This is a genomic window from Streptomyces sp. NPDC057743, from assembly GCF_042798755.1.
Classification (GTDB): domain Bacteria; phylum Actinomycetota; class Actinomycetes; order Streptomycetales; family Streptomycetaceae; genus Streptomyces.
In genome coordinates this window covers 1-55,943 of sequence record NZ_JBHVJX010000031.1, presented here as the reverse complement: position 1 = coordinate 55,943, position 55,943 = coordinate 1, and the positions used below count along the sequence as shown (strand labels likewise).

The window sequence follows — 55,943 nt, the reverse complement described above, 5'->3', positions numbered from 1 at the left end:
CGATGCCTAGTTCGCGTAGTCGGGCGACCCGGGCCGGCGCCTCGTGATCCTCCGGAGTGATCAACAGTCGGCGCGTCAGATCCTCGGTGAGGTGCGGTAGTTGGGAGGACGGATAGCGCCAGGACGGATAGCGGGAGGGGAACGGGAAGCGCGCGGAGGGGACGTTCATGGCAGCTCCGGGGTGGCGGTGAGGACGGGGAAGGTGAGCAGGTGTGCGACGAGGGACACCAGCACCTGGGTGCCGGACGCGCACTGGCGGGCGTCGCAGGGGACGACGGGGACCTGTGGGTCGAGGTCCAGGGCGGCCCGGACCTCGTCGGGTGCGTAGCGGTGCGAACCGTCGAACTCGTTGACCGCGACGACGAAGTGGATGCCCCGCCCCTCGAAGAAGTCGACCGCGGCGAAGCACTGGTCGAGCCGGCGGGTGTCGGCGAGCACCACCGCGCCGAGCGCGCCGTGGGACAGTTCGTCCCACAGGAACCAGAAGCGGTGCTGCCCCGGCGTACCGAAGAGGTACAGGACGTGGTCCGGGCCGAGGGTGATCCGGCCGAAGTCCATCGCGACGGTCGTGGTGGCCTTCTCCTCGACGCCGGCCAGGTCGTCGGTGGCGGCGCTGATCTGGGTGATGAGCTCTTCGGTGCTGAGCGGTTCGATCTCGCTGACCGCGCCGACGAAGGTGGTCTTGCCGACCCCGAACCCGCCCGCGACCAGGACCTTCAGCGCGGTCGGGAAGTGCTCGGACGACGGGTCCGGCACGGCGTGGGGCTCAGAGTCGTTGACGAAGGCCATGCAGCACCGCCTCCAGCAGGGCGCGGTCGGGACGGGGGGCGGGGCCGGCCGAGACGGCCGAGGGGGTACGCGTGGCGAGCGCCCCACAGTCGACGAGGTCGGCCAGGAGCACCTTGGCGACGGCGACGGGCAGCCGGATGTGGGCGGCGATCTCGGCGACCGGGACGGTCCGCCCGTCGCACAGCCCCAGGACCCGGTCGTAGTCGGGTCCCTGCAGCCCGGCGGGCCGCCGGCCGGTGGCCCGCACCATCGTCATCAGGTCGAAGTCCGCCGTGGGGTGGGTGCGGCCCTTGCTGACGGTGAACGGGCGGACCAGGGGGCCCGCCACGTCGTCCACCCACGGGGCGTCCGGTCCGAACGGCCGCTGCCGGTGGGGCAGGGCCACGGTCAACGGCCACCCGCCGGACCCTGGGTGCGCGGCGCCGCCGACAGATACGGCCGGACGCTCTTGACCAGCATCCCCATCTCATAGCCGAGCACGCCCGCGTCGGCCTCGCGGCCGGCGAGCACGGCCAGGCAGGCGCCGGACCCGGCGGCGGCGACGAACAGGAAGGTCTCCTGCATCTCGACGACGACCTGGAGGATGTCGCTGCCCTCCCCGAAGCGCGAACCGGCGCTCCGGGCAAGGGAGTACAGGCCGGAGGAGAGCGCCGCCATGTGGTCGGCGACGTCGGGTTCGAAGCCGTGGCACGCCTTGACGAGGCCGTCGGCGGACAGTAGGACGGCGCTTCGGGTGTGCGGTACCCGCTGGACGAGTCCGGTCAGCAGCCAGGAAAGGTCGGTGTGCTGATTGCCGCGGAACTCCGCGTGCCGCTGTGCGCGCACATCACTCACCATGGTCGGGGTCGTCTCCTAGAGGGCGGGCCGTCGGGGCGTGGTGGTCGGGGGGAAGGAGCAGATCGGGGTCTGCGGGGCGGCCGGTCCCGTCGTCCTGGCCCGGGGTGGCGGCAGGAACGGGGGTGGGACTGCCGGCGGCGGCCAGACCGGCCGCGTAGCTGGGGTCGCCGCGGCTGAAGCCGCGTTGGTAGGCGGCCATCAGATGGGGGTCGTGGAGTCGTTCGGGGTCGGTGCGCTGCGGCGGTTGGACCGGCGCGTCGCGCAACTGGGGAGCGATGTGGGCCTGCTTGATGCGGCGCGGCAGCCGGGGGCGGTCGAGCTCGTCCAGGGGTGGCGGCGGGGGCGGCAGGAGTACCGGGCCCGGGTCGGCGGGGCGGGCGGGGCGCTGGTCGGCGGGGTGGCCGCCGCCCGGCAGCGCGCCGGGCGGGACGCCGGCCGGGCCGGAGGTGTGCTGCGGCGCGTTCGCGGCGGCCTCGACGCTGGCGGCGGTGGTCTGTGCGGGGGTGCGGACGATGCGACGGCGGGTGGGGAGGCCGTCGGCTCCGGTGGGGGGCAGCGCCGGCAGGGCCCGGGGCACCGGCCCGGCGGACGGCTCGCGCCGGTCGAGGGCGTAGTGGAAGCGGTCGCCGTGCGCCCGTTGGCCGCGCACCGGGGCCGGCACCGGAGCTGGCTCCTCGTCCTCCATCCCGTCCGGGAACTCCTCGCGGATCTCGGCCGAGTTGGCGCCCAGCAGCTCCGGCGGCACGATCACGACGGCTTGGACGCCGCCGTAGATGTTGCCCTGGAGCCGGACCAGGAGGCCGTGCCGTTGGGCGAGCGCGGAGACGACATAGAGGCCGATCCGGCCGTCGTCGAGGAGCTCGGTGAGGTCGATCCGCTCGGGGTCGGTGAGCAGCCGGTTCATCTGCTCCTGCGCCTCCCCCGCCATGCCCAGGCCGCGGTCCTCGACCTCGACGGCGAGGCCGGCGGTGACGTGCCGCGCGCGGACCGTGACCGGCGTCTCCGGGTCGGAGAACTCGGTGGCGTTCTCGACGAGTTCGGCGAGCAGGTGGACGACGTCGGCGACGGCGTGTCCGCGCAGGGTGCCCTCGAAGGGCGAGACCAGCTTGATCCGGGTGTACTGCTCGACCTCGGCGGTGGAGGAGCGCACGACCTCGGTCATGGTGATCGGGCGGGTCCACTGGCGGCGGGTGATGGCGCCGCCGAGGACGGCGAGGTTCTCGGCGTGCCGACGGATGCGGGTGGCCAGGTGGTCGATGACGAACAGGCCCTTGAGCAGGTCCGGGTCCTCGACCTGGTACTCCATCTCGTCCAGGGTGAGGATCTGGCGGTGGACGAGGGACTGGAGTCGTCGGGCGAGGTTGACGAAGACCTCCAGCTTCTGCTCGTTGCCGGTGGCGTTGCTGCGGACGATGCCCACCGCCTCGATGAGCGCGGCCTCCGCGGCCCGGCCGGTGACGGCGATGTCGTGGGCGACCTGGCCGAGGGGGTCGCCGCCCGGTTCCGGCAGCGGCTCCCGGCCGTCGTGGGGCCGCAGCCACTCGTCGTGGCGGACCCGGTCGAGGAGGTCGGCGAGATCGACCTGGGCACGGGCGCACGCCTGGCGCAGCCGCGTGCAGCGGTGCGCCTGGGCGCGCGCCTCGGCGTTCCCGACCAGTCCGCCGATCAGCACGATGACGCAGACCGCGGCGAGGCCGCCGACCAGCACCACCCACTCGCGCTCGGTGATCCGCGCGCCACCGCTGCTGACCACGAACGCGGCGACGCCCGCGCAGACCACGGCCACGGACAGGGCGGGGACGGCGGCGAGCCGGACCAGTCGGGATCGCAGCGCCGCGTCGGCCACCGGCTCGGGGAACGCCGCCCGGCCGTGCCGGCCCCCAGGGGAACCGGCAGCCTCCTGGGACCTGTCGGTCCTCGGCGTTGCGGTACGCATCGGCGCCCTCCGGATCGGCCGTTGGCAGTTCACGGAGCACGCACGCTAGTTGTTGCGGGGGTGGGGTTCGGACCTTCTTCGGGGTTTCGCTACCCCACGCCACCTACTTGGGTATGCACGGCCCGTACGGGCGCGCGAAAAGATCCGAACTTCCGTACAAACAAGGGCGGTTGAGTCGCACACCAGCGTCCCAACCGCCCCAAGGGCCCCGCCTTACTGCGGGAGTTCGACGACGGCGGGGGCTTGCTCGCCCGCCACCGCCGCGGCGGCCCGCGCCCCCGGGCCGACCGGCGGCCAGCTCGGCCAACCCTGGACCGGCGGCACCGCGACCGCCCGCCACCACGGCTGAACGACCTGCGGCTCGGCGGGCTCGAACGGCCGGCCCGGCGGCGGCACCGCGACCTCGACCCCGGCCCGGTACGCCGCGGCGACCGTGCGCTCGGCGGGCTCGGCCCACGGATGCGGGGCGAGGTTGAAGGTGCCCCAGTGGATCGGCAGCAGCACCCCGCGCGGCCGCCCGCCCTGGAGGTCGAGCTGCGCCCGCAGCCCCTCCTCGGGCGTCATGTGCACGTCCGGCCAGAAGTCGGAGTAGGCCCCTATCTGGACCATCGTGGCGTCGAACGGGCCGTGCTCCGCGCCGATTTCGGCGAAACCGGGGAAGTAACCGGTGTCACCGCTGTGGTAGATGCGGTGCTCGGGACCGGCGACGACCCACGAGGCCCACAGGGTGTGCTGCGCACCGCGCAGTCCGCGGCCACAGAAGTGCTGGGCCGGGGTGGCGGTGAGGGTGAGCTGGCCGACCCGGGTCGACTCGTGCCAGTCCAACTCGGTGATCCGGCCCGGGGGCACGCCCCAGAACTCCAGGTCGGCGCCGACGCCCAGCGGCACCACGAACACCGCGCCGGAGGCGGCCAGTTGCTTGACGGTCGGCATGTCGAGGTGGTCGTAGTGGTCGTGCGAGATCACCACCGCGTCGACCGGCGTCAGCTCCGCCAGCTCCACCGGCACCGGGTGCATCCGCTTGGGCCCGGCCCAGCGCAGCGGCGAGCAGCGCTCGCCCCAGACCGGGTCGAAGAGCACCCGGTGCCCGTCGATCTCGGCGAACACGCTGGAGTGCCCCATCCACGTCAGCCGCAACCCCGAGGCGGGCGGGCGGCCCCAGTCCGCTGCGGTGGGGTGGTGCACCGGGATCCGCCCCACCGGCGCCCTGCGCAGCCGCCCCTCGCGGCCGAGCTGCGTGCGGGCCATCGGCAGCGCGGCGCCACGGAGCAGTTGCCGGGTGGCGGTCGGATTGCGGAACTGCCCGTCCACGAACTGTGGCGACCTGCGCATCCTCGCCAGCCGCTCCCCCGTCGGCTCGGCGCCGAAGCTGGCGGGGCGCAGCGCGGTCAGTGGTCTCGGGCGGGGACGGGATGCGGTCACGGCACCTCCATGGTCGGGGCAGTCGCGAAGTGAACGGACCGCATGAACGCTGGGTTCCGACAGCCGCCCGACCGCTGCACCGCGGCCCCGACCGCACCACCGGCACCCTCCGTGGGCAACGACCCGGCCCCCCGCCGCATTCCCGAACCGACGAAGCGACCTCTCGACTCATCGACCGGCGGGCGGGCCGACGGACGGACGAACCCGCAGGCAGGCCCGTACTTCGTCCTACGACGGGGTGAGCGATGACACCACGCGAACTCCCCCGATCGGGTGAATCTGGGATGCCCCGCACCGCCCCGCTACGGCGCGTGGGCCTCCCGTGCGGTGGCGGTCAGTGCGCCGTCCTGGCCGCGCCCGCGCCACAGGACGTCGAGCCGGCCCCGGCCGCCGCACCACCACACCTACCTGACGATGCGTCACATGGCCGGCCCCGGGCCCCTCCCCTCACACCACCTCCACCGTGCTCGGCGGCCTGGGCAACCCCGGGCGGCGAGGCAGGAAGACCGTGCGCAGCAGAACCCGCGGGGCCATGAGGCGGGCGGGTGGGGCGGTGAGGCAGAAGACGTCCCGGAAGGCGGCGCCGACGACCCGGTCGACGGCGGCGCGGGCGGCGAGCCGGTCGAGGTACCACGACATCAGGCGCTCACCGGGGCCCGCCTTGGCTTCGGTGCCGCGCGCATAGGGGCGGTCGGCGCCGACCGCGGCCATCCAGGCGGGTTCCGCGGCCCGGCCGACCGCCCGCTGCGCTTGGGCGAGGACGCCGGGCCCCGGGCCGCCGGCGGCGTCGAGGGTGTCCCGCAGGGCCACCGCGCCGAGCGCGGCCACCGACATGCCCTGGCCGTAGACCGGGTTGAAGGTGCAGTTGGCGTCCCCGAGGACCAACAGCCCCTCGGGGAGGGCGCCGGGGCGGTCGTAGTGCCGGCGGCGGTTGCGGGTGTCGCGGAAGCCGTGCACCGGCGAGACCGGTTCGGCGCGAGTCAGGAGTTCATGGACGTAGGGGTCGCCGATGGTGGCGCTGAACGCGGCGAACTCCGCCTCGTCCGTGGGCGGGTGGTGCCCCGTCACCCCGGACAGCGTCAGCAGCCAGTTGCCGCCCTCCACCGGGACGTAGGCCGCGCCCCGGGGGCACTCCGGCCAGCCGGGGACGTTGACGGCGATGTCGGGTTCGCCGTCCTGGTCGGTGGGCCGGTACATCCGGGTCGCGTAGGCGAGGCCGGAGTCGACGGTCTCCTCCTGCGGTGCCTCGCGGCCGAGTTCGGCGTACCACTGGGGCGTGCGGGAGCCGCGTCCGGAGGCGTCGACGACCAGGTCGGCGGGGAGCGGGCGGGAGGTGCCGGTGGTGCGGGCGCGGACCGTGACGCCGGTGACCCGCCGGGCGTCGCCGATGAGGCCGACGGCCTCGGTCGCCTCCAGGACCTCGACGCGGGTGGTCGGCCCGACGGCGCGCAGGGCCCGTTCGCGGACGACGGCGTCGAGCACCGGCCGGGTGACGCTGAGCGTGGCGTGCCGGCGCTCGTCGAAGCGGCGCTGCCAGCCGGTGGGGGTGCGGGTGAGCAGGTCGCGCGAGAGGTAGAGGCTGCGGGCTCCGGCGTCGGTGAGCGCGGCGAGAGTGCCGGGCAGCAACCGCTCCAGTGCGCGCTGTCCGCCGCTGAGCAGGATGTGCAGATGGCGGGCCTGCGGGACGCCCTTGCGGAAGGCGTGGCCGGCCGGATAGCGGTCCCGTTCGACGACCGTGATCGTCTCGACGTGGCCGCGCAGGGCGACGACGGCGAGCATCCCGGCGAGCCCGCCGCCGATCACGACCGCGGCCCGCCCACGGGCGGTGTGCTCCGGCATGCGTGCTCCTTCTCCCCCACAACGGGCCACCCGCCGGCCCGTTGGTCCCCGTCGCCGGGACCTGATCGTTGTCGGGGCTCAGACTCAGCCGCCCGCCGAGCCGGTGTCAACGACCCGGTTCCGGCTGTGACCGGTTCGACGGCCGCTCGACAACTCCCGTCCCGCGCCTCCCCCTGACGCGCGGTGGCCCCGTCGCCACCCCTGCCGCGGGGCGTGAGCAGCGACTTCTCGACGCCCGTTCCTCTTGCGCGTCACGCCAGTCCCTAACATCCCGATATGAGGCGAGTGTGCGTCTAGACTCCCGTCGGCGGGCGCACCGCGGCCGGCGGCCGCTCCCACCAGCACGGGACTCGTCGCACCAGCAAGGGATTCAGGGACGCTTGTGACCTTCCAGCAGGTATCTGAGCCATATGACGTACTCGTCGTCGGCGGATCGGGCGTGGACACCATCGTGCGGGTCAGCGCGCTGCCCGTGCCGTCCGCCGACAGACACCGGGTGCCGCCCATCCGCGAGGAGGCCGGGCACACCGGTACCGGTGTCGCGCTGGGCTGCGCGGCGCTGGGGCTGACCACGGGGTTCGTGGACTTCCTCGGCGACGATCCGCCGGGCGCCCTGGTCCGCGAGCGGCTGGCCGGCAGCGGTGTCGACTTCCGCCCGCTGGCCTCCCCGCACGGCACCCGACGGGCCGTCAACCTCATCTCGCCGGACGGCCGTCGGACGTCCTTCTACGACGCCCGCGACCCGCTCGACCTGCGCATGCCGCCCGAGCACTACCTCCCCCTGCTGCGCCGCACCCGGCACGTCCACCTGTCGATCACCCACTTCGCCCGGCACCTCTTCGACGACATCGAGGCGCTGGGCCTCCCCGTCTCCACGGACCTGCACGACTGGGACGGCCTGACGGAGCATCACCGCGAGTTCGCGTTCCGCTCGGAGCTGGTCTTCCTCAGCACGGCCGGCGCCGGCGAGCGGATCGGTTCGATCATGCGGGAGATCGTCCACGAGGGGCGCGCCAAGGCCGTGATCGCCACCGCTGGCGCGGGCGGCGCCTATCTCCTCACGCCGGAGGACCGCACCCCGCGGCTGGTGCCCGCGGCCGTGCCGCCCCGCCCGGTCGTCGACAACAACGGCGCCGGCGACGCCTTCACCTGCGGCTTCCTCTACGGCCGGCTGACGGGCCAGGACTTGGAGGAGTGCGCCCGGCTCGGCGCCGTCGCGGGCGCGCACGCCTGCACGGCCGCGGGCGCGCACACCGCCCTCGCCCGGCCCGACGACCTGCGCGCCGCGCAGACCCCGCCGCCCCCGCTGGCCCCGGTGGCCGCCGTCGAGGCCCAGGTCTCCCGCACCGGGGCGTAGCGCCCCGCGCCGAGCCCGAAAGCCCGGGCGACGCCGTCCCGCGCCGTCCGGCCCCGCACGACGATCGCGACCTCAAGCGCCGCTCCCCGCACCGGACTTGACGCACCGTGGCGTCAACGTCCGGGCGAGGAGCCGCGGTTCAGCCCTTCCGGCCCACCACCCCGTAGAAGATGGTGTTGTTGAGCTCCTCCGGGCCGGGCACGGGGCCGTCCGGCCGCCACAGCGGCACCCGTACGACGCCCGGTTCCAGCGGGGTGAACGGCCCGAGGAGGGCGGCGACCTCGTCCTTGGTGCGCAGGGCGAGCGGGGTGGTGGCGCTCTTGTAGACCTCCTCGACGTGGGCGCGGGCGGCCTCGTCGACCCGGCCCTGCGGGTAGCCCTCGTACGGCTCGTAGGTGCCGTTCGAGAGGATCAGGTGGCTGCCGGCGGGCAGCGCGGCGCCGAACGTGGCGAGCAGCGCGGCGGGGTGGTCCTCGTCTCCGAGGAAGTCGAGCACGCCGCCGATCAGGAGGCCCACCGGCCGTTCGAGGTCGATGAGTTCGCGGACCGCCGGGTCCTTGAGGACCGCCTTGGGGTCGCGGATGTCGCCGAGCGCGAAGGCGGTACCGGGGGCGTTGGCGAGGCGGGCCCGGGCGTGGGTGGCCACGATCGGGTCGCTGTCCACGTAGACGACCCTGGTCTCGGGGGCGGTCTCGCGGGCCACCTCGTGGGCGTTGGGCGAGGTGGGGATGCCGATGCCGAGGACGAGGAACTGCCGGACCCCGGCGGCCACCACGGCGCGGACCGCGCGGCGACGGAAGGCGCCGTTGGCGCGGACGCTGTCGCGCACCTTGGGGTGGAGTTCGATGACGCGGTCCGCGGCGACCCGGTCGACCTCGTAGTTGTCCCAGCCGCCGAGGAAGTAGTCGTACATCCGGGCCGGGTGCGGTCGGCTGGTGTCGATCTCCTCGGCGGCGAAGCCCTGATGGTCCGGGCCGGGCGGGTACGGCCCGATCTCCCAGGCTCCCAGGTCACAACCGGGAGGGCTGTGCTGCTCGTTCATGGCTCCTCCCTCAGTGCGCCGGGCACGGTGCGGCGGAGAGCAGGAAGTCGGCGTGGCCGGCCTTCGCGCCCTCGATGAAGCTGGCCATCTCGCGGTGGGTGTAGATCAGCGCGGGACCGTCCGGGTCGGTGGACTGGCGCAGGGCGACCCGGCCGTCGCGCAGCCGCAGGGCCTCGACGCACTCGCCGCCGTTTCCGCCGCTCCACGGCTTGTGCCAGCCGTCGCTGCCCAGTTCGCTGGCGGGCATCCCGTTGTAGATACGTATGCGGTCCATGGGGGGTTCAGATCTCCTTGCGAAAGCCGCCCAGGATGGCCTCGGTCGCGTGTGCCGGCGCGGCCTGCGCACACATCCGGTCCAGGGCCTCCAGGAACTGCGAGACGTCGTTGCGCTGGTCGAAGTACACGGCTCCGACGAGGCTTTCCGCGTACGCGATGTCCGGGAGCTCCGGGATCGGGAAGCGGAAGATGTGGAACGGCCCGTACATGGCGGGGTGCGGACCCGCGGCGAACGGCATCACCTGGAGCCGGACGTTCGGCATCGAGGTGGCGTCCATCAGCCGGGTGATCTGATCGCGCATCACCTTGGGTCCGCCGATGGGGCGCCGCAGCACGGTCTCGTCCATGACCGACCACAGCATCGGGGCGCGCTCGCGCGTCAACAGCGCCTGGCGTTCCATGCGCAGGGCCACGATGCGGTCGATGTCGGCCGGGGCGGCGTGCGGCATTCCGGCGCGCAGCACGGCGGCGGCGTAGTCCTCGGTCTGCAACAGGCCGGGGACGTAGTGCGGTTGGTAGGAGCGGATCAGGTTGGCTTCGCTCTCCAGGCTGACGAAGGCGCTGAACCACTCGGGTAGGACATCGCGGAAGCGGTGCCACCAGCCGGGGCGGTTGGCCTCGCGGGCCAGCGAGACGAAGCCGTCGATCTCCTCCTGATCGGTGACGCCGTAGGTGGCCAACAGCTTTTCCACATACGGGAGTTTGAGGCCGACCTCGGCCTTCTCCATGCGCCGTATCGTGGCGTGCGTCACATCGAGCGCGGCGGCGGCGCGCTCGAAGGAGAGCCCCGCCTTCTCCCTCAGGTCCTGCAGTCGCTTGCCGAGCACCACCCGCAGGACGGTCGGTGCACCTGCAGACCGTGGGTCCGCCACGTCCGATCCCCTCCAACCAGCTTTTGTGCTCAGCAGTGTGTCATGCCGTCATCAGCTCGAACAGACTGCACTTTCAATTCTGCAAATTGCAGACTGATCCTTGCCAACGGTGAGCAACATCGCACATAGTTAAGTCGTGGCTTCCTACAAAAACGCTCCGTCGTTAGGGCGATGCAGCGGCTTCGCCGCTCCGAGCCCGCAGGACGCGTTCCACTTGCCGGCGCTGCGCACGTCCGTTCCCGAGGCGCGCAGGCGCGTCAGCACGCTGCTGGGCGAGTGGGGCGCCGCTCAACAGGTGCGGGACGACGTGGAGTTGGTGGTCACCGAGCTGTTCACCAACGCGGTGCGGCACACCGACAGCGAGAAGGTCGGCTGTGAGATAGCGGTCGTCGGCGCGCACATCCGCATAGAGATCACCGACGAGGGCGGGCCGGGCGCCTCCGCGCCGCACGCGCTGCCCGGCAGCCTCGATCAGGAGGGCGGCCGGGGGCTGTTCCTGGTGGGTGCGCTCTCCGAGAGCTGGGGCACCCGGCCCGACGACGGCGGCCGGGGCCAGGTGGTCTGGGCGGACCTGCCGTATCGGACGACGGCACGCTGAAGGCCCCGTTCCGCCGCGCGGGCGGACACGGGGCCTTCGGCGTGCCGTGGGAGTTACAGCGGAAGCAGGTCGGGCCGCTTGGGCTCGACGTCGTCGCCGGAGGAGACGCCGCGCAGCCGGCGCCCGATCCACGGCACCAGGTGCTCGCGCGCCCAGTGGATGTTGTCCCGCCGCGCCTCGGCGGCGGTCCGCTCCGTCTCCTGCGGCCATGCCTGGTCCGGGTCGGCCGGCACCTCAAGTCCCAACACCTGCGCGGCGCGCAGCGCCACCCGGGTGTGCCCGTCGGCCGACAGGTGCAGCCGGTCCTCGCTCCACGCCCGCCGGTCCTGCACCGACTTCAGCGACCACAGGTCGAGCACCGGGCAGTCGTGCCGGTCGGCGATGGCCCGCACATGGGCGGTGTACGTGGCGATCTTGCCGCGCAGATGCTTGAGGACCGGCATGCCCCGGGTGTCAAAACCGGTGCACAGCAGCACCGTCGGGACCGTCTCGCGCAGCGCCGCCACGGCCGCCTCATAGCGCTCGGCCACCGCGTCCGGGTCCGAGCCCGGCCGCAGGATGTCATTGCCACCGGCGCAGAACGTCACGAGCTCGGGAGCGAGCTGCTGCGCCCTGGGCACCTGTTCCTCGATGATCCGGTCCAGAAGCCGCCCCCGCACAGCGAGGTTGGCATAGCGGAAGTCCCCCTCGTTCCGCTGGTCGGCGAGGAGGACCGCTAGACGGTCCGCCCAACCGATGTACGCCCCGTCCGGACCGGGATCCCCGACCCCCTCGGTAAAGCTGTCCCCGACGGCTGCGTACGACCCGATGGCGCTGATCGCGCCGTTGCTCATGTTCTTCGAATCGTCTGCCACGTCAGGACATACTTCACCGCGAGAAGTGACCTACGCCACCGTAACCAGGGGTTGACGAGGGGTGATTAATACCACCAAGTCAAATTCTGTCCAAGTGGGAATAATGATCGATCAGGAAGTGCTCCCCCACCGCCGTGGATGGGGGATCATGCGCGCCGTTGCACCGGTGTTGCACCCCGTTGCCACCTGATTGCCGCAGGCATCGGTGTCGTATCGTCGGAAGGAGCCCCGCCTCGTCGACGAGCAGCGTCGGCGACCGACCCCGAGGAGCGCCCGTGACGCAGCAGACGCCGCAGGTCCCCCAGTCCCAGCCGGAACTCGCGGAGGTCCGCAACTTCCGCGACGTGGGCGGGCTGCCGACCGTCGACGGGCGTCGCGTCCAGCACGGGCGGCTCTTCCGCAGCGGTCACCTCGCGCACGCCACCGAGGCGGACGCCGCGTTCCTCGCCGGCCTCGGGCTGCACACCGTCTTCGACTTCCGCAACGCCGCCGACATCAAGCTGGAGGGCCCCGACGTCACCCTCCCCGGCGTGCGGAACGTCAACATCCCGCTCACCGACCCCGCCGACGGCGCGGAGTTCTGGGCGATGGTCCGGGACGGCGAGCTGGACCACCTCCGGATCGCGCTCGGCGACGGCAAGGCCGCGGGTCGGATGGCCCGCACCTACCGCGAGATCATCACCACCCGCACCGAGGACCACAGCCGGCTGCTGCACGCCCTCGCCGAGGACAGCGTCCCGGCGCTGATGCACTGCGCCGCCGGCAAGGACCGCGCCGGCCTCTCCATCGCGGTCACCCTGCTCGCGGTCGGCGTGGAGCGGGACGCCATCGAGGCGGACTACCTCAAGTCCAACGATCCCAGCCGGCGTTACAAGGTCCGCCGCTCGGACAGCTCGGCGGCCGGGATGTCACCGGAGGTCATGGAGCTGCTGTCGCCGCTGTTCGGCGCGCACATCGACTACCTCACGGCCGCCTTCGAGGCGATCGACGAGACCTGGGGCGGGGTCGAGTCCTACCTCGCCGACGGCCTCAAGCTCTCCCCCGCCACCCGCGAGCAGCTCCGCGAGCGCCTGCTGACGGACTGAGCCCCGCTCCCGACGGGCACGACCCGGCGCCCCACCCGGCCGCCGGCAACCACCCCCGCCCCGCGGTGCGCCGCGAGGAGGCCCAACGGCCGCTCGTAGCGCACCGCGAGGCGCACCGCCCGACACGACGCCGCCGCCTTCGGCACCCCACCGAAGACCCGACACCCTCGGCCAACTCGACGCCGCATCCCGCCAGTTGACCACCCGTCAACGGTTGGCGACCGCCTGTTTGACCAGCGTCCGCCCGAAGTCCCACAGCAGGCCGCCGCTGTGGGCATCGTCCATGACGGCGGTGAACGCCTCGACGAACCGGTCCACTTCCCGTTCGCCGATGATCAGCGGCGGAATCAGCTTGATGACCTCCAGATGGTCGCCGGAGACCTGGGTCAGGATGCGGTGGCGCTGCAACAGCGGCACCACGACCATCTGCGCGAACAGGCCCTTGCGGGCCGCCTGTAGCATCGTCCAACGACTGCGCAGTCCCAGCGACTTGGGCCGCCCGAACTCGATGCCGATCATCAGGCCGCGGCCGCGCACCTCGTGCAGCAGCTCGTAGCGGTCGACCAGCGCGGCCAGCCGGGAGCGCAGCAGCTCGCCGATGTGCCGGGCGTTGGCGACGACCTGCTCGTCCTCCATGACCGAGAGCACCGCCAACCCGGCCGCCATCGCCGGGGAGTTGGCGCCGAAGCTGGCGGAATGTACCAGCACCCGGTCCATGGACGAGTAGACCTTCTTGAAGATCCAGTCCTTGCCCAGGGTGGCGCTGACCGGGACGTAGCCGCCGGAGAGCGCCTTGGCGACGCACACCAGGTCCGGCTCCACGCCCTCCTCGTGCTGGAAGGCGAAGAAGTCGCCGGTGCGGCCGAGGCCGGTCTGCACCTCGTCGGCGATCAGCAGCGCCTTGTGCCGGTGCAGCAACTCCTGGGCGGCGCGCAGGAATCCGGGCGGCGCGGCGGTGACGCCCTTGCCCTGGATCGGCTCAACGACGAAGGCCGCCACGTCCCCGCGCCTCAACTCCCGCTCCAGCGCGTCCAGATCGCCCAGCTCGACGGCGGTGTCCGGCAGCAGCGGGGCGAAGCCGTCCCGGAAGCCGTCCTCGCCGTTGACGGAGAGCGAGCCGGTGGTCAGGCCGTGGAAGCCGTGGGTGCAGTAGACGACGCGCGGGCGGCCGGTCGCATAGCGGGCGAACTTCAGGGCGGTCTCGACGGCCTCGGTGCCGCTGTTGCCGAAGAACACCCGGTCCAGGTGGGGCGCGTGGCCCAACAGCTTCTCGGCGAGCAGTCCGGGCAGCGGCGGGCAGTCGAAGCGGGTGAGGTCGGCGAGTTGGGCGTCGAGGACGTCGTGCAGCGCCCGGCGGACGACCGGGTGGTGCCGGCCCAGACCCATCACGCCGAAGCCGGCGAGCATGTCGAGGTAGTCGCGGCCGTCGGCGTCGTAGAAGTAGGCGCCCTCGGCGCGTTCGTAGACCTTGTCGAAGCCGATGGTGTGCAGCATCCGCGGGAGCTGGTGGTTGAGGTGGCGGCTGTGCAGGTCGTAGCGCTCGCCGCCGCGTTCGGCGAGCAGCTCGGTCAGGTCGAATCCGGTCACGGTGGTCTCCTTACGGGCGGGCGGCGGACATGGGTCGGGGGCGCCGGGGGCCCGGTGGCCCCGGCGCCCCCGTTCACCGGGTCAACCGCGATTGCCCGCGACGGTCTCCTTGGCCGCCCGGAGGGACTCCTTCAGCGAGCCCATGGTGGCCAGCACGGCGGTGGGCTCGTAGCCGCAGTGCGCCATGCAGTTGGCGCACCGCGGGTCCTTGCCGCGGCCGTACTTCTCCCAGTCGGTCTCCTCGATCAGCTCCCGGTACGTCGGGACGTAGCCGTCGCTCATCAGGTAGCAGGGGCGCTGCCAGCCGAAGAGCGAGTAGTTGGGGATCGCCCAGGCCGTGCACGGGAAGTCCGCCTTGCCCTCCAGGAAGTCCAGGAAGAGCGGGCTGTGGTTGAGCCGCCAGCGCCGCCGGTTGCCGCCGGCGAACGCCTTCCGGAACAGCTCCCGGGTCTGTTCCACACCCAGGAAGTGCTCCTGGTCGGGGGCCTTTTCGTAGGCGTAGGCGGGCGAGAGCATCATCTCGTCGACCTTCAGGTCGTCGTTGAGGTAGTTGAGGACCTCGATGATGGTCTGCGGGGTGTCGGTGTTGAAGAACGTGGAATTGGTGGTGACCCGGAAGCCGCGCCGCTTGGCCTCCTTGATGGCCGCCACCGCCTCGTCGAACACGCCCTCCTTCGCGACGGATTCGTCGTGCCGCTCCCGCATTCCGTCGATGTGCACCGCGAAGGCGAAATACGGCGAGGGCGTGAACTTCTCCATCTTCTTGCGCAGCAGCATCGCGTTGGTGCACAGGAAGACGTACTTCCGGCGGGCCACCAACTGCCGGACGATCTCGTCGATCTGCGGGTGCATCAGGGGCTCGCCGCCGGCGATGGAGACCATCGGGGCGCCGGATTCCAGCACCGCTCCCACCGCCTGGGCCACCGGCATCCGCTGCTTCAGAACTCCGGCCGGGTGCTGGATCTTTCCGCAGCCCTCGCACTTCAGGTTGCAGGCGAAGAGCGGCTCCAGCTCGACAATGAGCGGGAACTTCTCCCGCCTGCGCAGCACTTTCTGTTCAAACAGATACGTTCCGACCCGGATGGATTGGCGGAGCGGCATGGCCATCTGGCTCACCTCCTGGGGAGCAGCAAAGAACGGTGCCAGTCAAAGAAAACGGGAAATACCGAGCGCAGCACACGGAAGGCCGATATTCCCCCGCGTACCGTCCCGATGCGCACGAGTTCGTGTTCCGGGGCGTCCACGACCACCCGGACGGCCGCAACCGCGGGGCTGCCGCACCGCACCGCCGCCCGCAGCGTCGCGGCGGACTCCATGTCCACCGCGATCGCACCCTCGGCGTGCAACGCGGCCCGCTCCGCGCCCCGTACGACGTGGTCACAGCCGCGCAACAGCCCGGTGTGCACCCGTAGATCACGCTCGCGCAGGGCACGCACCAGCGGGCCGTTGTCGCGGCAGGGCACGTCCGGGACGCCGCTTCGGTGGTCCCGGGTGGCCTCGGCGACGATCACGTCCCCGGGGCGCATCCCCGGGGCCAGCCCGGCGCAGAAACCGCTGGCCACCACCGGCGAGCCAGCGGTGGGCGCGCCCTCCCCCAGGGCGTCCGCCAGGGCGCGCTCCGCCGCCTGCGGCCCCATGCCGGTCCGGAGGGTGACCACGGCCGCCCCGGGGTCACCGCCCCGCAGCGCGAACCGTTCGATGCCGAGCGCACAGGCGACCAGCAGCGGCGGCTCCGCACCCGACGGGGGCCGTCTCGGCATCAGTCCCCCACCGGTGCCCCGGCGGTCGGGCCGGTGGCCGGTCCGCCGTGGACGTAGCGGCCGAGGGCGGTCAGCGGGAACACCTGGCGGTAGAGGTGGTAGTTGATGGAGAAGTCCCAGGGGAAGCCGGTGCCGGTGAAGTACGGCTCGTCCCAGGAGCCGTCCGGCAGTTGGCTCTCCACCAGCCAGCGCACCCCGCGGCGCACCGCCTCGCCGTCCCGCTCGCCGGCCGCGAGCAGCGCCATCAGCGCCCAGGCGGTCTGCGAGGCGGTGGAGGCGCCGCGCCCGGCCCAGCCGTCCCGGTCCCGGTACGAGCGCTGGTCCTCGCCCCAGCCGCCGTCCTCGTTCTGCACCCGCTCCAGCCAGCCGACGGCGCGGCGGACGGCGGGGTGCGCGGCGGGGATGCCGACGGCGGCCAGGGCGGGCAGCACCGAGCCGGTGCCGTAGACGTAGTTGGTGCCCCAGCGCCCGAACCAGGCGCCGCACGGCTCCTGTTCGGCCAGCAGCCAGGCCACGCCGCGGCGGGCGCGCGGGTCATGGCCGCGCCCGACCTCGGCGAACATCTCCACGACGTGCGCGGTGACGTCGGCCGACGGCGGGTCGATCACCTCGCCGAAGTCGCAGAACGGCAGCCGGTTGGGGAACGGGCTGGTGTTGTCGGCGTCGAACGCGCCCCAGGCGCCGTTCCTCGACTGCATCCCGGCGTTCCAACGCACCGCCCGGTCGATCGACTCCCGCACCCGCTGCGGGTCGGGGTGCTGCACCCGGCGCAGCGCCAGGACCACCTCGGCGGTGTCGTCGATGTCCGGGTAGTTGTCGTTGTGGAACTCGAACGCCCAGCCCCCGGAAAGGAGTTGGGGGCGACGCACGGACCAGTCGCCGGGCCGGTCGATCTGTTCGCCGAGCATCCAGTCGGCGGCCTTGACCAACTGCGGGTGGTCGGCGGGCACTCCGGCGTCGGCCAGTGCGATGGTGGCCAGGCAGGTGTCCCAGACCGGTGACTGGCAGGCTTCGATCATCCGGGCACCGTCCGCGCGCCAGACCGCGAACCGCTCCAGGGACTCCAGGCCGGCCCGCAGCACGGGGTGGTCGAGGTCGTAGCCGAGCAGGTGCAGGGCGATGAGGGAGTAGACGGCGGGGGGTTGGATGCCGCCCCAGCAGCCGTCGTTCTCCTGCCGCTCGATGATCCAGCGGGCGGCCGAGCGCATCGCCGCGGCCCGCGGCCGGCGCAGGGCGACCTTGTGGTAGAGGTGCAGCGCCTTGTCCAGGCGCTGGAAGAGGCCGTCCCAGCTCGTGGTGCGGGCGAGCGGGCGCGGCGGGTTGGGGTCGGCGGGGTCCTTGTGCAGCTCGTCGAGGGCGAACGGCGCCGGGCGGACCGGGCGTTTGGCCGAGACGATGGTGAGCGGCACGATGGTCTGCCGGGCCCAGCAGCCGAAGGCGTAGATGCTGAGCGGGAACCACTTGGGGAAGTAGATGAGTTCCGGGGGGAGTTCGGGCAGGTCGTCCCACTTCCACCAGCCGAAGAGGGCGAGCCAGATCCGGGTGAAGACCCGGGAGGCGGCGATGCCGCCCTGTTCGCGGATCCAGGCGGACGCGGTGGCCATGTGCGGGGCGTCGGGGGCGTCGCCGGCCAGCCGCAGCGCCACGTACGCCTCGATGGTGGTGGAGAGTTCGCCGGGCCCGCCGTAGAAGGTGGCCCAGGTGCCGTCGGGGCGCTGCTCGCCGCGGATGTGACGGGCGGTGGCCTCGGTGAGCTTCGGGTCCTGGATGCCCAGGAACTGACGGAGCAGCAGGTCCTCTGCGTCCATCGTGACGTTGGTTTCCAGGTCGCCCTTCCACCAGCCGGCGGGGTCCTGGACGGAGAGCAGGTAGTCGGTGGCGCGGGCGGTCGCCTCGCGCGCGGCGTCCGCCGTGTCCTGCCGCACGGCGGTGCGTTCTCTGCCGGCCGGGCCGGACTCCTCGACCTTGTCGGTCCCGGACTTCTCGACATCGGCATCGTTGGCCGAGGGGGCCCCGGGCGGCAGTGCCTCGGTGCTTCCGTCGGTCGTCGCTGTCATGGCTTCCCCTTCGTGCAGTGAACTGTCAATGCGTGACCAGGGATTCCGTCGGCCGGCGCCAGGACGGCGCCGGCCGGCGACTGCGAGCTATTGCGTGGTGATGGCCATCATCTCTCTCGTACGACGACGAAGTCCGCGAGCGCGACGAGCTGCGCACGGATCCGTTCGGGCATGTCGATCTCGTCCAGGGCTGCGATGGCGGTGGCGTGCTGACGGCGGGCCTCCTCGGAGGTCCACTCGCGGCCGCCGGCCTCCTCGATCAACGCCGCGCGGGAGGCGAACTCTTCCTCGGTGAAGTCGGCGATCTCGGTCTCGGTCTTCTTGGCGTCGGCGGCCAGGATCCCGGCGAGCCGCTCCGAGGCCGACCCGCCGGCCGCGAGCGCGGCGACGACGGGCAGCGACTTCTTGCGCTGCCGCAGGTCGCTCCAGGTCTGCTTGCCGGTGGCGTCCGGGTCGCCCCAGATGCCCAACAGGTCGTCGACGGCCTGGAAGGCGAGACCGAGGTGGTAGCCGTAGCGCTCCAGGATGTCCGCGGTGCGGTCGTCGGCGCCGCCGAGGACGGCACCGATGGAGACCGCGCAGGCCAGCAGCGCGCCGGTCTTGTTGCCCTCCATCTCCAGGCACTCCTCGACGGTGACCCGCTCGCGGTGCTCGTAGGAGATGTCCTGGGCCTGACCGTCGATCAACTTGCGGGTGGCCACGGTCAGTCGACGCGTGGCGCGGCCCGCGTCGACGGTGCCTAGCTCCAACAGTATTTCGTTGGCCAGCGCGAACAGTGCGTCGCCGACGAGGATGGCCTGGGCCGGGCCGTGCACCTTCCAGACGGTGTCGCGGTGCCGGCGCTGCTCGTCGCCGTCCATCAGGTCGTCGTGCAGCAGCGAGAAGTTGTGCACCAGCTCGACGGCGACCGCGCCGGGCACGCCGACCTCGGGGCCCTTGCCCGCGACCTCGGCGGAGAGCAGGGCGAGCGCGGGCCGCACGGCCTTGCCGCCGTCACCGTCGCTGGCGTTGCCGGCCGCGTCGATCCACCCGAAGTGGTAGGCGGCGACGGTGTCCATGGGAGGGGCGAGCCTGGACACGGCGGCACGCAGCACGGGAGTGGCGAGTGTCCGCCCGCGCTCCAGCAGCGCGGTGACGCTCGCGGTGTCGATAGCCGGGGAAGCCACGGTTTCTCCTCTGTTTCCGATGCTTGTGCTCGTGCGGGCACGCGTATGCGTCGTCATGCCGCCTCCTGAGGCAACTGGGCCTGCGGGACGCCGAGTTCGGAAAGTGCCTCACGGGCGGCTGCGGTGCCGCTGCGGACGGCGCTCTCCATGGTCGCGGGCCACCCGGTGGCGGTCCACGCTCCGGCCAGGAAGAGGCCGGGGGCTTGGGTGCGGGCGGGCGGGCGGAGCCGGCCGACGCCGGGGGCGGGCGCGAAGGTCGCGGTGCGCTCGCGGGTGACGAAGAAGTCGAGGATCCGGGCGCCCCGGGCGGCCGGCAACAGCCGTTCCAACTCGGGGAGGTAGCGGGCACGGAGCTTGGCGACCGGCTGGTCGATCTCCTGCTGCGCGGCGGACTGCGAGAGGGCTAGGTACTGGCTGCGTTCGTGGCCGGCGGTGCGGGCCAGCCCCGAGGCGTCGGTGCGGTCGAAGACCCACTGGACCGGCGAGCCGACCGCGGCGAAGAACGGGCGGCGCACCACCTTGCGGTCGTAGATGACATGGACGTTGAGGATCGGTGCGGTGCCGATGTCCAGCAGCCGGTCCCGGTCGGGCAGGGCACCGTCCGGCAGGAGGGCGTGCGCCTCGCGCTGCGGCACGGCGAGCACGACCGTGTCCGCGGCGAGCGTCTCGGTGCCGTGCGGGCCGTTCTCCACCGCGACCCGCCAGCCGGCGCCGTCGCGGGTGACGGCCGCGGCCCGGGTGCGCAGGGCGGTGCGGACGCCGGCCGCCTCCAGTGCGGCGGCGGCGCGGGTGTGGTGGAGCTCGCCGAGCGGGGTCCGGGCCCAGCCGATGTCGGCGGCGCCGGGCTCGGAGAGCAGCCCGGTCTTGAAGACCTTGGCGGCCAGGCCCAACGAGGCTTCGCCGGCTGGGGCGTTGAGGGTGGCGACGCCGACGAGGTCCCACAAAGCCTCGACGGCGCGCGGGCTCTGGCCGTGGCGGCGCAGCCAGCTGCCGAAGTCGGTGGCGTCCAACGCCGGGTCGGCCGGGTCCAGTTGCTGGAGCGCGAGGGTGGCGCGGACCACGCTGGCCCGCTCGGCGAGCGAGAGATGCGGGTAGAGCGCCAGGCTCTTGGCGAGGTGGAGCGGCACCGGCAGGGCGGTGCGCCGCAACCGGCCGAGCCGCATCAGGTCGGCGTCCAGGACCGGTACGTCCATCCGCTCCTGGAGCGGTGCCAGGCGCTCGGCGCCGAGCCGCGCCAGGTGGTCGCCGTAGGCGGTGCAGCAACGCAGGTAGACGTGCTGGCCGTTGTCGACGGTCAGCGGGCCGACGGCCGAGTCGCGGCGGAAGGAGAAGACCAGTCCGCCGAGCCGCGGCCGGCCCTCGACCAGCGTGACCCGCAGGCCCGCGTCGGCCAGCGCCAACGCCGCGGTGGTGCCCGCGATTCCGCCCCCGATGACCACCGCGGCCGCCCCTTCGGGACGGCCGGAGGGTCGGATCGGGTCGCGCCCGGGCAGCGTGGCTCCCGCTGTCATGCGTTCTCCCCCCTCACGCCTGTCAAGGACGCCTCCGTCCGGCGGAGGGTTGCCCGCCGCACCGATTCCGGATCATGACCGGGGTGCGCGGTCCGGCACGTCATGCCCGCCTCCTGACCGCCTGCCGGCGGCCAATCGCCCGCGCGTCGAGCCCGGAGAGCCCGCGCACCGCGACGAACGCCTTCTCCCGGCCGGGCAGCGAGACCCGCCCGCGGAGCACCGCCTCCGGGTCGTCGGCGATCCGTGTCAGCAGCCGGTGGTAGATCCCGGCCATCGCCGCCACGCAGGCGCCGCTGCGTCGGTCGAGCATCGGCAGCAGCCGGAAGCCGTCCGCGAACAGCGCGCGGGCCCGCCGGACCTCGAACTGCACCAGCCCGGTGAAGTCGGCGCCGGGCGGCGGCACCGGACCGTTGAACCCGGCCGAGCAGCCGAACTTGGCGAGGTCCTCGGCCGGGAGGTACGTCCGCCCGTTGCCCGCGTCTTCGCGAACATCTCTGAGGATATTGGTGAGTTGGAGCGCAAGCCCCAGCGTATCGGCGTATTCGGGGGCGCGTTCGGCGTCGAGTGCGCCGGGTACCGTGCCGAACACTCCGAGTGAGAGCCGGCCGATCGCCCCGGCGACGCAGCGGCAGTAGACCTTCAGCTCGTCCCAGGTCTCGTAGGTCTCGCCGCGGACGTCCGCCAGCACTCCGTCGATCAACTCGTCCAACGCGTCGAGCGGAACGGGGAAGCGCCGGGCGGTGTCGGCGAGCGCGACGGCCACCGGGTCGGTGTCGTCCTCGGCGATCCGGCCGTCCTTGATGCGGGCGAGCAGGGCGCGGGTTTCTTCCAGGCGCCGGCGCTTGGCGTCGAGGTCGAGAGCGCCGTCGCCGATGTCGTCGACCCGGCGAGAGAAGGCGTACAGCGCCGACATCCCCTGCCGCTTGTCGGCCGGCAACAGCCGGATCCCGTACGCGAAGTTGCGCGCCTGCTGCCCGGTGACCGTCTCGCAGTAGCGGTACGCAGCGAGCACCGGCGCGGACATCTGTGTGGTCGTCTCCACGGTCCGACTCACCCCTCTCGTCGCAATGTCGCCCCGACCTCGCGCAGCAGGCTGAGCTTGGTCGGCTTGGGCGGTCCGGGGAGCACGTCGTGGTCGGCGGCGGCGACCGCCTGGAGCGCGGCGCGCCCGCCGGCGACGAAGCCGGCCAGCAGCAGTCGGAGCCGCCCGTGCACGCTGTTCACCAGCGGCGCACCCTGATCCAGCAGTTCCCCGGCGCGCTCGGCCTGGAAGGCGATGAGCGCCCGCACGGACGGCCCGCCGGTCGGCGCGGCCAGATCGGCCTCGGTGACCCCGAAGCTCTTCATGTCGTCGGCGGGGAGGTAGATCCGGTCCCGACTGAGGTCCTCGGCCACGTCCTGGATGTGTTCGACGATCTGGAGCGCGGTGCAGATGGCGTCCGAGAGGCGGATGCGTTCGGGGCTGGAGGTGCCGGTGACGCCGAGCACGAGCCGGCCGACGGGGTTGGCGGACAGCTCGCAGTAGGCGGCGAGGTCGTCGTAGGTGGCGTAGCGACTGACCCGCTGGTCCTGGCGGTTGGCCTCGATCAGGCCGAGGAACGGCTCGGGGGTCAGCGCGCAGCGGCGGACGGTCGGGCCGAGCCGGCGCATCAGCGGGTGCTTGGGGCCGGGCGCGCGGTCGCTGAAGACCCGGTGGAGGTCGGCCTCCAGGGCGTCGAGCAGCGCCGGGCGGTCGTCGTACTGGGTGCGCTCCAGGCCGAGCAGGACGGCGTCGCCGCCACCGGGGGCCAGGTCGCCGTCGCCGATGTCGTCGACGAGGCGGGCGAAGCCGTACAGGGCCATCAGGTCGGCGCGCCAGGCGCGGGGCAGGAAGAAGGGCGCGACGGGGAAGTTCTCGTGCGCGGCTTGATCGAGCACGGTGCGCGTGTGGTCCCTCCCGCCACTCACCGCCACCTTCCGAAGGAAGGCGCGACGCGCCTGCTCGTCTCCTCGGCTCACCGGGGGCTACCCGGCGCGTTGTGGAGCCGGAGCGAACCAGTAGCCATTGCCGTCACGTCTCCCGTTCTACACCGCCGACCCAAAACAACCCATTTCGGACACGCCGCAGCGCGGGGGCGCCCCCCGCTCGATGAGCGTAGCTGAAAGTGGAGGGGCACCCTCCGATCGAGCTCCGTCGCTCGCCGAGGTGAATTTTGCCCGACTTGCACCAATTTTTCCGTTCAGTACCCGTACAGCTTACGCCGTACATCTAGAGGCTGATCGATCGGGTACCGAAGCCTCGGGCAACGATCTAACCAACGCCACAGGACGCTCAACCGTTCCCGCATTCACGGGAGTTGACCATTTCTTCACGTTCGAAGGCCCCCGCGAACGGACTCGCGAGGGCCTTGCGCGATGGGACGGGCTATTTGCCCGTTTCCTTCTCGTACGCCTTGATGACCTCGTCGGTCGGGCCGTCCATCAGCAGTTCGCCCCGCTCCAGCCACAGCACACGATCACAGGTGTCCCGGATCGAGTTGTTGTTGTGGCTGACGAGGAAGACCGTACCCGCATCCTTGCGGAGCTCGCGGATGCGGGCCTCGGAACGCTTCTGGAAGGCCCGGTCGCCGGTGGCCAGCGCCTCGTCGATGAGCAGCACGTCGTGGTCCTTGGCGGCCGCGATGGAGAACCGCAGCCGGGCCGCCATACCGGACGAATAGGTGCGCATCGGCAGGGAGATGAAGTCGCCCTTCTCGTTGATGCCGGAGAAGTCGACGATGCCGTCGTAGCGCTCGCGGATCTGCTCGCGGGACATGCCCATGGCCAGGCCGCCGAGGATGACGTTCTTCTCGCCCGTCAGGTCGTTCATCAGGGCCGCGTTCACGCCCAGCAGCGAGGGCTGACCGTGCGTGTAGACCTTGCCGCGCTCGGCCGGCAGCAGCCCGGCGATCGCCTTCAGGAGCGTCGACTTGCCGGAACCGTTGGAGCCGATCAGGCCGATCGACTCGCCCTTGTACGCGGTGAAGGAGACGCCCTTGACCGCGTGCACCTCGCGCATGCCCATCGACGGCCGGCGCCGGATGATGCGGCTGAGCGCCGCGGTCGCGCTGCCCTTGCCCGCGCCGGTGCCGTAAACCCGGTAGACGATGTGCAGTTCGTCGGCGATCACCGTCGGGATCTGCTCCTGCGCCACCTCGGTCGGCTGGACGCCTTCCATCTGCTCAGCCACGTCCGTACCGCTCCTCAGCCTTCCAGAAGTACACAAAGCCCGCGACGCCCGCCAGCACCGCCCAGCCGAGCGCGAACGCCCAGACGTGCGGCGGCAACTGGCTCGCCCGGAAGCTGTCGATCAGCGCGAAGCGGATCAGGTCGATGTAGACCGCGGCCGGGTTGCCGTAGAGCAGCACCTCGACCCAGTGCGGGACGTGCTTGCCCTTGAGGATCACGCTGATGCTGAACATCACGCCGGACGCGTACATCCACGTCCGCATGATGAAGGGCATCAACTGCGCCAGGTCCGGGGTCTTGCTGCCGAGCCGGGCCATGATCATCGCCAGGCCGGTGTTGAACACGAACTGGAGCAGCAGCGCGGGCAGCACCAGCAGCCAGGACCAGGCCGGCACCTGACCGAAGGCCAGCAGGATGACCACCAGCACGCCCATGGAGAACAGCAGTTGCTGCAGCTGCATCAGGCAGAACGAGATCGGCAGGCAGGCGCGTGGGAAGTGCAGGGCGCGCACCAGGCCGAGGTTGCCGGAGATCGCCCGGGTGCCGGCCATCACCGAGCTCTGGGTGAAGGTGAAGATGAAGACGCCGGTCACCAGGAACGGGACGAAGTCCGGGACGCCACGGCTGGTGCCGATCAGCACGCCGAAGATGAGGTAGTAGACGAGCGCGTTCAGCAGCGGCGTCGCCACCTGCCAGACCTGGCCCAGCTTCGCCTGGCTGAACTGCGCGGTCAGCTTGGCGCTGGCGAAGGCGGAGATGAAGTGCCGGCGGGCCCAAAGCTGCCGGACGTACTCCACAAGGCTGGGCCGGGCCCCGCTCTGCGCCAGTCCGTACTTCTCGGCCCGCTGGAGGGGGCTGAGACCTTCGTCGGCGGATGGCGGGGCACTCATGGCGACCGCACTGTCGTGCGTAGTCTCGCTCACAGTTGACACTTTCGTCCTCAAGGTGCGCTGCCGGGGACGCCCCGGTTCGCGCCTGATGCTCTCAGATACGAGCTTGTCAGATGATGGGAGGGCGGCCCAGCCGGGTCAGGCGCCACACGGTAGTCCACTTCATGGGACGCCGAGGACCGCAGGCCGTTGACCAGCCCTCCTTGAATCCGCCCAGCCAGGCCCGCAGTCCGGGCAACGATGGCCGGCGGGCGAGGGTGAGCAGGAACCAGACACCGAGGTAGACCGGTACCAGCGGGGCGGGGAGGTTGCGACGGGCCAGCCAGACCCGGTTGCGGGCCACCATCCGGTGGTAGACCGCGTGCCGGGCCGGGGCCGTGGTGGGGTGGTGCAGGACCAGGTCCGCCCGGTAGTCGACGAGCCAGCCGGCGTCCAGTGCCCGCCAGGCCAGGTCGGTCTCCTCATGGGCGTAGAAGAAGTCGTCGGGCAGGCCGCCGACCTCGGAGAGGACCGCGGTGCGGACCGCGTTGGCGCCGCCGAGGAAGGTGGTCACCCGCGAGGAGCGCATCGGGTCGGAGGCGCGCAGCCGCGGGACGTGCCGGCGCTGGGTCAGCCCGGTGTCCGGATCGGCGATGCGGAAGCTGATGATGCCCAGCTTCGGGTCCGCGGCGAACGCCTGCCGGCACAGCTCGGCGGTGTCGGCGTTCGGCAACAGCCCGTCGTCGTCCAGGAACAGCAGCGCATCCACGTCCCGGCCGCCCGGGCCGAACGCCTCGATGCCGACGTTGCGGCCGGCCGGGATGCCGACGTTCTCCGGCAGCTCGACGGTCCGCACGGCGAGCCCGGGGACGTCCAACTCCGGCAGCGGGGCGCCGTTGCCGACGACCGCCACCTCGATCGGATCGCCGTCCTGCTTGGCGACGGATTCCAGCAGCGCGCGCAGCTCGGCGGGGCGGTTGCCCATGGTGAGGACGACCGCCCCGAGTCGCATGCGGGGTGCCCCGGTCATTTGAGCCTGCTGGAGGCGAGGATGGACACCAGGTGCAGCAGGGTCTGGAGCAGCGCGATGCCGGCCAGCACCGCGACGCCGAGCCGGGAGAAGAACAGGTCGCCCCGGACCGCGTCCACGATCGCCAGCACCAGGATCAGCAGCGACGCCTCGATGCCGAGGATCAGCCGGTGGAACTTGAGCGCCGCGGCGGCCTTGCGGGCCAGCGCCATTCCGGACGAACGCGGCTCGGCCGCCGCCTCCTTGACCGGCGGCAGCCCGCCCTGGTGCCGGGCGACACCGACCAGGTCGGTCTCGGCCTTGATCAGGATCGCGCCGAGCGCGGCCAGGGTGCCCAGGAACGCCCAGAGCCAGTCGATCCGGCCGGGGCCCCACAGGTCGGCGGCGCGCAGGCCGAAGCCGACCAGCACCGCCGCGTCGCACAGGTAGGCGCCGACCCGGTCCAGGTAGACGCCGCCGAGCGAGAACTGCTTCTTCCAGCGGGCGACCTCGCCGTCGACGCAGTCGAGCAGCAGGTAGAGCTGGACCATCAGCACGCCGAGCGCGGCGCCCCAGATCCCCGGCACCAGCAGCGCCGGGGCGGCGAGGACGCCGAAGACGGTCATCAGGTAGGTCAGCTGGTTGGGCGTGACCTTGGTGTTCACCAGGTACCGGTCGCAGCGCAGCGAGATTTCCCGCATGTAGAGGCGGCCGGCCCAGTGCTCACCGCTGCGCCGGTCCTTCACGCCCTCGGGGTGAACGACCGGGCGGAGTTCAGCTACTGATGGTTTCGGCATAGTCGGCGTATGCGTCCCTGATCTGGTCGGTGGTCAGGTCCAGGTGCTCCAGAATCGTGTAGCGGCCCGGACGGGTCTTCGGGGCGAACTCGACGGCCTGCACGAACTCGTCGTCGGTGAAGCCGATGTCGCCCGGGGTGACCGGCAGGCCGTGGCGCTGGAGCACCTCCACCATCAGCCCCGCGGTCTCGCGGTCGCCGCGCAGGTGGGTGGCGAAGGCGGCACCGAGGCCGCACTGCTCGCCGTGGCTCGCCGCCCTCTTGGGGAAGAGGAGGTCGAAGGCGTGGTTGATCTCGTGACAGGCGCCCGAGGCGGGGCGGCTGTCGCCGGCCACCGACATCGAGATGCCGGTGAGGACCAGGCCCTCGGCCAGCACCTGGAGGAAGTTGTCGTCGCCGACGCTCCCGGGGTGGCGCAGCACGGCCTCGCCGGCCTGCCGGGCCATCGCCGCGGCCAGCCCGTCGATGTCCTCACCGGTCTCCCGGTGCGAGAGCTCCCAGTCCGCGACCGCGGAGATGTTGGAGATCGCGTCGCCGATGCCGGAGCGGACGAAGCGGACCGGGGCCTCGCGGATGATGTCGAGGTCGATCACCACGGCGATCGGGTTGGGCACGCCGTACGAGCCGCGGCCCGCGTCGTTGTCGAGGGTGGCGACCGGCGAGCACAGCCCGTCGTGCGACAGGTTGGTCGCGACCGCCACCAGCGGCTTGCCGATGCGCGCCGCGGCGAACTTCGCACAGTCGATGATCTTGCCGCCGCCCAGGCCCACGACCGCGTCGTAGTGGCCCTTCTTCATGGCGTCGGCGAGCTTGATCGCGTCGTCGAGGGTGCCGCCGCCGACCTCGTACCACTCGGCGCCCGGCAGGGCGGGGGCCAGCCGCTGGCGCAGCCGGGCCCCCGAGCCACCGCTGATCGCGATGGCGAGCTTGCCGGAAGCCGAGATGCGCTGGTCGGCCAGCACGCCCGCCAGGTCGTCCAGGGCGCCGGCGCTGATGTCGACGACGACCGGGGACGGAATGAGGCGGGTCAGTACAGGCATGCGATGTCACGGCCCTTCGCGAGGTCGTCGTGGTTGTCGATCTCGACCCACTTGACGTCGCCGATCGGGGCCACGTCGACCTTGAAGCCGCGGTTGACCAGCTCCTGGTAGCCGTCCTCGTAGTAGAGGTCGGGGTCCCGCTCGAAGGTGGTCTTCAGGGCGTCGGCCAGCTCGGCGGCGGCGGAGCCCTCGATGAGGGTGACGCCGATGTACTCGCCGGTCGCCTCGGCCGGGTCCATCAGCTTGGTGATCTTCCGGACGCCCTTGGCGGGGTCCGCGACGACCTTCATCTCCTCGTCGGCGAGCTGCTTGACGGTGTCCAGCGCGAGGATGATCTGCTGGCCGTCGCCGCGCGCGGCGAGCAGGTCCCGCTCGACGGAGACCGGGTGCACGGTGTCGCCGTTGGCGAGGATCACCGAGTCATGGGCCGCGATCACGTCACGGGCACACCACAGGGAGTAGGCGTTGTTCCACTCCTCGGCCTTGTCGTTGTCGATGAGGGTGATCTTGAGGCCGTACTGCTGCTCCAGGGCCTCCTTGCGCTCGTACACGGCTTCCTTGCGGTAGCCGACGATGATCGCGACCTCGGTGAGACCGATCTCGGCGAAGTTGCCGAGGGTCAGGTCGAGGATGGTCTTCTCCCCATCGACCGGCACCAGCGCCTTGGGCAGGGTGTCGGTGTAGGGGCGCAGACGCCGTCCGGCGCCGGCGGCCAGCACGAGGCCGATCATGCGGGTTCTCCTTCATCGTGAACGGCGGGTGCGCCGTGCTTGTGAGCGGCCACCCAGAAGCGGATGCTCTCGGCGAGCACCAGCAGCGCCAAGAGCACAGCGAGTGCCGTGAGCGCGACTGCGAAACCTGTGGCGGGCAGCGCGGCGGCCAGGACGGCGACCACGAGGATCCGCCCTTCGTACCCGCCGGTGGCCCGGACCAGCCACCGCGGTGGGGCCCCGGCGCCACCGCGGATGCGGTAGACCGTGTCGTAGTGATGGTAGGCGACCGCCGCGACCAGCCCGAACGCCGCGGGCAGCGCCGCATGGGCGTCCGAGCGGGCGGCCAGCACCAGCACCGTGAGGTATTCGCCGGCCCGGAAGAAGGGCGGGACGAGCCAGTCCAGGGCGCCCTTGAGCGGGCGGGACAGCGCCGCGGCGGCCAGCAGCGTGGAGCAGGCGGCGACGCCGACGGTGAGCCAGGACGCCGGTTGTGGCTGCGAGATCAGCCACACCAGCAGCACCGCGGACGAGAGAAACGCCATAACGGGTGCCAGGAGGGAACCGGTCCGGCCGCGGCCGCTGCCGCGGCGGGTGAGCAGTTCGACCAGCGGGCCGTAGTCGGCGAGCTCCGCGAGCGCGCGGGCGGCACGGTCGGTGCGGCGGGCGCGCCGGGCCCGGGAGCGCAGCACCCGGCCGGCGGTGGTGTAGCAGGCGGCCAGCGCGCAGCCGACGAGCAGGGCGTAGAAGACGATGCGGGGGGTGGTGAGCGCGGTGAGCACGGCGATCATGGCCCAGCGTTCGCCGATGGGCAGCACGATCATCCGTCGCACCCAGACCGTCCAGCCGACGCTGTCGAGCCGGTCGGAGAGCGCCACCGCGGGGCCGGCGGCGCCGGCGCCGCCCTCGAAGTCGCTGCCCTCGTTGAAGGCGAAGTCGACGATGTGCCGGCAGGTCTGGAGGATCATCGCGCCGAGCGCCAGCGCCCATACGTCGTCCCCGCCGCGGGCCGCGCCGAGGGCGAGCCCGGCGTAGTACGCGTACTCCTTGGCGCGGTCGAAGGTGGCGTCCAGCCAGGCGCCCAGCGTCGAGTACTGGAGCGAGTAGCGGGCCAGCTGCCCGTCGGTGCAGTCCAGGACGAAGGAGAGCAGCAGCAGTACGCCGGCGGCGACGAAGCCGCCGCGGGTGCCGGTGGCCGCGCTACCCGCCGCGATCAGCGCGGTGAGCAGGGACGCGGTGGTGACCTGGTTGGGGGTCAGGCCGCGGCGCGCGCACCAGCGGGCGAGGTAGCGGGAGTAGGGGCTGATGCAGAAGGTGGTGAAGAAGCCGTCGCGGGACTTGACCGCGGTGCGCAGCCGGACCGCCTCGTCGTCGACGGCGGCGACCGCCTCGCGGGCCTCCTCCCGCTGGGCGGGGGTCAGCGCGAGGGTGGCGACCAGGGCGCCCGGCTCGACGCGGTGCAGTCCGACGTCGGCGCGGTCGAGCGCCTCGGTCAGGGTGTCGGTGAGCACGTCCGTCAGGTGCGCGGTGCCGGCGCCGACCGGGATGCGGCCGGCGGCGCGGTCCAGCGCGGCGCGGGCCGCGGGCTGCACGGTGAGCGCGCCGGGCACGGCGGCGGCCGGGAAGCGGGGGTCGGTCAGGGCGAGCCGCAGGGCGTGCAGGTGCCCGACGAAGCGCGGGTCCACGAGGGCCACCCGCTCCTGGGCGGGTGCCTCGGCGAGGAGTTCGGCGGCGCCGGCCGGGTCATCGGCCGCGCGGACCTCGAAACCCAGTGCGCGCAGGTCGGCTTCGAGCGACGACCCGGCGACCGGCGGACCGGTGAGGATGGCGGTCGACAGACGAACTCACTCCTTGGATGCTGACGAGCAGCGCCGGTCGGTCCGCATTCGGCACGAACTACCCGGGCGGCGGGCGTGGCACACCGGGCCGTGGAAGGCCGGGGGCACGTCGGCAGAGGCTATCTGATCGCGGGATGCGGCCGTTCACCGTGCATTCACCACTCGATCGGGTGACCGACGGCTGCGCCTGCCGCGATCATCATGGTGGATCGGGGCGCGCCGGAACAACTGGCCGACGGGCCGGGTGCCGGATATGCGGGGGCTGGTCACGGTTGCCGTGGGGCGGCTGTGGCGAGGGCCATGCCGGCCGTGGGCCCGCGGCCGTGGCCGCACCGGGCGGCGCTCTGCCGATGACGGCCGGCCTGGTGGGGCAGACTTGACACCGACGAACGACGACAAGGATGGGCATGCCGATCACACCTCCCAAGGGACAGACCGCCGGAACTTCTGCGGTGGGGGCACCGGACGGCGCCGCCGATCCGATCATGCTGGAGCTGGTCGACGAGGACGGCAGGACGGTCGGCACAGCGGAGAAGCTGGCGGCGCACCAGCCGCCCGGGCAGCTGCACCGGGCGTTCTCGGTCTTCCTCTTCGACGAGAAGGGGCGACTGCTGCTCCAGCGTCGGGCGCTGTCGAAGTACCACTCCCCCGGCGTGTGGTCCAACACCTGCTGCGGCCACCCGTATCCCGGGGAGACGCCGTTCGCGGCGGCGGCCCGGCGGACCGCGGAGGAGCTCGGGGTGGCCCCGGCGCTGCTGGCCGAGGCCGGGACGGTGCGCTACAACCATCCCGATCCGGACTCCGGTCTGGTGGAGCAGGAGTACAACCACCTGTTCGTGGGGCTGCTGCGCACCGCGCCGGCGCCGGACCCGGAGGAGATCTCCGAGACCGCCTTCGTCACGCCGGCGGAGCTGGCCGAGCGGCATGCCCAGGTGCCGTTCTCGGCGTGGTTCATGACCGTGCTGGACGCGGCGCGTCCGGCGGTTCGGGAGCTCACCGGGCAGTCGGCGGGCTGGTAGCCAGCGGGGTCAGCGGCAGCTCGGCCCAGATGGCCTTGCCGCCGCCGGCGGTGAGCTCCACATCGCACTTGCCGCCCACCTCCGCGGTGAGCACCTTGACCAGCCACAGGCCGCGGCCGCCGATGTCCCCCTCGTCCGCCTCAAGTGCCTTGGGGCGGTAGGGGTGGTCGTCCTCGACCGCGATCCGCAGCCAGCCGGCGCCGAGGGTGAGCTGGACGGCGATCTGCGGGGAGAGCAGCGCGGCGTGCCGGACGGCGTTGGTGACGAGTTCGGAGACGATCAGCAACAGCCCGTCGAGGACGTCGTCGGCGACGGGCACGCGCTGTTCGGCGAGCAGATCCCGGACCGCGTGGCGTGCCTGGGGCACCGACGACTCCAGTGCCGGGGCGGTGAACCGCCAGACACCTTCGTACGCGAGCGGGGAGGTCAGCTCCTCGGGAGGTTCTGCAGGGGGTCCGGAAGGCATCCTCACAGGACGAGTGTTGAGAATGCGCCGGTCCTGGCCGGCCTCCTGAACACAAGTCAGCGCCTATCGACGGCAATTGGTCGATTCTGGCGGAATTGATCGGCCTCGTGACACGCCCCGTCGCTTTACTTTCGTATTTTCGGCGCGGCATCGCGGGGCGTTCCCGGCGCCCGGACAAATCCGTCCGCGCCGGGGTAGGGATCAAGCCACTCTGCCGCCCTCGACCATGTCGACCACCCGCCGACCGCTGAGCCCCATGGCGAGCAGGCCCAGCCCGTCGAAGAGCAGCTCCAGCGAGAAGAAGGTGCCGATGACGTAGAGGCTGCTGTGTGGCCAGTTGGCGAGCACCAGGACGCCGAGCAGCAGGCCGATGACGCCCTGGAGGAGCGTCCAGCCGAACTGCGGTCCGCGGACCACGACGGAGCCGACCAGCCGGAACAGCCCGCCGGCCAGGAAGAGCAGGGCGGCGAACATGGTCAGCGCGGCGGCGGTGACGTCGGGGCGGCGGATCACCACCACGCCGGCCGCGATGTTCAGCGCCGCGACGATCACCGCGAGCCAGAAGAAGCTCGTGCCCCGGGACTGGATGGCCTGCGCCAGCCCCACCAGGCCGCCGATCAGCAGCAGCCAGCCGAAGAGCAGCATCGTGGTGAGGGTGGCCACGCCGACGTAGATCAGCCCCACGATTCCGGCCAGTACGAGGATGGTGCCGAGCGCCGCGAGCAGTCCGAAGCTGCGCCCCAGTCGGGCCGCCGGGCTGCGCCGGGAGGACTTGGATCTGCCGACCATCGCCACCTCCTCGATCGAGGACCACTTTGTCCCGGTATACCGCGTATTGCGGGAGGGGGCAGGGCGAGCGGGATACGAAAACGACGGTGGACCCGGTGCCTGGGCACCGGGTCCACTGTCTCTTCAGTAGCGGGGACAGGATTTGAACCTGCGACCTCTGGGTTATGAGCCCAGCGAGCTACCGAGCTGCTCCACCCCGCGTCGACCTGGAATACCTTACGGGGCGGCCGGCGCGGTGACAAATCGAATGCAGGAGCGGTCGCCGGGGGTGGTCACACCTGCCGGTCGGTGATCCGTCCGCCGTCGACCTCGATGCGGCGCGTGGTGTGCACCGCCGCCAGCATCCGGCGGTCGTGGGTGACCAGGAGCAGGGTGCCCGGGTACGAGGCGAGCGCGGACTCCAGTTGTTCGATGGCCGGCAGGTCGAGGTGGTTGGTGGGCTCGTCGAGCACCAGGAGGTTGACGCCGCGGCCCTGGAGGAGGGCCAGGGCGGCGCGGGTGCGCTCCCCTGGCGAGAGGGTGTGCGCAGGGCGCAGCACATGGGCCGCCGTGAGGCCGAACTTGGCGAGCAGGGTACGCACGTCGGCGGGGGCCAGGTCCGGGACGGCGGCTCGGAAGGCGTCCAGCAGGGTGGGGTCGCCGCTGCCGTGGAAGAGCTGGCCGCGGGCCTGGTCGATCTCGCCGACGACCACGCCGGGGCCGAGCGCGGCCGCGCCGGAGTCCAGCGGCAGCCGGCCCAGGAGGGCGGCGAGCAGGGTGGACTTGCCGGAGCCGTTGGGGCCGGTGATGGCGACCCGGTCCGCCCAGTCGATCTGGAGGTCCACTGGGCCGAAGCGGAAGGCGCCGCGGCGCACCTCGGCCTGCCGGAGGGTGGCCACCACGGCGCCGGCGCGGGGTGCAGCGGCGATCTCCATCCGCAGCTCCCACTCCTTGCGGGGCTCCTCGACGACCTCCAGCCGCTCGATCATCCGCTGGGTCTGCTTGGCCTTGGCGGCCTGCTTCTCGGTGGCCTCCACGCGGCCCTTGCGACCGATCTTGTCGTTGTCGCTCGCCTTGCGACGGGCGTTACGGACGCCCTTCTCCATCCAGTTGCGCTGGGTGTGCGCGCGGGTCTCCAGGGCCGACCTGGTGTCGGCGTACTCCTCGTAGCGCTCGCGGGCGTGCCGGCGGGCCCGTTCGCGCTCCTCCAGATACGCGGTGTAGCCGCCGCCGTAGGTGTTGACCTGCTGCTGGGCGAGGTCGAGTTCGACGACGCGGGTGACCGTGCGGGCCAGGAACTCGCGGTCGTGGCTGACCAGGACGGTGCCGGCGCGCAGCCCGGAAACGAAGGACTCCAGCCGGCCCAGGCCGTCCAGGTCGAGGTCGTTGGTGGGCTCGTCGAGGAGGAAGACGTCGTAGCGGGAGAGCAGCAGGGAGGCGAGCGAGGCGCGGGCGGCCTGGCCGCCGGAGAGGGCGGTCATCGGCTGGTCGAGGCTGACGGCCAGGCCGAGTTGGGCGGCGGTCTCCTCGGCGCGGTCGTCGAGGTCGGCGGCGCCCAGGGCCAGCCAGCGCTCCAGGGCGGTGGCGTAGGCGTCGTCGGAGCCGGGGCGCTCGTCGGCCAGGGCCTCGGTGGCGGTGTCCAGGGCGCGTTGGGCCTCGGCCACGCCGGTGCGGCGGGCGAGGAAGGCGCGGACCGATTCGCCGGGGCGCCGGTCGGGCTCCTGGGGAAGGTGGCCGATGGTGGCGGAGGGCGGGCTGAGCGCGAGGGCGCCCTCTTCCGGGGGCGTCAGGCCGGCCAGCAGGCGCAGCAGGGTGGACTTGCCCGCCCCGTTGGCGCCGACCAGACCGATCACGTCGCCGGGGGCGACGACGAGGTCCAGGCCGGAGAACAGGACGCGCTCGCCGTGGCCGGCGGCGAGGTCTTTGGCGACGAGGGTGGCAGACATCAGACCGCCGATGGTATCCGGCACGACATTTCGGGGTCGCTCTAATATCCCGGCATGGAACCGGCTCTGAGGACGCAGGTCGACGGCGGCACGGCCACCGTCACCATCAGCAATACGGGCAAGCGCAATGCGATGACCGTCGGGATGTGGCGGGAGTTGCCGTCGCTGCTGGCGCGGCTGGCGGCGGACCCCGCGGTGCGGGCGCTGGTGCTGACCGGGGACGGCGGTACGTTCTGCGCGGGGGCGGACATCGGGTCGCTGCGGGACGCGTCGGGCGCCTCGCAGGGGCTGGCGGTGGAAGCCGAGGAGGCGCTGGCGGCCTTTCCGCGGCCGACGGTGGCGGCGATACGCGGCTACTGCGTCGGCGGCGGCGCCCAGTTGGCGGCCGCCTGCGATCTGCGGTTCGCGGAGGAGGGGGCGCTGTTCGGGGTGACGCCGGCCAAGTTGGGGGTGGCGTATCCGGCGTCGGCGACCCGGCGGCTGGTCCGTCTGGTGGGGCCGTCGGCCGCCAAGTACCTGTTGTTCTCCGGGGAGTTGATCGACTGCGCGCGGGCGCTGCGGACCGGGCTGGTGGACGAGGTGCTGGCCGAGGGCGAGTTGGACAAGCGGATCGCGGAGTTCACCGCGGTGCTGGCGAGCCGGTCGCTGCTGACCCAGACCGCGGCGAAGGAGTTGGTCGACGGCGCCTGGGACGTGCCGGCGGAGGCGGCCGAGGCGCGCGGGGCCCACTGGGCGGCGCGGGCGCGGGAGAGCGGCGAGACCGCGGAGGGGGCGGCGGCCTTCCTGGAGCGCAGGGCGCCACGCTTCCGGTGGCCGGCGGGCTGAGCCGGGGCCGCCGCCCCCTAGGGTCGTCGCACCGTCACTTCCCGTCGGCGACCTGGTCCCGCCACCGCTCGCCGGCCAGGAGGGCGCGGCCGCCTTCACGCAGGGCCGCGACGACGTCGGCCGGGGCCTTGTCCGGGGCGCCCGCGTCGTAGGGCGGCTGCGGGTCGTACTCGATGCCGAGCTGGATCGTCTGCGCGACGTGGTCGCCGGCGATCCGGCCGGCGAGGGCGAGGCCCATGTCGATGCCGGAGGAGACGCCGGCGGCGGTGACGTACTTGCCGTCGAAGACCACCCGCTCCCCCGTCGGTTCGGCGCCGTAGGTGGACAGTTGGTCCAGCGCGAGCCAGTGGGAGGTGGCCCGGCGGCCCTTGAGGAGGCCGGCGGCGGCGAGGATGAGCGAGCCGGTGCACACCGAGGTGGTCCAGGTGGTGCCGGCGTCCACGGCCCGGAGCCAGTCGTGCAGCGGGCCGTCGTCCATGAGCGCGGTCTGTCCGGGGCCGCCGGGGACGACGACCAGGTCCGGCGCGGTGACGTCGGCGAAGGTGGCGTCCACGGCCACCCGGAGGGAGCCCTTGTCGGTGCGGTGCGGGCCGGTGCGTTCGGCGACGAAGACCACCTCGGCGCCCGGGATCAGGCCGAGGGTCTCGTAGGGGCCGATGGCGTCGAGGGCGGTGAAGCGGTCGTAGAGCACGATGGCGATCTGCATGGGGGCCTCGTTCCTGGTGCGGTGGGAAGTGGTCGGGTGGCGGTCGGTGGGGCCGCTACAGGGACGGCGGGGCGGGTCGGAAGCGGCGGCGGTACTCGGCCGGGGAGGCGCCGAGGACCCGGACGAAGGCGCGGCGCATCGCCTCGGCGGTGCCATAGCCGCACTGCCGGGAGATCCGCTCGATGCCGTCGGTGGTGTCCTCCAGGCGCCGGCGGGCCGCCTCCAGGCGGACCCGGTCGACGTAGCGGCCGGGCGTCATCCCGGTCTCGTCGCGGAAGGCGCGGGCGAAGTGCCGTGGGGAGAGCCGGGCGCGGTCGGCCAGCGCCTCGACGGAGAGGTCCGCCGCGGGGTTCTCGGAGATCCACTGCTGGACGTCGCGCAGCGGGCGGCGCTCGGCGGTCTGGGCGGCGAGCTGGGCGCTGAACTGGGTCTGGTTGCCCGGCCTGCGGAGGAAGACGACGAGGTGGCGGGCGACGGTCAGGGCGAGGTCGCGGCCGAGGTCCTCCTCGACCAGCGCCAGCGCCAGGTCGATGCCGGCGGTGACGCCCGCGGAGGTGGCCACGTCACCGTCGCGGACGTAGATCGGCTCGGGGGCGACGCTGATCTCCGGGTACGCGGCGGCGAGTTGGGCGCACAGCACCCAGTGGGTGGTGGCCCGGCGCCCGTCCAACAGGCCGGCCGCGGCCAGCAGGAAGGCGCCGCTGCACACCGAGACCTTGCGGCGGGTGTGCGGGGCTCGCGCCCGCAGCCAGGCGATCAGGCGGGGGTCGGGGGCCCTGGTGCCCTCGCCGCCCGGGACGAGGAGGGTGTGCGGGGGCGCGGCGGCGTCCAGCGTGGTGTCCGGGACCAGGGTCAGGCCGCTGGTGGTGCGGACCGGGGCGCCGTCCAGGCTCGCGGTGCGGATGCGGTACGCGCCGGGGGTGGCGCGCTCGGCACCGCTGAAGACCTCGACCGGTCCGGAGACGTCGAGGCTCTGCACGCCGTCGTAGAGGACGACCAGCACGTCGCGCTGTTCCATGCCGTCCATCCTGGTCAGCGGGGGCGATGGCGGCAATGACGAGTTTCCCACCTTTCCTGCCTTTCTGCCTTCCTGCCGCGGCAGGGCCGGGAACCCCGCTGGGGGGAGCTCCCCGCAGCGACATACCAACGGGTCGGTAACCTGCTCGCATGACCTCTTCCAGCGCACTGCCCGAACGGGCCGGACGGCACTGTCACAACGCCCTCAACCCCTTCCACTCGGCGCACTACTTCGCCCCCGAACTCGCCGCGGAGCTCACCGGGTTGGGCGTTCCCGAGGGGCGTGCCGGGTACTTCGCCGCCCGGAGCGCGGCGATAGGCGCGGTGGGCCCCGGGACGGTGGCCGCGACCTTCTTCTCCTTCAAGCCCGCACTGATCGCGGAGCACTTCCCGCAGATCTGGACGGTGACCACGCCGGCGGCCGTCCTGGACGCCCGACTGCGCGCGGTGGACGCCTCGCTGCGCCGGCAGCTCGGCGACGCCGTGGTGGAGTCGCCGGAGATGGCGGAGGCGGCCGGGCTGGCGCTGCGCGCCGTCGAGGGCTGCACCCCGCACGCCCGGCCGCTGTACGCCGCACACGCCGACCTGCCGGTACCGGACGCCCCGCACCTCGCCTACTGGTACGCCACGACGCTGCTGCGCGAACACCGCGGCGACGGCCACCTGATGACGCTGCTGGACGCCGAACTGGACCCGGTGGAGGCGCTGGTCACACACACCGCCAGCGGGCGCGGGATGAGCTACCGCGGCATCCTGGCGACCCGCGGCTGGACGCCCGAGGAGCTGACGGCCGCACAGGAACGGCTGCGCGAACGGGGGTTGCTGACCGCCGGGGACGAACTGGCCGAGGCCGGAGTGGCGCTGCGCAAGGACCTGGAGCGGGCGACGGACCGGCTGGACCGGGCGCCGTACGAGCATCTGGGGGCGGCGGGCGTGGCCCGGCTGACCGAGCTGGCGGCCGGGTTCACGGCGCGTCTGATGGAGGCCGGGGCGTTCCCCCAGCAGCTGTTCAGCGACGAGTAGCCCGTGGTGAGCGCCGGGGCGCGTGCGACTTCTCACACCCCGGCGCTCCCGGCCGTGCGGTGCGACAGCCCGGGCCGCCAACCGGCACAATGCAGGCTTCAAGGCAAGTCGCTGGAAGGCGGGCAGGATCAACGTGACGGCAGCCACTGAGCCCATCGGGGCCCTCGGGTCCATCGAAGCGAGGATCGCCGACGAGCTCGGCGTCAAGGAGCGGCAGGTGAAGGCCGCGGTCGAACTGCTCGACGGCGGCTCGACCGTCCCGTTCATCGCGCGCTACCGCAAGGAAGCGACCGAGATGCTCGACGACGCGCAGCTGCGCTCCCTGGAGGAGCGGCTGCGCTACCTGCGGGAGCTGGAGGAGCGGCGGAGCGCCGTCCTGGAGTCCGTGCGGTCCCAGGGCAAGTTGGACGCCGCGCTGGAGGCGCAGATCCGCGGGGCGGAGTCCAAGGCCCGGCTGGAGGACATCTACCTGCCGTTCAAGCCCAAGCGCCGCACCAAGGCGCAGATCGCCCGCGAGGCGGGGCTGGAGCCGCTGGCCGACGGGCTGCTTGACGACCCGTCGGTGGAACCGGCCGCGGCGGCTGCGGCGTTCGTGGACGCGGACAAGGGCGTCGCCGATCCGGCCGCGGCTCTGGAGGGCGCGCGGGCGATCCTCACCGAGCGGTTCAGTGAGGACGCGGACCTGATCGGCGAGTTGCGCGAGCGGATGTGGACGCGCGGCCGGGTCGCGGCGAAGGTGCGGGCCGGCAAGGAGGAGGAAGGCGCCAAGTTCGCCGACTACTTCGACTTCGCCGAGCCGTTCACCGAGCTGCCCTCGCACCGGGTGCTGGCGATGCTGCGCGGCGAGAAGGAGGACGTCCTCGACCTCAACCTGGAGCCGGAGGACCCGGCGGAGACCGGGGAGGGCCCCAGCTCCTACGAGCGGTCGATCGCGCACCGCTTCGGGATCACCGACCGGGGCAGGCCGGCCGACAAGTGGCTTCAGGACACGGTCCGTTGGGCCTGGCGCACCCGTGTCCAGGTGCACCTCGGGATCGATCTGCGGCTGCGGCTGCGGCAGGCCGCCGAGGACGAGGCGGTCCGGGTCTTCGCCGCGAACCTGCGCGATCTGCTGCTGGCGGCGCCCGCCGGGACGCGCGCCACGATGGGTCTGGACCCCGGTTTCCGCACGGGCGTGAAGGTCGCCGTGGTGGACGCGACCGGCAAGGTGGCGGCGACCGAGACGATCTACCCGCACGTGCCGCAGCAGAAGTGGGACGCGGCGCTGGCGACCCTGGCGCGGCTGGCCCGGGAGCACCGGGTCGAGCTGATCGCGATCGGCAACGGCACCGCCTCCCGGGAGACCGACAAGCTGGCGGCCGAACTGATCGCCGCGCAGCCGGAGTTGAAGCTGACGAAGGTGATGGTGTCGGAGGCCGGCGCCTCGGTGTACTCGGCCTCCGCGTTCGCCTCCCAGGAGCTGCCGGAGCTGGACGTGTCGCTGCGCGGCGCGGTGTCCATCGCCCGCCGTCTCCAGGACCCGCTGGCCGAACTGGTCAAGATCGACCCCAAGTCGATCGGGGTCGGCCAGTACCAGCACGACCTGGCCGAGACCAAGCTGTCACGCTCGCTTGACGCGGTGGTCGAGGACTGTGTCAACGGCGTTGGCGTGGACGTCAACACGGCCTCCGCGCCGCTGCTCGCCCGGGTCTCCGGCATCAGCTCGGGCCTGGCCGAGAACATCGTCACCCATCGGGACGGCAACGGCCCGTTCCGCTCCCGCAAGGCCCTCAAGGACGTGCCGCGGCTGGGCCCCAAGGCGTACGAGCAGTGCGCGGGGTTCCTGCGGATCCGGGGCGGCGACGATCCGTTGGACGCCTCCAGCGTGCACCCGGAGGCGTATCCGGTGGTGCGGCGGATGGTGAAGTCGGCGGGCGGCGAGGTGAGTTCGCTGATCGGCAACACGGCGGTGCTGCGCTCGCTGCGGCCGGACGACTTCGTGGACGACTCCTTCGGGCTGCCGACGGTGACCGACATCCTCCAGGAGCTGGAGAAGCCGGGCCGGGACCCGCGTCCCGAGTTCCGCACCGCGACCTTCAAGGACGGCGTGGAGAAGATCGGCGACCTCCAGTCGGGGATGGTCCTGGAGGGCGTGGTGACCAATGTCGCCGCCTTCGGGGCGTTCGTGGACGTCGGTGTCCACCAGGACGGCCTGGTGCACGTGTCGGCGATGTCGAAGAACTTCGTCAAGGACCCGCGGGACGTGGTCAAGCCCGGCGACATCGTCCGGGTCAAGGTGCTGGACGTCGACATCCCGCGCAAGCGGATCTCGTTGACCCTGCGGCTGGATGACGAGCCCGGCAAGGGCGCGCCGGCCGGTGGCGGCGAGCGGCGCGGCGGCGCCGGCGGTGGCAAGGGGCCGCGCGAGGGCAGCCGGGGCGGCGCGCCGCGGCAGCGGCAGGGCGGTGGCCAGCGAGGCGGCGAGCGCCGCGGCGGCGGCCGGGACGCCGCACCGGTCAACGACGCGATGGCGGACGCGCTGCGGCGGGCCGGGCTGCTCAACGACATGAAGGGGCGCTGACGTTCGGCGACCTCACCGTGCGGCGGCGGGACGGCCTCCCGCCGCCGCGCGGTGTCGTCGCCGGGCCGGTCCCGGCGTGACGGCCGGGCGCGGATAAAGCCGTGGACGCGGGCCGGGGCGCGCGGTTAGCCTGCGGATCATGTTCAGCCCCGAGTCCTCAAGACGCTAGCCACCGGGCGTCGTCCGGTGGCTCCTCACGTTGCCGTTCCGCGGCCGCGGCGCCGCCCCCTTGGGCTGCCGTCGTGCCGGCGGGCGCCGTTGCGCGCCGCCACGTAGAGGTCTTCTCCCACCACCGGGCCGCCCGTACCGGGCAGGTCTTGTCATCGCGGTAGCCGGGGCTGCCGCTTCCTTCACCGGTCCCTCCGCGCGCCGTTGGCCCCGCCGACGGCGCCCCGCGGTCCGGGCCGGTCCACCGTGTGGTTGCGGAGATCTTGTCGATGCCATTCGTTCTCTATGTGCTCGCGCTGGCGGTTTTCGCGCAGGGCACCTCCGAGTTCATGCTGTCCGGGCTGATTCCGGACATCGCCGCCGATCTGGCGGTGTCCATCCCGGCCGCGGGCGCGCTGACGTCGGCGTTCGCGGTCGGGATGGTGATCGGGGCGCCGCTGATGGCGCTGCTGAGCCGGCGTTGGCCGCGGCGGCGCGCGCTGCTGGTCTTCCTGGTCACCTTCTTGTTGGTCCATGTCGTCGGCGCGGTGACCACCAGCTTCGCGGTGCTGTTGGCCACCCGCGTGGTGGCGGCGCTGGCCAACGCCGGCTTCCTGGCGGTGGCGTTGGCGACCGCGGCCGCGCTGGTCGCGCCCGACGCCAAGGGGCGGGCGACCTCCGTCCTGTTGGGCGGCACAACGCTGGCCTGTATTGCGGGCGTTCCGGCGGGTGCCGTGCTGGGGCAGGAGTGGGGCTGGCGCGCGGCGTTCTGGGCGGTGGCCGCGGTGTCGGTGCCGGCGGTCGTCGCGCTGGTGCGGTCGGTGCCGGGCGGGGCGGGTGTTGCGGCCGGTCCTGACGGTGCGGGCGTTGTGGCGCCGGACGCGCGCGGTGAGTTGCGGGCGCTGCGCCGCCCGCGGCTGCTGGTGGCCCTGTTGCTGGGCGCGCTGGTCAACGGTGCCACCTTCTGCACCTTCACCTACCTCGCGCCGCTGGTCACCGACGTCACCGGGTTCGGGGCCGCCGGAGTGCCGGTGGTGCTGGCGCTGTTCGGGCTCGGCTCGTTCGTCGGCGTCACGGCCGGCGGGCGGCTGGCGGACCGGCGGCCCCGGCCGGTGCTCGCGCTCGGCGGCGCGGCGCTGCTCGTGGGCTGGGTGGCGTTCGCGCTGGCGGCCGGCGATGCGGTGGCCGTCGTCGCGCTGGTCTTCGTCCAGGGAACGCTGTCGTTCGCGGTCGGCTCCACCCTGATCGCGCGGGTGCTCTATGCGGCGTCCGAAGCGCCCACGCTGGGCGGCGGTTTCGCGACCGCGGCGCTCAACGTGGGCGCGGCGGCCGGCCCTTGGCTGGGCGGCGTCGCGCTCGCCGCGGGCTTCGGCTACCGCGCCCCGCTGTGGGTCAGCGCCCTGCTGGTGGCGGCCGCGCTGGTGCTCGGCGGGGCGGCGGAGGCGGTCCGGCGGCGACGGCGGGCGGCCGGGGGCGCGGCGGGGGTGCCGGTGGGGACCCCGTAGGCGAGCCCGTGAGGGGGACTGTCCCGTAAGGAGGAGGCTCAACGCCCCTCCCCCGCCGCCCCATTGGGACACTGTGCGGCCACCCCGCCCTCTTCGTGCGGGGCGGCCGCCCGTCCCCTCAGCGGGCCAGAGCGTACTCCCGGAGCCGTTCCAGTTCGGTGGCGACGGCGGTGAGGGTGGCGCAGTCCGGGATGGGGCGCAGGGCCGGGGGCGGGTTGCCGGGCGGGCGGCGGTTCGGGTCCTCCAGGGCGTCGGCCATGGCGGCCAGGGCGCGGCAGAGGCGCTCGGCCTCCTCCGGGCTCGGGCGGTGGGCGCCACGGTCGAGGCGGACCGCACAGGCGGTGGCGGCGTCGACGATGCGCTCCACGGCGGTGACGATGGTCAGCCAGTCGGGGTCGGCGGCGCGGACCGTGCGGAGCTCCGCGGCGGCGGTCTCGGCGGCCGCCCGGGCCTGGGCCAGCGTCCGGTAGGCGTCCCGGCGCAGCGCCAGCCGGCGGGCGGGATCGGTCGCGTCGGGCCGCGGCTGAAGGACGTGGCGCAGGAAGCGTTCGGTGCTGCGCAGGGCCTCGGTGACGCGCGGGCCGACGCGGCGGCGCGAGTCGGCGAGGCGTGGGAGGTGGCCGACGACGAGCACGATCGCGCAGGCGAGAGAGGTGTCGACGATTCGTTCGCCGGCGGCCTGAGGGGCGCCGCCGACGTACACGAAGGACAGCACCATCAGCGTGATCGCGCCGGTCTGGAGCGCGAAGTGCCGGGTGGCGAACGGCAGCAGCGCGCCGGCCGCGCCGGCGATCAGGGCGGGCCACCAGTCGCCGGGGAACAGCAGCCCGGCGGCGGCGAAGACCAGGACGCCGGCCGCGGTGCCGGCGAAGCGGTTGACCGTACGGGAGAACAGCGGGCCGAGGTCCGGCTTGACGAGGAAGGTGACGGTCGCCGGGAGCCAGTACCAGTGCTCGGCGCGGAGCAGCAGGGCGGTGGCGGTGCTGGCGCCGATGCAGAGGGCGACCCGCAGCCCGTAGTCCCGGGCGGCCGGGCCGAGGGCGCGGCGGGCGCGCGCCGGCCGGGCGGGCGGGGCGTCGGCACCGGGCGCGGGCCGCGGCTGAGGCCGTTCCCTGGCGAACGCGACGGCGGCGTCCAGCAGCGCGTGGTCGAAGGCGCCGCGGGCGGCGGAGCTGTTCTCCGGGGCGGAGAGCCGGCCCGGTGGCCGGCCGGTGCGCAGCGCGTTCGCGAACCGGCGGGGGCTCGCGGCGACCCGGGGCGTCAGCGGCCGGGCCTCCCACAGCAGCGCGACGCTGGCCTCGCAGAGCGCGGTGGCGGCGGCGAACCGCTCGGCCAGCAGCAACTCCTCGGTGCGGGCCGGGCGGCGCAGCAGTCGGCTGGTGAGGCGGCGCAGCCGCAGGGCCTCGTCGGCGCGGTCCAGGGCGGCGGTGAGGCGGCGCCGGGCCGGCTCGGCACCGGGACTGCCGACCGCCGCCAGGGCGTCGGCGAGCGCGTCGAAGACGGCGGCGACGGCGGCCCGTTCACCGCTGAGCGGGCCGCCGGCGGGGCGCGGCGTCCGCAGCACGAGGCGGAGCAGGAGCAGCCAGAGGCAGCCGGCGAGGACGTACAGCGCCTTGGCCCAGGGCGCGCCGGGCAGCGGCATGCCGGCGCCGAGGACGGTGGCGGCGAGCATCTGCATCCCGGCGGTGGAGCGCACCGGCCCGGCGAGGCTGCCCGCGCCGGAGACGAAGCCGACCACGGCCAGCGCCGGCACCACCCACCACCCCGCGTCGGCCGCCCGGAGCGAGGCCCCCATCAGCATGCCGAGGGCGGAGGCCAGCGCGGGCAGGCCGATGTGGACGATGCCGGTGCGCCGGGTGCCGGGGCGGTCGTTGACGCCGGCCAGCATCGAGCCGAGGGCGGTCAGCACGCCGGGCGCCGGGTGGCCGGTGGCCAGCCCCGCGCCGAGCAGCGGTCCCGCGCAGAGCGCACCCCGGGTCACCGCCGCCCACGGCACGGGCAGCCGCTGCCAGCGGAAGGGATGGGCGAGCCAGGCGGGCAGGGCGCGCCGGTGGCGGGGCATGGGGCTCCTCTGGCGAGACGGGCGTACGGGATACGGGGCGCGGCCACGGGGGTCGCGGGCGGATCCGAGGGGCGTCATCGGCCGACGGTGCCGGGGCCCGCCGGCGGCGCGGCGCGGGCCGGGCCTCCGGGGGCCCTACCAGCGTACTTTCCGTTTCGGTCCGGCTCACTGCCGGAGGGTTACGCGTACGTCACACCCGGACAAGATCCAGGCGACGGGGGCACGGCACGGACGCGGAACCCGAGGAGGCACGGAAGATGGCCGAGGAGCGGGCGGTGGCCCCGGAGATACACGTGGTCGGCGGCGGGGTGATCGGGCTGAGCTCGGCGATCGTGCTCGCCGAGGCCGGCCACCGGGTACGGGTGCTGGCCCGGGACGGGGCCGGCGAGACCACCTCGGCGGTGGCCGGCGGCCTGTGCTGGCCGTACCGGATCAGGCCGTACGACGAGGCGGTCCGGTGGTCGCTGCGCTCGCTGGAGGTGTTCACCGGGCTCGCGGGGCGGCCGGCCCAGACCGGGGCGCGGCTGGTGGCGGGCATCCAGGCGGACGCCGGGGGCGACGCCCCCGAGGAGGGCCTGGAAGCGTGGTACGCGGCGGTGCCGGGGCTGCGGCGGGCGCGGGCCGAGGAGCTGCCGCCGGGGTGCGGCGCGGGGTGGCGGGCCCGCACGCCGCTGGTGGAGATGCCGGTGTACCTGCGGTATCTCCAGCGGCGGTTGGCGGCGGCCGGCGGGACGGTGGTGGCACGGCCGGTGGCGTCGCTGGCGGAGGCGGCCGAGGGCGCCTCCGCGGTGGTGAACTGCTCCGGGCTGGGCGCCCGCGAGCTGGTGCCGGACGCCGAAGTGCACCCGGTCCAGGGCCAGTTGGTGATCGTGGAGAATCCGGGCGTGACGGAGTGGTTCAGCGCCGCCGATGCGGGGTCGGTGGACACCACGTACCTGCTGCCGCAGCCCTACGGGCTGGTGCTGGGCGGGACGGCGCGGGAGGGCGCCTGGTCCCGGGAGCCGGATCCGGCGGTGGCGGAGGCGATCGTGGCGCGCTGCGCCCGGTACGTGCCCGAGGCGGCGCGGGCCCGCGTGCTGGCGCACCGGGTGGGGCTGCGGCCGGCCCGCCCGGCGGTGCGGCTGGCGGCGGAGCGACTGCCGGACGGGACGGTGTGCGTGCACAACTACGGCCACGGGGGCGCCGGGGTGACGGTGTCCTGGGGGTGCGCGGACGAGGTGCTGCGGCTGGTGGGCGCGGAGTTGGCGCAGTGAGCGAGGAGTTGGCGCGCTGACCCGCCGCCGACTCAGCGGTCGAGCGGGGTGCCGGCCACGAGGTGGCCGTCGGCCCGCCCGTCGAGCAGCAACGGGACCAGCGCGCGCAGGGGTTGGCGCAGCGGCACGGTGGCGCCGCCGTCGCCGTCCCACCGCCAGCGCACCCCGTGTGCCGCGAGGACCGGGCGGACCCGGGCGAACTGCGCGGCGTCCAGGCGGTAGGCGCGCGGCGGGTGGGTCAACACCCGGTCCGGGTCCGGGGGTTCGTTGTCGGCGCCGGCGAGGTAGACGGGACCGCGGTCGGCCAGGCCGGCGGCCCGGGCCGCGGTGGTGGCCGTCTCGATGCGCCCGCGCTCGCGGTCGAGGAAGGCGAACAGGCCCTTCAGGGCGGCGCGTTGGGCGGCGACCCGGCGGCGGTTGCCGGCCGCCGGGTCGGCCGGCCCGGCGGCGAGTCGCTGGCCGTCGGCGCGAGTCTCCACGAGCAGCGCGACGGAGCCCTTGATGCCGGCGGTGTTGCGCAGGATGCGCCCCTGGCCGTCGCCGGCCACCTGCTTGACGGGGGCGCCGGTCGCCGGGTCGGTCCAGATGCCGTAGACGCCGGTGGTGAAGCCGGCCCGTTGGGCGGCGGGGGCGACGAAGTAGCGGGACAGCATGAGGGAGGCCCGGTGGACGGGGGCCGCGGTGTTGCGGTTGCGCGGCCACAGGGAGAGCAGGTCGCGGTCGTACCAGGGCGGCTTGGGGGTGTATTCGTGCAGGTCGTAGACGGTGTCGGGGCGGTAGTCGCGGAGCTGCGCGGCGATCGCTTGGGCCTCGGGGGTGGTCAGTGCGAGGTGGTCGCGGTTGAGGTCGATGCGGTCGGCGTTGCCACGGGTGTCGGCGGCCCGGCCGTCGGGGTTGGCGGTGGGGACGACCAGGACGCTGGTGTGCGCGAGGAAGCGGGTGGTGGCCGGGTCGGTGGCGCGGGCGAGGTCGCGGACGGTGCTCAGGCAGGCTTCCCGGCCGGCGGGTTCGTCGCCGTGCTGGGAGCAGATCAGCAGCACGGAGTTGCCGCGGCGGACGGCGGCGGGGTCCTTGGGAGCCGGTCCGCCGATCCGGACGAGCCGCAGCGGGCGGCCCTGGACGGTGGTGCCGATCCGCTCGACGCGGACCCGCGGGGAGGCCCGGTCCACGGCCGCCAGGAACGCGGTCTCCTCCGGCTCGCTGGTCCAGCGGGCGCCGTGGCTGGCCTCGAATCCCGTGCGGGGAACGGGCGTTGGGGCGGTGGGCGCGGGCGGGAAGGGGGCGAACGCGACGGTGCCGGCGGCCGCCAGGGCGCCGAGGGCGAGGCCGCGGGGGCGGGGTGTGCGCAGGGGTGCCACGGGGTGCCTTTCGTGGGTCGGCGAGGGGTGGGGCCGCCCCGTGCCCGCGGGGCGGCCCCTGGGCGTGCGCTCGCCCTCGGTTTCGCTACGGCAGTCGGCTGAGCGACGCCGGCGGGGCGATGCCGTCGGCGGGCCGGGCCGGGTGGCCGGCCGTCGGCGAGCCCGCGGTGGCCCGGGCGAGGGCCGGGGCGCCGCCGGTCAGCGGGAGCCGGGCGGTGGTGCGGGGCAGGTCGAGGGTGAGGGTGGGCCGGGAGGCGGGCGGGTCGATCAGGTCCTTGTCGGTGCCGGCGACGATGAGCGCGAGCCGGTGGCCGGCGGGCACGATGTGGTCGCTGGCGGCGAGTTGGACGGTGAGGGTGTAGGGCTTGCCGGGGGTGAGCGGGTGGCCGTGGTGCGGGTCGGTGGCGTGGCCGAGGTCGGCCCAGCCGCGGCTGAAGACGGTGAAGCCGACCTTGCGGGTGTCGGCGGCGGTGTCCTTGAAGCAGCCGGTGTCGCCGGTGGTGCCGGCGCCCCAGCAGCTCGTGGTGGTGCCGGTGACGATGCCCTCGCCGTCGCCGCCGTAGTTGCGGATGGTGTCCGGGCCGAGGTCGACGAGGACGGCGGAGAGGTGGGCGCTGGTGGTGCTGGGGGTGGCGGTGACGGTCACCGTGCCGGCGCCGGAGAGCCGCAGCGGGGCGGTCAACGGACCGGTGGTGAAGCCCGCCTTGGCCGGGGCGGCCCGGTCGATGGCGCCGGCCCAGTCGGCCTCGCCCAACTTGGGGTCGTCCGTGAAGGCGGCGGTCTGGCCGGCCGGGGTGGGCCGGGTGCCGAGCGCGCCGACGCCGGCGGTGGTGCCGTTGCGCGGGTGCAGGGTGACCGCCGCGGTGCCGGCGGCGGGCCAACGGGCGTCCGTGGCCCAGGCGTCGGGGGCGCGCTCGATGTCGGCCATGGGGGCGCGGTCGATGCCGTTGGCGTAGCCCATCAGGTAGTGGTCGAACCACTGGTGGAGGGTGCGCACCCAGTCGGCGCGACGGTAGTCGAAGGGGTCGACGTGGCCGGTCTGGGAGAGCCAGATCTTGCGCTGGACGCCGTGCCGGGCGAGCGCGTCCCACCACTGGCCGAAGTGCTTGGTGCGGACGTTGAGGTCCTGCATGCCGTGGACGAGGAAGACGCTGGCGCGGACCTTGTCGGCGCCTTGGACGTAGTCCCGCTCGGTCCACAGGTCGGTCCAGTCGCCGTTGCGCGGGGCGCCCTTGACCAGTTTCTGTTGGACGGCGGTGCAGTTCTTGTGGGCGGCGGGGCTCTCGACGGCGCTGGCCAGGCCGTCGGGGCCGGAGTCGTAGAGCGGGGCGCCCTGTTGGAAGTAGTAGTCGTACCAGGAGGAGATGCCGGAGATCGGGACGATGGTCTTCAGGCCCGAAACGCCGGTGGCTGCGACGCCGTTGGCGATGGTGGCGTCCCAACTCTTGCCGATCATCCCGGTGTTGCCGTTGGACCAGTCCGCGGTGACGGCTCTGCCGCCGGAGCGGGCGGTGTAGCCGCGGGCCCGGCCGTTCAACCAGTCGACGACGGCCTTGGCGGACTGCACGTCAGAGCGGCCGCCGACGTCGACGCAGCCGTCGGAGCGGTTGGTGCCGGCCAGGTCGACGAGGACGGTCGCATAGCCGCGGGGCACGAAGTAGTTGTCGTAGAAGAGCGGGAACTGGACCGGGCGGCCCTGGGCGTCATAGGTCTTCTTCTGGCTCTCGTTGCCGCGCCCGCAACAGGAGTAGTAGGGGCTCGCGTCCATGATCACGGGTATTTTGCGGCCCTGTTTGGCGGGTTCGGAGGGCCGGATGATGTCGGCGGCGACCCGGTCGGGGTGACCGTTGCCGTCGCCGTCGAGCCCGGTGTCCACCCAGACCGTCTCGCGGATGGCGTGGGCGTAGGAGTAGACCGGGGTGCTCTCCTTGGGCGCATGGGCCGCGGACGCCGCACCGGGGGCGGCGAGCAGCGCGAGGAGGGCGAGGACGGCGGTCAGGACGAGGGTTTTCCAAGGGGGGTGGGGGGTTGCGATGCGTATCGTCACGGGCGGACGGTAGCGCGGGTCAACTCCCGTGCAGAAGGGGGCGTTACGGGGTGCGTGTCGATGAGATGTCGGTCATGTGTCAGATGTGGCCATGGACATGACGCGGCCCCGATGCGTACATAAGCTCAAGAGATCGACCTCCCCTACGAGTTGGAGGACTCGTGCGTCACAGACTTCTGGTGCCGGGTGCGGCGGCGCTCAGCCTGATGCTGGCGATCCCGGCGTCGGCGGCTGACTTCACCCCCGGTGCCCCCGACGTGGGCGACAGCTACTACCCCGAGAGCGGCAACGGCGGGTACCGCGTCTCCCACTACGACCTGCGGTTGAAGTACCAGCCGAAGACGGACCTGTTGGAGGGCACGGCGACTCTGCTCGCCAAGACCACCCAGGACCTCTCCCGCTTCAACCTGGACTTCGGCCTGAAGGTCAGCGAGGTCCGGGTCAACGGCAAGAAGGCCGCCTTCGCCACCTCCGGCAAGCACGAGCTGGAGGTCACCCCGCCCAAGGGGCTGCCGAAGGGCGAGGACATCAGCGTGGTGGTCCGTTACGCGGGCAAGCCCTCGGAGCTGAAGATCGACGGCTTCACCGCCTGGGCGCGCACGCCGGACGGCGGGGTGGTGGCGCAGGAGCCGGACTCGGCGGTGTGGTGGTTCCCCAGCAACGACCACCCCAGCGACAAGGCGACGTACGACATCTCCATCGCGGTGCCGGACGGCACCCAGGCGCTCAGCAACGGCGTACTGGCCTCGAAGACCTCCAAGTTGGGCTGGACGCGCTACAACTGGCGCTCGGACAAGCCGCAGGCGACGTATCTGACGACGCTGGCGATCGGCAAGTTCGACATCACCACGGACACCACCGCCGACGGCACCCCGGTGATCAACGCGGTCAGCCCGGACCTGGGCGCCAACCTGGGGTCGGCGCGGGCCAGCATCGAGCGCACCACCGAGGTCACCGAGTGGCTGGAGAGCGTCTTCGGCCGGTACCCGTTCAACGCGGTCGGCGGCTACGTCCCCAACGTCCCGGCGCACTACGCGCTGGAGACCCAGACCCGTCCGTTCTACGGCAAGCAGGCCTTCGACAAGGGGACCAACGTCTCGGTCGTGGTGCATGAGTTGGCGCACCAGTGGTACGGCGACAGTGTGTCGCTGAAGGACTGGAAGGACATCTGGATCAACGAGGGCTTCGCCGCGTACAGCCAGTGGCTGTGGTCGGAGAAGGAGGGCGAGGGCACCGCCCAGCAGTTGGCGGACTACGTCTACGCCCAGCACCCGGCGGGCGACCCGTTCTGGACGGTGAAGCCGGGCGACCCGGGCGCGGACAAGCAGTTCGACTCGGCGGTCTACGACCGCGGCGCGCTGGCCCTCCAGGCGCTCCGCGTCAAGCTGGGCGACAAGGTCTTCTTCGGCCTGCTGAAGTCCTGGCCAACCGAGCACCGGTACGGCAACGCCTCCGTCGCTGACTTCGTGAAGTTCGCCGAGCAGAAGTCCGGCAAGCCGCTGGCCGACTTCTTCGACACCTGGCTGTTCCAACCGAGCAAGCCGCAAACCGGCGCGGGCGCCCGGGCGTTCGCCGCGCGGGGCCTGGTCGCCCAGCCCAAGTCCTGGAAGCAGATCGCGGCCACCCACGCCGTGCACGACGGTCACTGACGTGGGCGGCGGGCGGGGGCCGGGCGCGCCCGGCTGACGCCCGCACGCCTTGAGGGCCTGTCCGACCCTGACCCGTCGGACGGGCCCTAGGGCAGGCCCTGGCGGCGGGCCGCCCGGTGCTCCCGGCGGGCCCGCCGCGCGGCCGGCAGGAACCGCAGCCGCTCCGGCAGCACCGGCACCACCAGCCGCACCACCAGGCCCAGTCGGCGCAGTCGGCGCTCTTGGGCGTCGGTCCACGGCAGGCCGATGGCGCGCCGGGCGTCCGGCGGCATCAGCCCGATGGTCAGGAAGCGGCGGAGGCGGAGGAAGCCCGGCCGGAGCGCCGGCCAGGCCAGCCGGAGCAGCAGTCGCAGCCACCGGGGGCCGCGGTCGGGCGCCGGCACCGGCTGGTCGGTGGCGATCAACTCCCGTACCACCGCGGTCTGTTCGATCTCGGTGTCGAGGACCTTGCGGTAGTAGGGCCAGAACTCCTCGATGGTGCCCGGCATGTCCCGGTCGTGGATGCCGAGGACCCGGCCGACCCGGAGCCACTCCGCGTAGAGCTGCCGCTCCTGGGCGGGGGTGAAGGGGCGGCCGAGGTAGCGCTGGGCGTGCCGGAAGACGGGGTAGCCGGTGGCGTGCACCCAGGAGAAGTAGGCGGGGGTGAGCGCGTGGTACTTCCGGCCGTGCGGGTCGGTGCCCTGGATGGTCCGGTGCAGCCTGCGCAGCCGCCGGCCCTCCTCGGCCGCGGCCGGCCCGCCGTACACCCAGAGCTGGTACGAGGTCAGGGAGCGTTCGCCGCGACCCCAGGGGTCGGTGCGGAAGACCGAGTGGTCGTCGACGCCGGCGCCCACCGCGGGGTGGGCGACCTGGAGGGTCAGCGCGGCGGGCAGGGACAGCAGGGTCCGCACGTCCCCGACGAGCGACCAGAGCACGCCGCCCGGCGGCGGGGGCGCGGGATCGGGGTGTTCGGGCGTCTTTCGTACCGTGTCCATACCGTTACTCATCATACGGCGGCTCCCAGCGGCCGGCGGGCCCGCGGGTCGGTGCCGGGCCGGTGGGTGGCCCAGTAGGCCAGGAAGAGCGCCGGGGCGATCCGCAGCGGCGGCGGCACCGGCGCCATCAGACACCGCACCAGCCGGGCGAACCTCCGTAGCCGCCGCTGCTCCCGGTCGCTCCATTCGAGCCCGAACCGCGCACGGAGGGCGGGCGGCAACGTGCCGACGGTGACCAGCAGCGCGTAGTGGGCGGCGAGCGCGGCGAACGGGCGCCAGAGTGCGGCCGGTACCCACCACACCGGCGGCTTCTGCGGCCGGGCCAGCTCCGCCAGCACGTCGCGCACCGAGTCGTTGAACTCCAGCCGCTCGGCCACCACGCCGTCGTAGTAGGCGCAGAACGAGGCCCAGTCGGGCGGCAGATGGTGGCCCTTGAGGCCCCAGACCCGGCCGACGTCGCGCATCTCGCGGTAGTACGTCTCGGTCTCGGCCGGCGTCAGGCCCCGGCCGAAGAGCCGCAGCGCCTCGACCGGGCCGCGGACGAGGGTGGCGTGCACCCAGTGGTACGCCTCCGGGTGCAGCGCGTGGTAGCGGCGGCCCTGCGCGTCGACGCCCTTCATCTCCCGGTGCACGTCGATCAGTCGCCGGGCCTCGGCGGTGGCCGCGGCCTGCCCGCCGTAGATCACCGTGCTCAGCGAGCCGACCGTGCGGAGCAGCCGCTGCCAGGGCTCGGCGCGGAAGTCGGAGTGGTCGGCGACGCCGGCTCCGACGACGGGGTGCGCGACCTGGAGCAGCAGGAGCTGAGGCGACGTCAGAAAGGCCCGGGTGTCGCCGAAGTGGCGCCAGGCGACGCCGCCGCGGCGGGGCGCCCGGACCCGCGCAGGGGCCTGCTCCGCCCGGCGTTCGAAGGGGGTGTCGGCTGTCGTCACGGCGTCCCTCCCGCTCCTTGCTGAATGCGTGTCAGCAGTGTTGACGCGGCTCGTGAAACAAGTCAATAGTCCTTGTAACATTGACTCACTCCATCGGGAGGTTCCCGAAATGGCCGCGAGAGCACGTGAGTTGAGCCCCGAGGGACGGACGCACTGGAAGCGCACCGCGGTGATGCTGGTGCCGGGCGTGGCCTGTGTGGGGGCGGTGGTGATCGCCCTGGCGCAGGGGGCGATGGCGGCCTCCTTCGCGGTGTCCGGCAAGAACTTCAAGGTCTCCGCCGACGAGATCACCGGCCGGGGGATCTCCAGCTTCCCGTCGTCGCTCGGCGGCTCGGACGGCACCGGTCACGCGGTGCTGCTGGCCGGCATCAGGTCCGGTACGGCCAGGGGCGTCTGCCTGTCGGTGAAGCAGCAACTGCCGCTGGTGGGCGAGGTGTCGCTGCTGGTCCGCTCGGGCGGCGACCGGCCCGTGCGCGGCCAGGACCTCGTCGTCAACGCCGACGCGCTGACCAGCAGCGGGGGTCGGGTGACCGGCGTCCAGGCGGGCCGGGACGCGTCGACCCTCACCGGGGCGCCGGGCGTCAGCGGGCCGCGGGGCCTGTTCGGAGTCCAGGCGGGCACCGCGGTGGCCCGCGACGTCAAGAGCACCGCCTGGGCCTCCAACGGCGGGTCGCTCACCCTCGACAAGGTCGAGATCGAGCTCAGCCACACCGGCAAAGAGTGCTACTAGCCGCCAGGAGGGCCCGTGTTCACCTTCGTCCTCGGTTTCCTCGCCGAGCTCGCCAAGGAGACCGGCAGTTGGCTCGACCGCGTCCTGCCGGCGCCCGGACTGCGCCGCCCGCTGCGCTCCTGGCGCCGCCGACGCCCCTTCTGGGCCGGGCTGTGGGCGGTGGCCGGCGGACTGGAACTGATCGCGCTGCCGCTGGCGCCGCTGCCGTTGATGCTGAGGGTCGGCGTCGGCGCGATGTCCGCGGTCGGGGTCGGACTGGTGCTGATCGCCGGCGGCCTGTTCTTCGTCTTCGCGCCCGCCCAGCGGCTGTTCGTCTCGGTGGTGACCGCCATCGCCGCCCTGGTCTCGCTCGCGACCACCAATCTCGGCGGCTTCGGCATCGGCTGCGGGCTGGGGCTGTTGGGCTCGTCGATGGCCTTCGGGTGGCTGCCGGACGCGGCGCCCCCGGGACCGGCGGACGCGGCGGAACCAACGGGGGAGGCGGTGGCCGCGCGCCCAAAAGCGCCTGAGGGCCGGCCCGGGCGGCTGCCCGGCGCCGCCGCCCTCGCCCTGACCCTCCCGCTCGCCCTCGCCGCCGGGTTGACCACCGCGGCACCGGCCCGCGCGACCGGCGACGCCCCCGGCCACATCCCGCTCCCCTGCCTCTCCGGCCCCGACACCGGAGGCGCCGACGACCCCGCCCCCACCGGCCCGCCCCCGTCCGGCGGCGGCCGGTCCGCACCACCCACCCGCACCGCCCACCCCGGTGAGATCGGCACCCCCGGCGACCTCACCGCCCTCGCCCCACCCGTCGTCATCGGCCAACAGCCCGGTCCCGGCCGCGCCACCTACCCCGTCAGCCCCTACTACCCCACCGTCGGCGCCACCCGCCTGACCGCCACCGACGCCGTCGTCCACGGCGCGACCTATCTGCCCACCCTGGGCGGCGGCCGGATCAAGGTCCTGTGGGTGCACGCCGCCCGGATCGTCGCCGACGACTACCGCCTGAGGGTCACCGGACCCGACGGCGCCCCCCATCTCCTCGACGTCCAACTCGACATCCGCAACGTCGACGTCTACGCCACCTACCTCCAAGGATCCCTGGAAATCCCCTGGTTGAGGGTGCGCACCCCGCGGATCTGCCTCGGCGCGGACGTGATCCCCGCCAACCTCCCGATCGCCGTCCGACTGCCCTCGCTCACCCTGCGACCGGTCACCGCGGGCCAGGTCCTCGTCGACGCCGCGGAGGTCCGCTACGCGCTGCTGGGCAGCCATGAGGGGCTGTCCGGCCATGACCCATCGGACAGGCCCTAGCCGGCCGCCCGCACGCCACCCACCTGAAGGAGGCACGCACCATGGGCCGCTACACCCGACTGCGCACCATCCGCCGGATGGATCCCGAGCGGGACTTCGAGCAGATCTTCCGCTGGCTCATCCAGTACGAGTTCCCGTGGGACTACACCCAGGGCGTCTCGATCGCCTTCCTGCGCGACTACGGAGTCCCGCGGATCTCCCAACTCCTCGACCGCACCCAGGAGTTCGAGCGCAACGGGCAGAAGCGCTACGACGACACCGTGCTCCTCGGCTACGAGCTTGCCGCCGACGGCCTCGACTCCGACCGGGGCCGCGCCGCCGCCCGCCACCTCAACCGCATCCACGGGAAGTACCGCATCCCCAACGAGGACTACCGCTACGTCCTGGCCACCACCGTCGTCGGCCCCAAGCGCTGGATCGACCGCTACGGCTGGCGCCCGCTGTGCGCCAACGAGAACGCCGCCCTCGCCCTGGTCGGCCACAAGTTGGCCACCCTGATGGGCATCGAGGGCGCGCCCCGCACCATGGCCGGCTACGAACGGCTCCTGGACGCCTACGAGGCGGAGATGTTCGCCTACCACCCGGCCAACCACCGGGTCGCCAACGCCACGTTCCGGGTCATGGCCTCCTGGTACCCGGCCGCGCTCCGCCCCGCCGTCGCCCGCTTCTCCCTCGCCCTGCTCGACGAACCGCTGCTCACCGCCCTCGGTTTCCCGCCGCAGCCGCCCTGGTTGCAGGCGCTGGCCCACCGCACGCTGCGCGCCCGGGCGGCGCTCGTCCGGCTGCTGCCCGCCCGACCCGCATCCCGGCCCGGCCTGCACCGGCCCCGCTCCTACCCCTTCGGCTACACCCTCGACGACCTCGGGCCCGCCTGGGCCCAGCACCGCCCGCTCCTTCCACTGCCCCGCGAGGACGCCTGATGACCGTGCTGATCTCCCGTTCCCCGCTCACCGGCGAGCCGGTCGGCGAGCATCCCGGGCACGGCCCCGAGGAGGTCGGGGCCGCCGTCGCGCGCGCCCGGGAGGCGGCGCGCGCCTGGGCCGCCGCGCCCGACTGCTCGGCTGGAAGCGGTCGTTGGCCCGCCGCATGGACGAACTGGCGGAGTCGATCCGCGCCTAGGTCCTGTCGTCAAACTCCCGTCGTTCGCCCGGAGGGCGGGCCGGGCGGTGGTCGGTGCGTGCTCTCGGCGTGCCGGGCGATGGCCCCTGT

At 73.1% G+C, this 55,943-nt stretch carries 49 protein-coding genes and 1 tRNA gene (1 of these 50 running past the window's edge); 13 read left to right on the top strand and 37 right to left on the bottom strand.

Features of this window, described 5'->3' with window-relative positions; translation table 11 throughout:
* The 7 genes from ACFVFQ_RS29435 to ACFVFQ_RS29405 all read right to left on the bottom strand — a co-directional run.
* A protein-coding gene (locus tag ACFVFQ_RS29435) for a GAF domain-containing protein (protein WP_383421773.1) crosses the window boundary here: on the bottom strand, positions 1 to 169 show its start. It extends 491 nt beyond the left edge of the window; 169 of the gene's 660 nt are visible here — the first part of the coding sequence; the start codon lies at positions 167 to 169; its stop codon lies off the left edge, out of view.
* Positions 166 to 789: an ATP/GTP-binding protein gene (locus ACFVFQ_RS29430; RefSeq protein ID WP_383421770.1), complete on the bottom strand. Its 624-nt coding sequence runs from the start codon at positions 787 to 789 to the stop codon at positions 166 to 168. Before ACFVFQ_RS29430 ends, ACFVFQ_RS29435 begins: the two co-directional genes overlap by 4 nt.
* Positions 767 to 1,180, bottom strand: a complete 414-nt coding sequence (locus tag ACFVFQ_RS29425) for a DUF742 domain-containing protein (RefSeq protein ID WP_383421765.1) — start codon at positions 1,178 to 1,180, stop codon at positions 767 to 769. Before ACFVFQ_RS29425 ends, ACFVFQ_RS29430 begins: the two co-directional genes overlap by 23 nt.
* A complete protein-coding gene (locus ACFVFQ_RS29420) occupies positions 1,177 to 1,626 on the bottom strand; it encodes a roadblock/LC7 domain-containing protein (RefSeq protein WP_383421762.1) in 450 nt (149 codons plus the stop codon). Before ACFVFQ_RS29420 ends, ACFVFQ_RS29425 begins: the two co-directional genes overlap by 4 nt.
* The gene (locus ACFVFQ_RS29415; protein WP_383421759.1) at positions 1,616 to 3,562 is read right to left on the bottom strand and encodes an ATP-binding protein; all 1,947 of its coding nucleotides are present in this window, start codon (positions 3,560 to 3,562) and stop codon (positions 1,616 to 1,618) included. The genes ACFVFQ_RS29420 and ACFVFQ_RS29415 overlap by 11 nt, the downstream gene beginning before the upstream one ends.
* Before the next feature lie 213 nt (positions 3,563 to 3,775).
* Entirely contained in the window at positions 3,776 to 4,984 is a 1,209-nt protein-coding gene (locus ACFVFQ_RS29410; RefSeq protein WP_383421756.1) for an MBL fold metallo-hydrolase, read from the bottom strand.
* A 447-nt stretch (positions 4,985 to 5,431) separates the two neighbouring features.
* Positions 5,432 to 6,823: an NAD(P)/FAD-dependent oxidoreductase gene (locus ACFVFQ_RS29405; protein WP_383421753.1), complete on the bottom strand. Its 1,392-nt coding sequence runs from the start codon at positions 6,821 to 6,823 to the stop codon at positions 5,432 to 5,434.
* Positions 6,824 to 7,205: 382 nt separating this feature from the next.
* Here ACFVFQ_RS29405 and ACFVFQ_RS29400 point away from each other — a divergent pair, with 382 nt between their 5' ends.
* On the top strand, positions 7,206 to 8,180 hold the full coding sequence (locus ACFVFQ_RS29400) for a carbohydrate kinase family protein (protein WP_383421750.1): 975 nt from the start codon (positions 7,206 to 7,208) through the stop codon (positions 8,178 to 8,180).
* A gap of 139 nt (positions 8,181 to 8,319) precedes the next feature.
* Here the strand turns inward: ACFVFQ_RS29400 and ACFVFQ_RS29395 are convergent, their stop codons facing one another.
* The 3 genes from ACFVFQ_RS29395 to ACFVFQ_RS29385 are packed head-to-tail and all read right to left on the bottom strand — an operon-like array spanning position 8,320 to position 10,370.
* A complete protein-coding gene (locus ACFVFQ_RS29395) occupies positions 8,320 to 9,222 on the bottom strand; it encodes an SAM-dependent methyltransferase (protein ID WP_383421747.1) in 903 nt (300 codons plus the stop codon).
* A gap of 10 nt (positions 9,223 to 9,232) precedes the next feature.
* A complete protein-coding gene (locus tag ACFVFQ_RS29390; RefSeq protein ID WP_383421744.1) occupies positions 9,233 to 9,496 on the bottom strand; it encodes a DUF397 domain-containing protein in 264 nt (87 codons plus the stop codon).
* 7 nt (positions 9,497 to 9,503) lie between these two features.
* Positions 9,504 to 10,370 carry a helix-turn-helix domain-containing protein gene (locus tag ACFVFQ_RS29385; protein ID WP_383421739.1) on the bottom strand — a complete coding sequence of 289 codons (867 nt, stop codon included), beginning with the start codon at positions 10,368 to 10,370 and terminating at the stop codon, positions 9,504 to 9,506.
* A gap of 136 nt (positions 10,371 to 10,506) precedes the next feature.
* Between ACFVFQ_RS29385 and ACFVFQ_RS29380 the strand changes: the two genes are divergently transcribed.
* Positions 10,507 to 10,968, top strand: coding sequence for an ATP-binding protein (locus tag ACFVFQ_RS29380; protein ID WP_383421736.1), 462 nt, complete (start codon positions 10,507 to 10,509; stop codon positions 10,966 to 10,968).
* Between the two features lie 53 nt (positions 10,969 to 11,021).
* Here the strand turns inward: ACFVFQ_RS29380 and ACFVFQ_RS29375 are convergent, their stop codons facing one another.
* Positions 11,022 to 11,822, bottom strand: coding sequence for an SGNH/GDSL hydrolase family protein (locus ACFVFQ_RS29375; RefSeq protein WP_383421733.1), 801 nt, complete (start codon positions 11,820 to 11,822; stop codon positions 11,022 to 11,024).
* A 275-nt stretch (positions 11,823 to 12,097) separates the two neighbouring features.
* Here ACFVFQ_RS29375 and ACFVFQ_RS29370 point away from each other — a divergent pair, with 275 nt between their 5' ends.
* Positions 12,098 to 12,907, top strand: a complete 810-nt coding sequence (locus tag ACFVFQ_RS29370) for a tyrosine-protein phosphatase (RefSeq protein ID WP_383421729.1) — start codon at positions 12,098 to 12,100, stop codon at positions 12,905 to 12,907.
* Between the two features lie 207 nt (positions 12,908 to 13,114).
* On the opposite strand, the gene ACFVFQ_RS29365 is transcribed toward ACFVFQ_RS29370, so the two are convergent.
* The 15 genes from ACFVFQ_RS29365 to ACFVFQ_RS29295 form a co-directional block, all read right to left on the bottom strand.
* Entirely contained in the window at positions 13,115 to 14,494 is a 1,380-nt protein-coding gene (locus ACFVFQ_RS29365; RefSeq protein ID WP_383421726.1) for an aspartate aminotransferase family protein, read from the bottom strand.
* A gap of 81 nt (positions 14,495 to 14,575) precedes the next feature.
* Positions 14,576 to 15,601 (bottom strand): adenosyl-hopene transferase HpnH, encoded by a 1,026-nt coding sequence (hpnH, locus tag ACFVFQ_RS29360; protein WP_383421721.1) that lies wholly within the window; start codon positions 15,599 to 15,601, stop codon positions 14,576 to 14,578.
* A gap of 5 nt (positions 15,602 to 15,606) precedes the next feature.
* Positions 15,607 to 16,254 (bottom strand): 1-hydroxy-2-methyl-2-butenyl 4-diphosphate reductase, encoded by a 648-nt coding sequence (locus ACFVFQ_RS29355; RefSeq protein WP_383421718.1) that lies wholly within the window; start codon positions 16,252 to 16,254, stop codon positions 15,607 to 15,609.
* Positions 16,254 to 18,311 (bottom strand): squalene--hopene cyclase, encoded by a 2,058-nt coding sequence (shc, locus tag ACFVFQ_RS29350; RefSeq protein ID WP_383421715.1) that lies wholly within the window; start codon positions 18,309 to 18,311, stop codon positions 16,254 to 16,256. The genes ACFVFQ_RS29355 and shc overlap by 1 nt, the downstream gene beginning before the upstream one ends.
* Before the next feature lie 107 nt (positions 18,312 to 18,418).
* Positions 18,419 to 19,534, bottom strand: coding sequence for a polyprenyl synthetase family protein (locus tag ACFVFQ_RS29345; protein WP_383421711.1), 1,116 nt, complete (start codon positions 19,532 to 19,534; stop codon positions 18,419 to 18,421).
* Positions 19,531 to 20,988 (bottom strand): hydroxysqualene dehydroxylase HpnE, encoded by a 1,458-nt coding sequence (gene hpnE / locus ACFVFQ_RS29340; RefSeq protein WP_383421706.1) that lies wholly within the window; start codon positions 20,986 to 20,988, stop codon positions 19,531 to 19,533. The genes ACFVFQ_RS29345 and hpnE overlap by 4 nt, the downstream gene beginning before the upstream one ends.
* A gap of 100 nt (positions 20,989 to 21,088) precedes the next feature.
* The gene (gene hpnD / locus ACFVFQ_RS29335) at positions 21,089 to 22,012 is read right to left on the bottom strand and encodes a presqualene diphosphate synthase HpnD (protein ID WP_383421835.1); all 924 of its coding nucleotides are present in this window, start codon (positions 22,010 to 22,012) and stop codon (positions 21,089 to 21,091) included.
* Between the two features lie 26 nt (positions 22,013 to 22,038).
* Positions 22,039 to 22,905, bottom strand: coding sequence for a squalene synthase HpnC (gene hpnC / locus ACFVFQ_RS29330; protein ID WP_383421703.1), 867 nt, complete (start codon positions 22,903 to 22,905; stop codon positions 22,039 to 22,041).
* Between the two features lie 487 nt (positions 22,906 to 23,392).
* Positions 23,393 to 24,184 carry an ABC transporter ATP-binding protein gene (locus tag ACFVFQ_RS29325; protein WP_383421833.1) on the bottom strand — a complete coding sequence of 264 codons (792 nt, stop codon included), beginning with the start codon at positions 24,182 to 24,184 and terminating at the stop codon, positions 23,393 to 23,395.
* Between the two features lie 4 nt (positions 24,185 to 24,188).
* Positions 24,189 to 25,118: an ABC transporter permease gene (locus ACFVFQ_RS29320; RefSeq protein ID WP_383421700.1), complete on the bottom strand. Its 930-nt coding sequence runs from the start codon at positions 25,116 to 25,118 to the stop codon at positions 24,189 to 24,191.
* Positions 25,119 to 25,194: 76 nt separating this feature from the next.
* Entirely contained in the window at positions 25,195 to 26,094 is a 900-nt protein-coding gene (locus ACFVFQ_RS29315) for a glycosyltransferase family 2 protein (protein WP_383421697.1), read from the bottom strand.
* Positions 26,091 to 26,870, bottom strand: a complete 780-nt coding sequence (locus ACFVFQ_RS29310) for a CDP-alcohol phosphatidyltransferase family protein (protein ID WP_383421694.1) — start codon at positions 26,868 to 26,870, stop codon at positions 26,091 to 26,093. Before ACFVFQ_RS29310 ends, ACFVFQ_RS29315 begins: the two co-directional genes overlap by 4 nt.
* Complete coding sequence (locus ACFVFQ_RS29305; RefSeq protein WP_383421691.1) at positions 26,848 to 27,909, bottom strand: iron-containing alcohol dehydrogenase family protein; 1,062 nt, start codon at positions 27,907 to 27,909, stop codon at positions 26,848 to 26,850. Before ACFVFQ_RS29305 ends, ACFVFQ_RS29310 begins: the two co-directional genes overlap by 23 nt.
* Positions 27,897 to 28,640: a sugar phosphate nucleotidyltransferase gene (locus ACFVFQ_RS29300; RefSeq protein WP_383421688.1), complete on the bottom strand. Its 744-nt coding sequence runs from the start codon at positions 28,638 to 28,640 to the stop codon at positions 27,897 to 27,899. Before ACFVFQ_RS29300 ends, ACFVFQ_RS29305 begins: the two co-directional genes overlap by 13 nt.
* On the bottom strand, positions 28,637 to 30,457 hold the full coding sequence (locus tag ACFVFQ_RS29295) for a DUF5941 domain-containing protein (RefSeq protein ID WP_383421832.1): 1,821 nt from the start codon (positions 30,455 to 30,457) through the stop codon (positions 28,637 to 28,639). Before ACFVFQ_RS29295 ends, ACFVFQ_RS29300 begins: the two co-directional genes overlap by 4 nt.
* 407 nt (positions 30,458 to 30,864) lie before the next feature.
* On the opposite strand from ACFVFQ_RS29295, the gene idi reads away from it, so the two are divergent.
* Positions 30,865 to 31,476 carry an isopentenyl-diphosphate Delta-isomerase gene (gene idi / locus ACFVFQ_RS29290; protein WP_383421685.1) on the top strand — a complete coding sequence of 204 codons (612 nt, stop codon included), beginning with the start codon at positions 30,865 to 30,867 and terminating at the stop codon, positions 31,474 to 31,476.
* Here idi and ACFVFQ_RS29285 read toward each other — a convergent pair.
* From ACFVFQ_RS29285 to ACFVFQ_RS29270, 4 genes are all read right to left on the bottom strand, one after another.
* On the bottom strand, positions 31,451 to 31,942 hold the full coding sequence (locus ACFVFQ_RS29285; RefSeq protein ID WP_383421682.1) for an ATP-binding protein: 492 nt from the start codon (positions 31,940 to 31,942) through the stop codon (positions 31,451 to 31,453). The two genes, idi and ACFVFQ_RS29285, sit on opposite strands and share 26 nt — an antisense overlap.
* Before the next feature lie 201 nt (positions 31,943 to 32,143).
* Positions 32,144 to 32,731 (bottom strand): HdeD family acid-resistance protein, encoded by a 588-nt coding sequence (locus ACFVFQ_RS29280; RefSeq protein WP_383421679.1) that lies wholly within the window; start codon positions 32,729 to 32,731, stop codon positions 32,144 to 32,146.
* Positions 32,732 to 32,858: 127 nt separating this feature from the next.
* Positions 32,859 to 32,932, bottom strand: a tRNA-Met gene (locus ACFVFQ_RS29275).
* A 71-nt stretch (positions 32,933 to 33,003) separates the two neighbouring features.
* Positions 33,004 to 34,656 carry an ABC-F family ATP-binding cassette domain-containing protein gene (locus ACFVFQ_RS29270; protein ID WP_383421676.1) on the bottom strand — a complete coding sequence of 551 codons (1,653 nt, stop codon included), beginning with the start codon at positions 34,654 to 34,656 and terminating at the stop codon, positions 33,004 to 33,006.
* Positions 34,657 to 34,710: 54 nt separating this feature from the next.
* On the opposite strand from ACFVFQ_RS29270, the gene ACFVFQ_RS29265 reads away from it, so the two are divergent.
* On the top strand, positions 34,711 to 35,481 hold the full coding sequence (locus tag ACFVFQ_RS29265) for an enoyl-CoA hydratase/isomerase family protein (RefSeq protein WP_383421673.1): 771 nt from the start codon (positions 34,711 to 34,713) through the stop codon (positions 35,479 to 35,481).
* Positions 35,482 to 35,515: 34 nt separating this feature from the next.
* On the opposite strand, the gene ACFVFQ_RS29260 is transcribed toward ACFVFQ_RS29265, so the two are convergent.
* Both ACFVFQ_RS29260 and ACFVFQ_RS29255 read right to left on the bottom strand, forming a co-directional pair.
* Positions 35,516 to 36,187, bottom strand: coding sequence for a DJ-1/PfpI family protein (locus ACFVFQ_RS29260; RefSeq protein WP_383421670.1), 672 nt, complete (start codon positions 36,185 to 36,187; stop codon positions 35,516 to 35,518).
* Positions 36,188 to 36,242: 55 nt separating this feature from the next.
* A complete protein-coding gene (locus ACFVFQ_RS29255; RefSeq protein WP_383421665.1) occupies positions 36,243 to 37,205 on the bottom strand; it encodes a GlxA family transcriptional regulator in 963 nt (320 codons plus the stop codon).
* Positions 37,206 to 37,354: 149 nt separating this feature from the next.
* Between ACFVFQ_RS29255 and ACFVFQ_RS29250 the strand changes: the two genes are divergently transcribed.
* The 3 genes from ACFVFQ_RS29250 to ACFVFQ_RS29240 all read left to right on the top strand — a co-directional run bounded on the left by ACFVFQ_RS29250 (position 37,355) and on the right by ACFVFQ_RS29240 (position 42,439).
* The gene (locus ACFVFQ_RS29250; RefSeq protein WP_383421662.1) at positions 37,355 to 38,227 is read left to right on the top strand and encodes a hypothetical protein; all 873 of its coding nucleotides are present in this window, start codon (positions 37,355 to 37,357) and stop codon (positions 38,225 to 38,227) included.
* 133 nt (positions 38,228 to 38,360) lie between these two features.
* Positions 38,361 to 40,787: a Tex family protein gene (locus tag ACFVFQ_RS29245; RefSeq protein WP_383421659.1), complete on the top strand. Its 2,427-nt coding sequence runs from the start codon at positions 38,361 to 38,363 to the stop codon at positions 40,785 to 40,787.
* A 437-nt stretch (positions 40,788 to 41,224) separates the two neighbouring features.
* The gene (locus ACFVFQ_RS29240) at positions 41,225 to 42,439 is read left to right on the top strand and encodes a Cmx/CmrA family chloramphenicol efflux MFS transporter (protein ID WP_383421656.1); all 1,215 of its coding nucleotides are present in this window, start codon (positions 41,225 to 41,227) and stop codon (positions 42,437 to 42,439) included.
* Between the two features lie 118 nt (positions 42,440 to 42,557).
* On the opposite strand, the gene ACFVFQ_RS29235 is transcribed toward ACFVFQ_RS29240, so the two are convergent.
* Positions 42,558 to 44,501: an FUSC family protein gene (locus ACFVFQ_RS29235; protein ID WP_383421653.1), complete on the bottom strand. Its 1,944-nt coding sequence runs from the start codon at positions 44,499 to 44,501 to the stop codon at positions 42,558 to 42,560.
* A gap of 257 nt (positions 44,502 to 44,758) precedes the next feature.
* On the opposite strand from ACFVFQ_RS29235, the gene ACFVFQ_RS29230 reads away from it, so the two are divergent.
* Positions 44,759 to 45,754 carry an FAD-dependent oxidoreductase gene (locus ACFVFQ_RS29230; RefSeq protein ID WP_383421650.1) on the top strand — a complete coding sequence of 332 codons (996 nt, stop codon included), beginning with the start codon at positions 44,759 to 44,761 and terminating at the stop codon, positions 45,752 to 45,754.
* A gap of 32 nt (positions 45,755 to 45,786) precedes the next feature.
* On the opposite strand, the gene ACFVFQ_RS29225 is transcribed toward ACFVFQ_RS29230, so the two are convergent.
* Both ACFVFQ_RS29225 and ACFVFQ_RS29220 read right to left on the bottom strand, forming a co-directional pair.
* Entirely contained in the window at positions 45,787 to 47,112 is a 1,326-nt protein-coding gene (locus tag ACFVFQ_RS29225) for a M14 family zinc carboxypeptidase (RefSeq protein WP_383421646.1), read from the bottom strand.
* Positions 47,113 to 47,197: 85 nt separating this feature from the next.
* Positions 47,198 to 49,159: a Xaa-Pro dipeptidyl-peptidase gene (locus ACFVFQ_RS29220; RefSeq protein ID WP_383421642.1), complete on the bottom strand. Its 1,962-nt coding sequence runs from the start codon at positions 49,157 to 49,159 to the stop codon at positions 47,198 to 47,200.
* 161 nt (positions 49,160 to 49,320) lie between these two features.
* Between ACFVFQ_RS29220 and ACFVFQ_RS29215 the strand changes: the two genes are divergently transcribed.
* Positions 49,321 to 50,808 (top strand): M1 family metallopeptidase, encoded by a 1,488-nt coding sequence (locus ACFVFQ_RS29215; RefSeq protein WP_383421639.1) that lies wholly within the window; start codon positions 49,321 to 49,323, stop codon positions 50,806 to 50,808.
* Between the two features lie 86 nt (positions 50,809 to 50,894).
* On the opposite strand, the gene ACFVFQ_RS29210 is transcribed toward ACFVFQ_RS29215, so the two are convergent.
* Both ACFVFQ_RS29210 and ACFVFQ_RS29205 read right to left on the bottom strand, forming a co-directional pair.
* Positions 50,895 to 51,782, bottom strand: a complete 888-nt coding sequence (locus ACFVFQ_RS29210) for an oxygenase MpaB family protein (protein WP_383421636.1) — start codon at positions 51,780 to 51,782, stop codon at positions 50,895 to 50,897.
* Positions 51,783 to 51,793: 11 nt separating this feature from the next.
* Positions 51,794 to 52,711 (bottom strand): oxygenase MpaB family protein, encoded by a 918-nt coding sequence (locus ACFVFQ_RS29205; RefSeq protein WP_383421633.1) that lies wholly within the window; start codon positions 52,709 to 52,711, stop codon positions 51,794 to 51,796.
* 109 nt (positions 52,712 to 52,820) lie between these two features.
* On the opposite strand from ACFVFQ_RS29205, the gene ACFVFQ_RS29200 reads away from it, so the two are divergent.
* The 3 genes from ACFVFQ_RS29200 to ACFVFQ_RS29190 are packed head-to-tail and all read left to right on the top strand — an operon-like array spanning position 52,821 to position 55,654.
* On the top strand, positions 52,821 to 53,441 hold the full coding sequence (locus ACFVFQ_RS29200; RefSeq protein WP_383421630.1) for a DUF6230 family protein: 621 nt from the start codon (positions 52,821 to 52,823) through the stop codon (positions 53,439 to 53,441).
* A 15-nt stretch (positions 53,442 to 53,456) separates the two neighbouring features.
* Positions 53,457 to 54,734 (top strand): DUF6114 domain-containing protein, encoded by a 1,278-nt coding sequence (locus tag ACFVFQ_RS29195; protein WP_383421627.1) that lies wholly within the window; start codon positions 53,457 to 53,459, stop codon positions 54,732 to 54,734.
* Between the two features lie 41 nt (positions 54,735 to 54,775).
* Positions 54,776 to 55,654: an oxygenase MpaB family protein gene (locus ACFVFQ_RS29190; protein WP_383421624.1), complete on the top strand. Its 879-nt coding sequence runs from the start codon at positions 54,776 to 54,778 to the stop codon at positions 55,652 to 55,654.
* The last annotated feature ends 289 nt before the right edge of the window (positions 55,655 to 55,943 follow it).

Bases quoted from the DNA above. Each gene is read 5' to 3' on its own strand.
- ACFVFQ_RS29430 (WP_383421770.1), bottom strand. From the start codon at position 789: ATGGCCTTCGTCAACGACTCTGAGCCCCACGCCGTGCCGGACCCGTCG.
- ACFVFQ_RS29420 (WP_383421762.1), bottom strand. From the start codon at position 1,626: ATGGTGAGTGATGTGCGCGCACAGCGGCACGCGGAGTTCCGCGGCAAT.
- ACFVFQ_RS29415 (WP_383421759.1), bottom strand. From the start codon at position 3,562: ATGCGTACCGCAACGCCGAGGACCGACAGGTCCCAGGAGGCTGCCGGT.
- ACFVFQ_RS29405 (WP_383421753.1), bottom strand. From the start codon at position 6,823: ATGCCGGAGCACACCGCCCGTGGGCGGGCCGCGGTCGTGATCGGCGGC.
- ACFVFQ_RS29395 (WP_383421747.1), bottom strand. From the start codon at position 9,222: ATGAACGAGCAGCACAGCCCTCCCGGTTGTGACCTGGGAGCCTGGGAG.
- ACFVFQ_RS29390 (WP_383421744.1), bottom strand. From the start codon at position 9,496: ATGGACCGCATACGTATCTACAACGGGATGCCCGCCAGCGAACTGGGC.
- hpnH (WP_383421721.1), bottom strand. From the start codon at position 15,601: ATGGCCATGCCGCTCCGCCAATCCATCCGGGTCGGAACGTATCTGTTT.
- ACFVFQ_RS29355 (WP_383421718.1), bottom strand. From the start codon at position 16,254: ATGCCGAGACGGCCCCCGTCGGGTGCGGAGCCGCCGCTGCTGGTCGCC.
- shc (WP_383421715.1), bottom strand. From the start codon at position 18,311: ATGACAGCGACGACCGACGGAAGCACCGAGGCACTGCCGCCCGGGGCC.
- ACFVFQ_RS29345 (WP_383421711.1), bottom strand. From the start codon at position 19,534: ATGACGACGCATACGCGTGCCCGCACGAGCACAAGCATCGGAAACAGA.
- hpnE (WP_383421706.1), bottom strand. From the start codon at position 20,988: ATGACAGCGGGAGCCACGCTGCCCGGGCGCGACCCGATCCGACCCTCC.
- hpnD (WP_383421835.1), bottom strand. From the start codon at position 22,012: ATGTCCGCGCCGGTGCTCGCTGCGTACCGCTACTGCGAGACGGTCACC.
- ACFVFQ_RS29325 (WP_383421833.1), bottom strand. From the start codon at position 24,184: ATGGAAGGCGTCCAGCCGACCGAGGTGGCGCAGGAGCAGATCCCGACG.
- ACFVFQ_RS29315 (WP_383421697.1), bottom strand. From the start codon at position 26,094: ATGACCGGGGCACCCCGCATGCGACTCGGGGCGGTCGTCCTCACCATG.
- ACFVFQ_RS29310 (WP_383421694.1), bottom strand. From the start codon at position 26,870: ATGCCGAAACCATCAGTAGCTGAACTCCGCCCGGTCGTTCACCCCGAG.
- ACFVFQ_RS29305 (WP_383421691.1), bottom strand. From the start codon at position 27,909: ATGCCTGTACTGACCCGCCTCATTCCGTCCCCGGTCGTCGTCGACATC.
- ACFVFQ_RS29300 (WP_383421688.1), bottom strand. From the start codon at position 28,640: ATGATCGGCCTCGTGCTGGCCGCCGGCGCCGGACGGCGTCTGCGCCCC.
- idi (WP_383421685.1), top strand. From the start codon at position 30,865: ATGCCGATCACACCTCCCAAGGGACAGACCGCCGGAACTTCTGCGGTG.
- ACFVFQ_RS29285 (WP_383421682.1), bottom strand. From the start codon at position 31,942: ATGCCTTCCGGACCCCCTGCAGAACCTCCCGAGGAGCTGACCTCCCCG.
- ACFVFQ_RS29280 (WP_383421679.1), bottom strand. From the start codon at position 32,731: ATGGTCGGCAGATCCAAGTCCTCCCGGCGCAGCCCGGCGGCCCGACTG.
- ACFVFQ_RS29270 (WP_383421676.1), bottom strand. From the start codon at position 34,656: ATGTCTGCCACCCTCGTCGCCAAAGACCTCGCCGCCGGCCACGGCGAG.
- ACFVFQ_RS29265 (WP_383421673.1), top strand. From the start codon at position 34,711: ATGGAACCGGCTCTGAGGACGCAGGTCGACGGCGGCACGGCCACCGTC.
- ACFVFQ_RS29260 (WP_383421670.1), bottom strand. From the start codon at position 36,187: ATGCAGATCGCCATCGTGCTCTACGACCGCTTCACCGCCCTCGACGCC.
- ACFVFQ_RS29255 (WP_383421665.1), bottom strand. From the start codon at position 37,205: ATGGAACAGCGCGACGTGCTGGTCGTCCTCTACGACGGCGTGCAGAGC.
- ACFVFQ_RS29250 (WP_383421662.1), top strand. From the start codon at position 37,355: ATGACCTCTTCCAGCGCACTGCCCGAACGGGCCGGACGGCACTGTCAC.
- ACFVFQ_RS29240 (WP_383421656.1), top strand. From the start codon at position 41,225: ATGCCATTCGTTCTCTATGTGCTCGCGCTGGCGGTTTTCGCGCAGGGC.
- ACFVFQ_RS29235 (WP_383421653.1), bottom strand. From the start codon at position 44,501: ATGCCCCGCCACCGGCGCGCCCTGCCCGCCTGGCTCGCCCATCCCTTC.
- ACFVFQ_RS29230 (WP_383421650.1), top strand. From the start codon at position 44,759: ATGGCCGAGGAGCGGGCGGTGGCCCCGGAGATACACGTGGTCGGCGGC.
- ACFVFQ_RS29210 (WP_383421636.1), bottom strand. From the start codon at position 51,782: ATGGACACGGTACGAAAGACGCCCGAACACCCCGATCCCGCGCCCCCG.
- ACFVFQ_RS29200 (WP_383421630.1), top strand. From the start codon at position 52,821: ATGGCCGCGAGAGCACGTGAGTTGAGCCCCGAGGGACGGACGCACTGG.
- ACFVFQ_RS29190 (WP_383421624.1), top strand. From the start codon at position 54,776: ATGGGCCGCTACACCCGACTGCGCACCATCCGCCGGATGGATCCCGAG.